This is a genomic window from Streptomyces sp. NPDC046862, assembly GCF_040704615.1.
Taxonomy (GTDB): Bacteria; Actinomycetota; Actinomycetes; order Streptomycetales; family Streptomycetaceae; genus Streptomyces.
The window spans coordinates 1-57,671 of record NZ_JBEYXP010000048.1; the positions used below are offsets into that span (position 1 = coordinate 1).

Sequence of the window (57,671 nt, forward strand, 5' to 3'; positions counted from 1 at the left end):
GGCCCGGGGGGGGGGGGTTTTCGGCTGGGCTCCGGGCCTCCCCCCCGCCCGGGACACCCCCGGCCCCCCCACGCCCGGGGGCCCCCGCCGCCGGGCCCGGCGGCTGCCGCTTCCTCTCCTGCCCCAAGAACGAAGGAACACCGTGGCTCCTCCTCTCCCGCCGTCGTCTCCCACTTCTGCCGCGCCAACCGAGGCGCCCGCAGCCCTGCACATGGCGCGCGTGGAACCGATGTTCGGCCCCGGCGAGATCCGTACGTCCTGTGTAGAACCCGCCACCCGACCTGTGTCCGAGGCGCTCGCCCCAGGTGCCTCTCTCCCACGTGCCTGCACCAGGCTGGTGCCGACCAAAGGAGCGGCACGGTGAAGCCCGAGGCGACCAATACCGAGGTGTGGACGGAGTACGGCCGCCATCACCTCCAGCGGGCCACCCCTCTGGCGGAGGTGGAGCGGATCGATTGGGGTCCCGGCGGCACCGGGCCGGGCGACGAGATCCTCGGCGACCTGCATGGCATGCGCATGCTGGACCTCGGCTGCGGGCCGGCCCGGCACGCCGCCCATCTCGCCCGCGACCGTGGTGCACGGGTGGACGCCGTCGACTCCTCGGCCACGCAGATCGAGCGCGCACGCATCCGATACCCCCAGCTGACCGGGCTCAACCTGATGTGTGCGGACGCCGTCACGCACCTGCACGCGGCCGTGCCGTACGACGTCATCTACTCCGTCAACGCGTTCCCCTTCATCGACCCGCACCGGCTGCTGCCTGCTCTGGCCGCGGCGCTCAAGCCCGGCGGACGCCTGTACTTCACCGTCCTGCACACCAACTCCCACGGCCACGGCCCCACCACCGCCGTGGCCCCGCGACCGGAGTTTCTGCGCCTGGCCGGTGGCGGGGACTTGACCGTCCAAATGTGGGTGCTCACCCCGGAACTGTGGGAGGACCTCCTGGTCCAGTACGGGCTGCGGGTGGAGACCATCACCGTCCTCGACGCCCCGGAGAAGACTAATCGTGCCTCCTACCGGCTCTTCCAGGCCTACCGCCCGGCCCGCATCACCTCCCGCCCGCGCACCTCCCGACCGCCCGAGGCACACGCGGCGCTCGGCGTCGGCGCCATCTTGCTCAGCCCGCACGGCCTGCTGCTGGGCCGCCACCACCGAGGCACTTTCGAGTTGCCCGGCGGGAGCGTGGAGCCCGGAGAGGCTATGGCGGAGACCGTGGTGCGCGAACTCGCCGAGGAAACCGGACTGACCGCCCGCCCGGCCGACGTCCGTCTGCTCGGCACCCTCGTCGACCACGTCGGCAGCGTCGTGCGCATGACGGTGGGCGCCATCGTCACCGCCTGGCAGGGAACCCCCGCCGACCAGAGCGGCGAAAGCGTCGGCGACTGGCGCTGGTGGCCGCTGGACGGCCTGCCGCCCGGGCTGTTCGTATGCAGTGCCCAGATCCTCACCGCCTGGCGGCCCGACCTGCCCATCGACCACCCACCCGCCGACTTCACCCCCTTCGCCGACCCGGCGCCGGCCTCCCCGAAGTGACCGAGGCCGACCGCACCCACCAACCGCGCGTGATCGCGACCGCTTCTGCTGCCCTGTTCGACCGCAGTCGGTGGCGACGCGAGCAAGGCGACCGCCTCGTTGGGGTACGGCGCATCGTGTACGGCGACTCGGTCGTATGTCTTTCCCAGACCTGCATCGCCTTTCGCAGTCTGTGCCCGAGTCCCTGACCTGGATCCTGGTGAACGGGAGCGTGAGCGCTCCGCCCGCGACAGCTTCGCCCCGTCCTACGGCATGAGTACCCGATGTCGCCCTCTTAGCTTAGAAGCCGGGTACCAGTGCCACCGAGCCTGCCGAGAAGTGAAAGCACAGATTGCCGAACACGGTTTCGGGGCGCGGCTCGGTGTCGCTGCCGTGGTGGTATTCGAGCACGGCGCTCGTGAGGTACTCGCGGGTCCGGTGCCAGTCCAGCAGCTCCTCCTTGGCCACCGAGGTGGCCCACCCGGGGAGGTCCGGACCGGTCTGCACCGCGTGGAGCAGGACGTCTAGGGCGTCGTACCACTCGGCGAGCTGAGCACGATGATGCCGTACCAGCTTGTCGACGCCCCCGGCCCCTTCCTTGGCCGCCACCGCGCGTAGATCCTCGCCTTGAAGGCAAGATTCGCGTGCCTTATGTCTTCTGTCCACGTACCTGGCGTACTGCAGCCGAAACTCCGGCGGAATCCGCGCACCCTCGCGGCTTTTCCAACCGGCCTGGAAGTGGTCCGCGTGCCAGGTCGGCACGTCCGACCGTGGCACCAGGCGCACCTCGGCATCTCCGTCGGTAACCGTGTGGACTGCGTTGCCGACCCGGCACCACGAGGCGTCATCGGCGAAGTACTCCCGCAGCGTTTCCCTCAGTTCATCCAGGTCACCGCCGAACCCGCGTACCAGCGCGACCGACGCACTGGCGACAGGCAGATCGGCGAATGAAACGTCCAGGGCGGTGATGTCGAGTCGGTCCTCGGGCATTTGGATCTCCACCATCGTCATGACCGGAGCGTCGCGCACCCCAGGATGGTCGGATCGGCGACACACTTACAGGTCACCCGTCCGCACCGGGTAGGGCTCGCTCACGTCTGCCGGGATCGGGGCGAGGGCGGGCCTCTCGGCTATTCGGCGCCGACCTCGTAGGGGCCGAATGCCGCCGACGCCCCCGACCGGAATAGTCGGGAGCGCCAATGTCTTGTGTGGCTAGTTGTCAGCGGCCCCCTGCGTTCTTGGCGAGGGCCTTGTCGAGGTGAAGGTCGACGAGGGCCGGAGAGCCGGAGACGACGTCCGGTTTCTCGCTCGCTTCGTACGCTTCATGTCGGTGGCCTTTGGTTAGCTGATGCCCATGATCGGACCCGCATTTCCCCTGCCGAGCACCGACCCCCAGGTGGGTCAGCAGTCTTCGCTGTGCGAGGTGCTGATGTGGATAGCCGGCGACACGTTCCGCTGGCTGCACAACGGCCATCACCGCTACCCCCCTGCGCCTGGTGAGGAAAGCTTTACCGACATGAACATCCGGCACTTGCGTCAGTTCGTTGGCGACCGGGTCAAGGTCTTCCAGTTCACCAAGGACCAGGAGCGTCAGAACGGTGCCGACTGGGAGCTGTGGATCCATAACCGCACTCACGGGGTCGGTCTGCGGATCCAGGCCAAGAAGGCGTCGAAGCAGAGCCGGTACCCCTTCAACTACACCGTCGGGAAAAGGAACGTGTACCAGTGCGACCTGCTCGTCCAGCACGCGCTGGCCGTCGGGTGCGTGCCTGTCTACTTGCTGTACAACCACTGGGATTGGGGCGGCGGGGGCGAGGAGGAAGCGGCTCAGGCAGGGCTTCTATGCGATCACGTTGCCGCTGACGGGTCACACCATGGATGCACGCTCCTGTCGGCGTATCGCGTGCAGAGTGAGGTCGGCCGGAAGGCAGGCGGGCACAATGTGCGTCACAAAGTTCTGTGGGGGGAATCGCTGCCGTGGAACAGGGTGCTGTGCGACCGTCGTGGTGCCGCCAACGCATCGACCTCCCGTTCCAGCAGCAAGATCGTTAGTGACGTATTCGCCGCCGTCAAAGGGATGACGCTCGTGGGCATGGACCGGTCACCGACGTACTCCGCGGGATCAACTCCCGGCCACGGCGCCGGGGAGAACGTTGCCCACGCCCAAACCCCGGACGCGGATCGTGACGATGACGCTCCCGCCATCTTGCGTGGTGGCCCTCACCGGTTGCCACCCCATGTGCTCCAGCTCCTCGAAGCCCATGAGGCGGAACCGCCGGCCCCGCCGGTGCCCACTGTGGCGACCGTGTTGGTGGACGTCAGCGACGACCGAGCGCAGACGCCCCCCACCTGGTTCGAGGGGTGTGTCCGCTACCGGTAGCGGTACAGAGCAGCACGAGCAGGCTCACGCAGACTGGATTGCTCCGTCAGGCCTTGCACTCGGGGGACAGGGTAGGAAGCGCGACTTGGTGGAGATCAGTAGCCGCTGCGCCGACCGCGTCGCCAGGCCCAGAACCCGCCAACGGCGGCTATGCCAAGGGCCTGCAATGCAGCGACAGAGCCGCCAGGTGCACCGGCGACCTTCGACGCGGCGAGGATTCCAGTGACTATGAGGGTGTACGGCAGTAGGAAGATGATGGTGCGGCCGATACGAACGGGATTCATGGGTCAAGTATCCGCATTTGTCTGCTAGTTGGCCAGGGCGATTCGCCGCGTCCGACGGTTGATGGCCTGAACCGCCGAGTCAGAGTTCGGGATGGTGATGTCCTGAAGAAGCTTGACTACGTGCGGGGCGGACGCCTTCGCGTCCTCGGGCTGAAGGCGAAGCCAGCAGCCGAGTGCGTTGCCGACGGCGCGGATTGTGGTGCTGTGCCGCGGGCCGAGATGGAGGTGCCACGACCGAGCCATGAAGATCCAGATCTGCAGTCCGTATCGGTAGTCCTGGGTGAGCCAGGCGATGTCACCGCGTACGAGGCCGACTGCCAGGGTGTACAGGTGGCTCGGGCCATACTGGGCGGAGAACTCGGCGAGCAACTGATCGGCGTCGCGGGCCGCTTCGGTGAAGTGGTCCTGGTTAGCGGTTGCGCATGTGGACGCGAGTCGGCCGCGGTAGGGCTCAGGCAGCGGCTCGTACGGCCGGTCGGCTGGTACGGGATCCGCTGTGTGTGGCGACGACGCGGGAGGGGCCAGCATGCCGGTCGTCTGAGGCAAGTTCGGTTGGTCGGGGACTTGTGATTCGTCGTCCAGGGGATGGCTGGTGCCGTCAGTGTTGACCTGGATCGATGTCGTGTACTGAGCCTGCTCGTCTTGGATCACGGCGCGGATCGGCATCTCCAGCGCGGCAGCCTCCAACTGGAGGTGGGCCAGGACGGCTTCGTTGAGGGAGACGTCGGGGGGCGGGGTGAAGTACTCCTCGTCAATGAAGCAGATCCCATCAGGGGTGATCCGAACCTGCACTGCATCAGTAGGTATTGCGTTCACTGCTGGCCCGCCTTCTTGTCCGGGAGGAGCGGGATGGTGCTGATACCGCCGGCGCTCGGGAAGCTCGGCTCGGCCCATCCGCGGTATCGCAGCCGCCAGGCGCCGTCCGTGAGGTCTTTCCGCGGAACGATCGCGATCTTGCCCTGGCGTGGGTAGTCGTCGCCGACGTCGTTGCTGGCGACCTGATCGTTGCCCAGGTAGAGGGCGACGTGCCCCGCTGACTCGCCGGTGTCGTAGAAGAGCAGCGCCCCTGGGGGTGGTGACATGTTGCCGGGGTGAGCGAGCCCTGCGTCCACGAGCCGGTTCCAGTGAACGTTGGCGGTTGCGGATCCGGAGGAGCCCCAGCCATAGGCCTGGGCGACGAAGTTGTCGCACATCCGGTACCAGCCTGTCTTGCCCGCCTCGCTCCGGGCGCTGGAGATCGCCTGGGCAACGGTGCGCGGATTCTTGACCTTGAACTTGGTGTTGGGGTCCGTGCCGCCGGAAGCGGCAGGGTCGTTGCAGCCCGTGCTGATCGAGGTCACGGCGTGGGTTCCCCACGTCTTGGCCACGAGCGAGCCGGCCGCGGACTCCCACTTGGCGTACTCGTCGCGGTGCTCCTCGGCAGGGAGCTGGATGCTCGCGGCGACTTTGGTCAGGGACTTCTTCTGCCAGTTGTCAATGTTGATGAGCCTGTCGTAGAACTTCCCGGCTGCGTATACAGGGTCGGTGAGCTGGCTGACCGTTCCCCAGCCCTGTGAGGGCCGCTGCTGGAAGAGCCCCACGCTGTCCGCATGACCATGGTGCAGGTTGTCGAGCGTGCTCTCCTGCATGGCGGTCGCAACGGCGATGACGGCAGCACGAGGCGAGAGGTCCCGGGTGCGGGCGACATTGGTGATGGTGCTCGCGTTGCGGATCTGACTAGCGGTCCACTTCGCACTGTTCTGTGCGCCTTCCGGGTGTAGCGGCACGGTCACCTGGATGTTGACGGCCTTCTGTGAGCCGTCGAACTTGGGCGCTTCCCCTCCCGCGCCGGCTCCGCTTTCCCCATCGCCCACTGGCTGGAGGCCGGTCTGGCACGTGTTGGCGTTGGCTTCAGTCGTGGCGCCGCTGACCGCAAGAACGCAGAGCGAGAGCACCGAGACACCTGCCGCGGCGACTCCTATCGCTGCCTTACCTAGCCCATTCATCCGACCTCAGTCATAAACGTGTGTTGATGATATGAGGTCAGTGAACAGTAATCACGACGCGAGAGCTACCCGCGTTGGGGTTCTGTGAGGTCACCCGGAGGCAGGCTTGTCGAGTGTTTGGTGCCACTCGACAGCTGCCACTCGCTGGCGCTTGGAGTGGCCGGAAGGGTGCCCTTGAGCGTTAATCAGTGCCGCATGGATCAAGTTAAACATCCCAATGAACTGCGTCCTTGAGTAGCCAAGGGTTGTAGCTGTAGCGCTCTGGAGGGAGGCGTTGCCTGGAGTCGACTCCGAGTTCGGGGGTGCCCCTCAAGGTGCACTCTCGGCGTCGGGCCGCAGTCTCTCAATCTGTAAACGCTTGTTGTCAAGTTTGCATGTATGTACCTTTCACTGTCACGGCCCGAGTTCGGGCCTGCCTCCGAAACGAGGGTGGAAGGGAGTCGGGGGATGCCCGTTTCGCAACACCTGGTGGATCTTGCTGCTAGTGGTGACATCGGCACCCTCGTGAACGGGCTGTCTCCGGAGTGGGGCCCATTCGGGGCGCTGGGGACGACCGGGCGGACGGTGATTCAGGCCCTAATGGCTGGCGTCGTGCTCGTGCTGCTGGGGCGCGCGATCCTCGGCGCAGTGCACCTGAAGGTCGGCGAAGGCCAACACGACGTGGCCCAGGTCAGCAAGGGCAAGAAGGAGATCGCCGGCAGCCTCGTCGGGGCCTTCGTCGTCGCCTCAATAGGGACAATCTTCACAATCGTTTACGGGATGGGTATCTGATGGCCCGCCAGAACACCCCTGGCCGGGGTACCCGAGTCCTGGTCGATGAGATCCCGACGGACGCGAAGAGCGGCAAGCCCTGGTGGCGGGGCATGGCGGTCACCGGAGTGATCTTCCTCGCGCTGGTCATCCTCGCCGTGTTCATGAGCCTTTCCGGCGGTAGCGGCGGCTCGACTTCCGACGGCTCGTCCGATGGCCAGAGCCAGACTGCACCGGCGGAGCGGAACGACACCGGAGGAGACACCAAGAGCACCGCCAAGAAGTTGGTCAGCGGTGTCCCGGTCGGCTACACCCACAACCAAGCTGGCGCTGTTCAGGCGGCGGTGAACTACCAGGTGGCTCGATCGTCTGCAGCGTACTTCACCGATGAGAAGGTCCGGCACGCGATCCTCGCCGCGATGATGACCAGCCAGGCGCTGGACCGGCAGGTCCGCAACGACGACAACGGGATGCAGCAGGTCCTCACTTCACTGGGTGTCACCAGTGGCAACGAGGACAAGTTGGTCGCACGGGGTGCGGCGATGGGCACCCGGGTCACCACGTACACCGATCAGGTGGCCACCGTCGAGGTGTGGATGGCCGGACTCGTCGGTGTCACGGATAAGAGCGCTCCGATGCCCGTGTCCGCGTCATGGACCACCTACACGCTGACGCTGCAGTGGCAGTCCGGTGACTGGAAGTTGGCCTCGATCACATCCGTCAACGGTCCGACCCCTCTGGACGCAGGCAGCGACGACCCCACGAGCGTGGACGAGTTCCGCACGGCAGATCGGGAGTTCAATGCGCCCCCGTATGTCGGCTGAGACTCTGTATCGGGTGCGGACCCGGCTGACCTGGATCATCGGCCTGACCGCCACACTCACCCTGATGCTCGCGCCAGGCCAGGCTCAGGCGAACGACTTTTCTGACTGGTCCTGCAAGAACATCCCGTTCGCGGACAAGGTCTGCAACGTCGTCGAGAAGACGAACCAGGCGATCGACTTCGCGAGCGATCCCCTGGGGTACATTGCCCAGTTCTTCAACAACGCCGTTACCAGCCTCTTCACCCAGATGATGAAGGCACTCGGCTCAACCACGAGGATCGACTGGCAGGACCCCGGGTTTCTCAGGACCTACACCATGGCGTTCGCCGCTTCCACGGTGCTGACTGTGATCCTTTGGCTGGTCGCCGTGGTCAAGAGGGCGATTCAGGGGGTGCAGCCGCTCCAGGCGATGGGGGAGTCGATCGGTTTCCTCCTCATGTCGGTGCTTGTCTCCGCCTTCGCACCGTTGGCGGTCGCATACACCGTGCGGGTGTTCGACGAGGCCGCGGAGGCCATGTTCAAGCCGGTGGCGGGAGACGCTGCCGACATGGTCGTCGCCGTTACGACGGCGATGCTCGTGCTGATGAAGATTCCTGGTGGCGCGGTCATCGTGATCTTCTTCAGTTTGGCGTTGCTGGGGGCCGTGGCCGGTGTGTGGTTGGAGCTCGTCGTTCGCAATGCGCTGATCTTGTCGGGGCTGGTCTTCGGGCCGACTGTTTTCAGCGGCCTGGTCGACCGTGACCTGTGGGGGCACACCAAGCGCTGGTGCGGAGTGATGGTCGCGATCATCGCCTCGAAGTACGTCACCTTCACCGTCATCGCGCTCGCCACGGGCACGCTCGCGTCCGAGTCCCCGAATCCCAGCCTGGCCCAGTCCTTCGCCACCGTCTTCACCGCGATCGCGCTGTTGTTCCTCGCCTTCTACATGCCCTTCCAGCTCTCGAAGTTCATCCCCATATTCGGCGACGAGCTGCGCGACATGTACGCGGCGCGTGACGACCTCAAGGGTCGGGCCAAGAACGTCGGAAACCAGGTGGGCGACTCCTACGGCGAACTCAAGTCGCGGATGGGCGGAGGCAACGGCGGCGGATCCGGCGAAGACGACGACGGAGGAGAGGCCGACGCGGCGGACGGCGACGCCATGAGCGGCGGAGAAACCGAGGGAGCCACCCAAGCCGGGGCGGTCGAAGGAGCCGCTGCCGCGACTGGTGCCGGCACGGCGGCCGTGGCCGCGAAGAAGGGCGTCGACAAGACCAAGGACGAGGCCGAAGCCGCGGTCAAACGGGGTGTCGACGGGGCAACCGCCGGTCTCGACTCCGGCGGCTCAGCGGCGCAGTCGTCCGACGGCAGTGACTCCGACGGCCGCGGTGACCACGCCACCGGAGGGGAAGCACCGTCTGCCGTCAGTACTCCCGAGGCCGGAGGGCCGGACAGCGTGCCAGTCGGCGAGGAGCCGATGGATCCAGGAGGACCGCAGTCCTGGCCGCCGCCAGAGCCTCCGGGCGAGCAGCCGGAACCGCCCCCGCCGGCGGACGAGGAGATGCGCTGATGTCCGTCCCGTCGCACGACCAGGAGTAGTTGTGGCACGCACCTTCACATACCCCCGGCCGAGGCCTCGCGGACTGCTCGGCCGGAAGCTCGAAGCCGATGAGCAGCTCGTCTTGGGAGCCGGGCTCGTCGGCGGACTCCTCGCGGCCTGGATCCTCGCGGGCATCGTACTGAAGATCGTCGGCTTCGTGCTGATCGCGGGCACCTGCGCCTGGGCAACTCTCGCGCCCTACAAAGGGCGGACCTACGTCCGGTGGTTCGAGATCAACCGGACCTACAAGAAGCTGCTGCGTGACGGCTCGCTGCTGTACAAGTCGAAGGCGCCGTACGCAGGCCGATTCGCCGACGGCCGCCGCGTCCCCGTCGACGTGCCCGTCGGCGTCCCCCGCAACATGCAGTGGATCACGGCCCGCACCGCCTTCGGCGAGATCGCGATCGTGCTGCAACCGGACGAGCTGATGTTTACGGCCGTCGTAGAGGTGGAAGGCCAGCGCGACTTCGGCAGCCTCGACACCGCGGACAAAGAGGCTCTGATCCGGGCCTACGAACACCTGCTCAAGACCACGGCCGACAGCGGAGGCCGGATTCGCCGCCTTCAGTGGATCAGCAGGGTCATCCCCACGGACCCCAACGCCCACGCCCGGGACGCCGCCGACCGCCGCGATGCCGACAGCCCGTCGTGGCTGCAGCAGTCGTACGACGACCTGATCCGACGCGTCGCGGTCACAGCAGAAGACCGTCGGCTGCTGCTCGTGGTGGGCATCCCCTATACCTCCGACCTGGTCGCCGAGGCCCGTCGCTACAACACCCTCCACGAGGGTTACGCGATCACTCTCGGTCAGGAGATCGAGAGCTTCATCCGGACGCTGGGACGCGGACAGCTGCGCCACGTGCGCAATTTCGACGAAGCCGGCCTGGCCTCCTACCTGCATCACTCGTACGACCCCAGCCACTGGATCGACGACACCACCGGGATGGACCGGGTCACGTGCTGGCCGGCCGAACTGGATGCCCGGAACAAGAAGTACATGGCCTCCCGCAGCTGGGAGGCCTCCGAGGACAACTGGTACTCGATGACCGCCTGGGTGAAGGAACTTCCCGTGCTTCCGGTCGGCATCAATTTCCTCGCGCCCGTCTTGCTCTACATCCAGGACATCATCCTGTCGGTGTCCGTGGTGATGGATCTTGTCCCCACCGACCAGGCCATCACCGAGGCGATGGCGGATGCCACGAACGAGCTGGGCCAGGCGGACAAGAAGGCCGGCCGCATCGAGGACCCCCGGGAGCAGAAGGCCCAGCGTGCCTCGCTCAGCACCATGCGGGACATCGCCGACGGGGCAGCGGGCACGCGGCTCGCAGCCTGGATCACCGTTACCTCGCCTTCCCTCGATGCCCTGCGCCGGGATGCCGACACCGTCCGCGCCGGCGCCACCCGCGCCGGACTGCGGCTGGAGTGGTGCGACGCCGAGCACTACAGGGCCTTCGCCAACACCCTGCCTTTCAACGCCGGGCTCTTGAAGGAAGGGCTGTAGCGATGCTGGAGATGCTGCGGCGGCAGTCACAGACGCGGCGACGGGCCATGCGCTCGACCACTAGCCACGCCTGCGGTCTCTACCCGGCGGTCGGCGCGGCCAGCATGGACCCCCGTGGCGTGATCATCGGCCGGGAGGCCTACAGCGGTAAGGCGTACATCTACGACCCGTTCATCCTCTACAACCCGCGGGCACGCGTCCGACTCGCCAGCGGGCACGCACTGATCTTGGGTAAGAGCGGATACGGCAAGTCCGCATTGGAGAAGACGTACGTCCTGCGCCAACTGCGCTTCAGGGACCGGAACTTCGCCGTTCTGGACGCGCAGGGCGAGGACGGTGCCGGCGAATGGGACGGCATCGCCCGACAACTGGGCATCACGCCGATCCGCCTGGTCTACGGCGCGGGTGACGCTGGTGAAGGGGTACGGATCAACCCTCTCGACCCCCGGATACCTGCAGAGCACCAGTTCAAGGTGCTCGTGTCCATGATGGAGATCCTCACCGGCACACTTACCTCTCAGGCCAAGTTCGCCCTGGCCGAGGCCCACAAGACCGCGACCGCTGCCGCGCTCGAACAGCAGCGTGTGGTGATCCTCTCCGACGTTCTGGACGCCCTGACCGCTCCCAAGCAGACCCTCCTCGGTCAACAGCCCGTCATGCCCGAGGAGTTGGTGGAGTGGGGCCAGCCGGCAGCGCTGGCCCTGGACGAGCTGTGCAACCCCAGCCGCGACTTGAGCGGGATGTTCGACGGGCCGACGACCGCAGGGATCGATCTCGACGCCCGTTTGATCATCTTCGATTTGACGAAGCTGCCGCGCGAGGGCGAAGCCATGCCGCTGCTGATGGCGGTCATAGGGCCCTGGCTGAGGTTCGGATGGATCAAGCCAAACGACCGGATCAAAAGAACTTTGATCGTCGAGGAGGCCTGGCACATACTCTCCCACCGGCCGGTCGCGAGGCTGTTTGAGGAACTGGTCAGGTACGGCAGGCGCCTTGGGTTGTCCTTCTGGGCGGTACTTCACCACCTCGGGGATCTGCTGCTGGACCAGGCTCCCGAGGCGGCTGCCATCTTGAAACTGACGGCGACCCGGGTCCTGTATCACATGGACCGGGACGAGGCCGAGACCACGGCTGACTACCTGGGACTGCCCGACTGGGCGCGCAAGGCGCTGGCGGACGGATCCAACGTGTGTGCCCCGGGGCGGGGCATCTGGCAGGTGGGCTCGCGGATCAACCTCGTGGAACATATCCGGACGCCGCTGGAGATCCGTCTGACGGACACAAACCGCCGGATGACCGAAACAGGCCCGGGAGAGCCCGCGGACCGCCACGGCGCACAGGCGTCGGCCCCGATAATGCGCCTCAGTAAGGGGGCCGCGGCATGATGCCGAAAGCCGCCACGCCACAGACCGCGGCACGACTGCGCCTCGGGCGCGACACCGTGTGGATCATCCCCCTGGTCGCGGCGTTCGTGCTCACGGCGCTGCTGTGGCTGACCGCGCTGGTGTCCGGGGTCCTGGCTCACGGACGGCCGGCGGCCATCAGCTGGGACTCGGCGGGCAACGCGGTCGTCGCAGTCTTCCGGCACCCCGGTGACCCCTCGGCAGCATGGCCGCCCAGTGCTGGCGTCGCGGGCCCCTTCGTGTTCTGGCCCACCTTCCTCGTCCTGCTCGCCGGCGCGATCTGGGGAGCGTGGAAGACGTACTGGTGGTGGAAGCACCGTGGTGCCGATGGCGCCGACGGGATGGCCTCCCGGGCTCAGCTGGACAAGGCCATGGGCGAGCAGCAGGCGCTGTCCCGTGCCGGATCGCTGCGTCCGACGCTCGTCGAGCAGAACGCCAAGGCCATCACCATTCGCGACGTCGCCGTCTACATCGGCAGCGCAGACCCCTCGGAAATCCATCTGTGGATCACGATCGAGGAATCGATGATTCTGGTCGCCCCGCCGCGCGAGGGAAAGACCTCCCAGATTATCCTCCCCGAAATCCTCGAATTCCGTGGAACGGTCCTCGCGACCAGCAGCAAGACAGACGTCCTCTACAACACCGCGATTCTGCGGCAGGAACATGGTCCTGTTTGGGTTTTGGATCCTACAGGGCTGTCCGGCTGGCCGAATCAGCTGCGCTGGCCTTTGACCGCAGGCTGCGAAGAGTACCAGGTCGCGCGAAAGCGGGCCGAGACTCTCGCGGCAACAACGAAAAGCGAAGAAGGGACAAAGAACGGCGGTTATTTCGCGCTCAACGCGAAAACTCTTATTACCTGCTGGCTGCATGCTGCAGCCCTGCACAAGCGTCCGGTCCTCGACGTGTTGGCCTGGGCGACGGACCCGGACAACCGTGAAGCCGTTGACCTGCTGGCGGCGAAGGGCAAGCACCTGCTCGCCGCCGCGCTCGCCGGTCAGCATGCGGCGGCCGAGGAGGAGCGTTCCGCCACCTGGAGGACTGCGGAGCAGAGTTTCATCGCGCTCTATGACGAGAAGGTCGCCGAGATCTTCGCTCCCCAGGGGGACGTGGAAGTCTTCGACATCGAAACGTACCTAAGGGAGTCCGGAACGCTGTTCCTGATCGGTGAGGACGAAGAAGGCAGTGCCTTGGCGCCGCTTAATGCGGCATTCGCCAAAGCGATGTTTGACACCGCCAAGAGGGTCGCCGCCCGCAGCCCTAACGGCCGTCTACCGATTCCGCTCGGCTGTTTCCTGGACGAGCTTGCCAATGTCGCACCGCTGCCGGAAATTCCGAGCCTGATGAGCGTCAGCGGATCGCAGAACATCTTCATCATGGCGGTGCTCCAGGGCTACGCCCAGGCCGAAGAGCGATGGGGCACCCTCGGCGTAAGGAAAATGTTCGCCAGCGGCACTGTGAAGGTCTTCCTGGGCGGTATCAGCGACCCCGAAGAACTGAAGTCGTACAGCTCCCTCGCGGGTGAGTTCGACGAGGACGTGGAGACCGTCTCCGACGACGGGGACCGTGTCTCGGTGTCCACGTCGGTCCGCCGCCGAGCCGTCGTCGAGCCGGCCACGATCCGCATGATCCCCGAACGCGGCGGGATGGTGTTCCACCGCCGGACCCCCGCCACCCTCGTCAAGTTCGTTCGCGCCCACGAAGGTCCGCGGGCGGCGGAGATCAAGGAAGCCACGCGCAGGGCGCACGAACTGGTCGACGACCGCGTCCGGCTGGAGAAGGCGCGCGGCCATGGCTAGCGGCTTCGATGACATCTTCGCCGAACTCACCAACATCAACGCCGAGCAGGTACTCCTCAGCGAGCGCGTCAAGTTGCTGGAGGAGCAGCTGTCGGCTGCAGGGACGTCCGGCAGTGAGGACGAGGACGGCGGGAAGGAACGCGCGGCCGGCGAGCCGGTGCGGTGGCACGAACTCGGTGACGAGGAACACGCCGTGCTCTGGCCGCAGTTCGTCGCGTGGGTGATCTGGGCGGCGGACCGGTACGAGATGACGACGGATCAGTTGCCGCGCCAGTGCTGGTGGAAACACGGGGCGGTCGTGGAAGAGCTCACGGCGCTGTGGACCTCCTACGAATCGGCGTACGCGAGCGGGGAGGACGGAGGCTCCGCGCCGTACCTGTGGCAAGACGCCCTGGCCCGGGCCGTGGAGCGCATGGGCCGGTTCTGGCTCGGTTCCTGCCGAAACGGCCAGCACAAGGCCCGGCACCGTGATGCCGCCTGGGGCGGGGACGCGGACTACCTTGCCCTGCTCCTAGCCGCCGGGAGACCCGAGTTCGACGGCGAGCCCGGCACGAGCCACGAAGGCCCTCCGCAAGCCGACGAGGACGGTAACGGATGACGACACGAGCCGGGAGCCAGACATGGCGATGAACAGGTACGGGCGCGCCGCTCTTGCCCACTGGCGACAGCATCTGCCGCGCCAGTACGGCACGCTGCCGGATCCCCTGGCGTTCTTCACCAATCTCGGCGAGACGGCCGAGCGGCAGGCCGGGGAACTGTCGGACGCGATGGTCCTCGAAGGCACGCCCGACGGTGGAGAGACCGCCGAACAGCGCTCCCGCCGAGCCCTCTCCGCCAAGGACGAGGCCGAACAGGTCGTGCTCCAGGAGCTGATCCGACCACCCGCTGCCTTCTTCCCGAAGGGTGGCGCCTCCGCCCGTGATCACGCCTTTCCGCCACCCCCTTCCTAGTCCCGGACCACCAGCCGTACCCGCCCCGGGCTCGGGGCCCCGATGCACAGATCTGCCTTTCGTAGTGGGGAGCAGGCGTTGAGTACTCCGCAGCAGCCCGCCGACGACAATTCGATCAACGACAACGGCTTCCTGCCTGGCCTGGACTTCGATGCCCAGGACAGCCCGGCGCGGGGAGGGGCTGCGGCACGCCCGGACGATCCGGCGACAGGAGAAGATGCTTCGGGGAGCCCGTCCCCGGCCACGGCATCCAACAGCGCTGAGCATGCAGGGGAGTTCGACGATGAATCGGTACGGCGAGCAGGCGATGGAGCACTGGAAGGAGAACAGGCCCCAGGCGTACCGGGAGCTGGAGGACCCCGAGGAGTTCTTCACGGACCTCGGGGAGGAGATCGCGCAGGGAATCGAGACGCGAGCCAGGGCGCTGGCGGGCAGGGAGCCGGAAGGGGAGGGATACATGCAGCGCCTGCAGCGGCTGAACACCGCCCGGCTGGAGGCGGAGGGCGAGGTGCTGCGGGAGAGGGTGCTCCTGGAGGAGGAACCGGACCAGGAATAGCGGAGCCTGCACGGCCCGGGCCACGTACGGAGCGGGAGCGGGTCGCCGCGAACATCGCGGCCGTGCACGTTGTCCTCCGGCTGCGGGCGGAGGACCGGCCGGCCACCGAGGCCGAGCGACAGGTGCTCAGGGACTGGACGGGCTGGGGCGCCACCCCGTACCTGTTCGACGAGCGGAAACGGTTCGCGGCGCAGTTCGCGGCCGAACGTGCCCATCTGCGGGAAGTGCTCACCGAAGACGAGTACGCCAAGGCCCGTGCCTCGACCCTGAACGCGCATTACACCGATCCGGCCTATGCCCGCGTCGTCTGGCAGGCCCTGCAGCGGTTCGGCGTGCGGGCCGGAACGGGTCTGCGGGTGCTGGAGCCGGGGGTGGGCGCAGGGCGCTTCCTCGCTGATGCCCCCGCCGACGCCGAGATCGTCGGCGTCGAGGTCGACCCCATCACGGCGGCCGTCGCCCAGGCCCTCTACCCGAATGCTCAGATCATCCCCGAGTCCTTCGCCGACACCCGGCCGCCGGAAGAGGACTTCGACGTCGTAGTCGGCAACGTCCCGTTCGGCAAGTACAAGGTCCGCGACCCGAAGTACAACCCCGGTCGGCGCCAGTCGATCCACAACCACTTCATTCTCAAGAGCCTGGAGTTCACGCGACCGGGCGGCATTGTCGTCCTGATCACCTCCCGTTACACCCTCGACGGCACCGACGAGGCGCACAAGGAGGCCCGGGAGCGGATGGCCGCTCTCGGTGACCTCCTGGGCGCGGTTCGCCTTCCGAGCGGAGCCCACCAGGAAGCTGCCGGGACACCGGTCGTGACCGACATGCTCGTCTTCCGGCGCCACGCTGATGGAGAGACACCGGCCCAGGCCGACTGGCTGGACATCGAGCCGATCATCTTGCCCGGCTCCCGCACAGGCGTGGCACCACAGCCCATCGAGATCAACAACTACTTCGTGCAGCACCCGGAGATGGTGCTTGGCACGCCCAAAGCAGACATCGCCCGGCACGGCCCCGATCTCGTCGTGCAAACGGACCAGCCGGTGGACACCGCCCTCAGCACCGCCCTGGAGCAGGTGGCACAGCGCGCCCAGGAGACGGGCCGTACGTTCACCGAGCGCATGGTCTTCCACGGGACGCTGGAGAAGTACGACGGGCTGCTGGAACTCGGTCCCGAGGGCACCTTCACCGAGATCCGCAACGGCCGGCCCGTCCCGCACGTTCCGGCCAAGACACAGGCCAGGGAGCTACGAGAGCTGATCGGCCTGCGCGACATCGCGGTGGCCCTGCTCGATGAGGAGTCCGAGAACCACCTCACCACCCCGCGCATGACGCAGCTGCGGGCCGAACTCAACCGCCGCTACGACGCGTACGTGGGGCGGTTCGGTCCGATCAACCGCTTCAAGGTCAACAACCGCCCCTCCGCCGACGGGGCACAGGACGACGACGCGACCGAGCGCCGGACCTACCCGCGTATGGGCGGGTTCCGCAACGACCCCTTCGCCCCGTACGTCTTCGCGCTGGAGAACTTCGACGAGGACACGCAGACCGCGAAGAAGGCGGACCTGTTCGCCAAGCGGGTCGTGGCCCCGCCCGATCCGCTGACACGTGCGGACAGCCCGGAAGACGCCGCGCTGATCTGCTGGGACCAGCACAACGAAATCCGCCTCGACGTCGTGGCCGGCTTGCTCAACCTGGACAGCGAACGCGCTGCCCGCGAGGCGCTGGGTACCCTCGTCTACGACGACCCGGACGGCGGTCTGGTCCGCCGCATGGAGTACCTGTCGGGCAACGTCCGCCGCAAGCTCGCGGCAGCCGAGAAGTCCGCGGCCAAGGACCCCAAGTACGCCGTCAACGTCGAAGCCCTGCGCGAGGTCATCCCACGCGACCTGCAGCCCTCCGAGATCGAAAGCCGGCTCGGCGCCGCATGGGTCAGCGCCAAGTACGTGCAGCAGTTCCTGCGCGAGATCCTCGAAGACGACGACATCAAGGTCAGCAACCTGGGTGCCCGTTGGAGCGTCAAGGGCGGAGACACCGGCAGCCTGCTGGCCCGCACCGTGTGGGGCACCCAGGCCCGCTCCGCACAGGCCCTGGCGGGCAACCTGCTCAACAACCAGGAAATCCTCGTCACCAAGAAACTGCCGCCCGACGGGCCGGTGGTGACCGACCAGAAGGCGACGGCGTTCGCCCTGGCGAAGTCCAAGCAGCTGGACGACCGCTTCCGGATGTGGCTCTGGGAAGACCCCGACCGGGCCGAGACCCTGCTGCGGTACTACAACGACCGCTACAACGCCATCGTCCCGCCGAACTACAACGGTGTGCAGATCACGGCCCCGGGACTGTCCAAGGCCTACACCCTGCATCCCCACCAGAAGGCCGCGGTCGCCCGGATCCGCGCCAGCAAGCACGGCGTCGGGCTCTACCACGGCACCGGCGCAGGCAAGACGCTCGAAATGATCGTCGGCGGGATGGAGCTGACCCGGCTCGGCCTGGCCAAGAAGCCGGTCTATGCCGTGCCCAAGGGCGTCCTGGGGCAGTTCCAGCGCGAATTCCTCCAGGCCTACCCCCGGGCCCGGATCCTCGTCGCCGACTCCTCCGACCTCACCGGGCAGCGCCGTCACCAGTTCGTCGCCCGCTGGTCGACCGGCAACTGGGACGCGGTCATCATCAGCCACACCGCGTTCAAGAAGATCCCGATGTCCAAAGCGGCCCGCCTGGATTACATCAACCATGAGGTCAAGCGCCTGGAGGCGCACCTGGACAACGCTGACGGCGGCGACAAGTACACCGTCAAGGACATCGAGAACCAGATCGCCACCTTGAAGGGGCGGATCGAGGACGAACTCAAGACGCCGGGCGACAGCGGTGTGGAGTTCGAGCGGACCGGCAGCACCTACATCTTCTACGACGAAGCCCACACCCTGAAAAACCTCCGGGTGATCTCCTCCATCCGCGAACTGGCCCTCGAAGGGAACCAGATCACCGCAGACATGGACATGAAGCTGTCCTATCTGCGCAACAACTACGGCGGCCGGGTGACGACCCAGGCCACCGCTACGCCGGTGGACAACTCCCCGATGGAGATCCTGACCGCCATCAAGTACCTCGCCCCCGACCTGCTGCGCGACGAGTGGGGCATCGAGGAGGACGACCAGTTCGTCTCCACCTACATCCAGCCCGTCAACCGGGTCGAGATGAGCCCGGACGGCAACTCCTTCTCCACCCGCGCCCGCTACGCCCGGTACGTCAACCAGACCGAACTCAAGCGCGTGCTCTTCAGCATCGCCGACGTCAAACTCAAGCGCGATCTCCAGCTCGGCGAGCCCGCCATCATCGGCGGCGAGATGCGGATCCTGGAAGCAGACGCCTCCCCGGAACTGCGCCAGGTGATGCAGTCGCTCGGCCAGCGCATGATGGGCATCCGACTCGGCCAGCCCGACATGAAGTACAACCGCAAGGGCAAGCTGGTCGAGGACAACACCCTGTGGATCTCCACAGACGGTCGTCTGGCCTCGCTCGACGTGCGCCTGGTCAACAGGACCACCGACGAAGCCCAAAAGGTCGACGTCGCCGCCGACGAGCTGTTCCGGCTCTGGCAGCTGCACAAGGACGACGTCTACTACGACGAGGACGGCAACGAGGAACCCAACCGCGGCAGCCTGCAACTCGCCTTCTGCGACCTTGGCGTGCCCGGTCCGGACAAGGAGTTCGTGTTCTACGAGGCGCTGCGTGAGGCGCTGACCGCCCGCGGCATGCCGGGCAGCCTCATCCGCTTCGACCAAGAGGCGAAAAACCCGCAGCAGAAGGCCCGGCTCGACAAGGACGCCCGCGACGGGCGGGTCGCGGTGCTGGTCGGCAGCCGTTCCGGCCTGGGCACGGGCCGCAACCTGCAAAAGCGCGTCATCCACGTGATGCAGATCGACCCCACCTGGAAGGCCACACCGATCATCCAGAGCCTGGGGCGAGGCAAGCGCCAGGGCAACCAGAACAAAGCGATCCACCACACCGCCATCGTCACCAAGAAGTCGTACGACCCGTTCCTGTGGCAGAAGGTCGCCACCAAGCAGGCGTTCGCCGAGGCCATCCTCGATGTCAACGACACCAGCCGCATCCTGGAGGCTGCCGAGGACGGCGACGACGGCCGCATCCCCGCCGGCGTGATGTTCGCCGTCGCCGCCGACAAGCCAGAGCTGGAACAGCTGGAGCGCGTCGAGGGCCAGCTCGCCAAGCTGAAGCTGGAACAGCAGATGTGGCATGACGAGCAGTTCGCCTATCAGGTCACCGGCGAGCAGGGGCGGCGGCGCGCCAAGGACCTGAAGGCCCGCATGCAGGAGGCCGCGACCGCCATGGAGCGGCGCACCGACACCCGCGGCGAGGCCTTCACCATGACGGTCGAGGGACGCACGTTCGACGAGCGCAGGGAGGCCGGCGAGGCGCTGGCCCAGCGTCTGGAACGGCTTGCCCGCTCCTCGGTGGGCACCGGCATGCAGCAGGACGCCGTCGTCGGCGAGCTGGGCGGGTTCCCGGTCTTCGCCGTCACGCAGCGCAGCTTCGAGGGCATGTACGTGGAGCTGCACTTCCAGGGCGCTCCCGTCGACCCGGTCCGGTTGACCGCGAGCGGGCTGGCCAACCAGGACCGCGTCGGTCTGATCCGCCGCTTGGAGAACACGCTGGACAGCCTGGAATCCGTCCACGCCAAGGCACAGGAGCACATAGCCCGCATCGAGGCGAACATCGAGCGGGCCAAGGAACTGGTCGGCAAGCCCTTCCCACAGCAAGCCGAACTCGACAAGATCGAGGCTCAGCACCGGAAGTTGACGAAAGCCCTCGGCGTCCAGGCAGCCGCGGAGGCGAGCGAACCGGCAGTCCACGACGCGGAGGTCACCGAACCCGGCGCCGACCTGGTCGACGCCGCGGTCCACGACGCCATGGTCATGGCCGGCGGTTCTGCCGATGGCTGGGTGGAGGTCGATCCGGCCAGCCTTACGACCGCTGATCTGAGTGATACCACCCGCGGCCTCCTGGACGCGCTGGCCGACGGCTCGGGTGCCGGGGACAGCCCCGCCGCTGGCTCCGGGGCCGGAACTTCGGCACACACCGCGCCGCCCGGCGTGGGCGGAGGACCTGACCGCGTCGCTTCGGCCCCGCCGCCGTACCCCGATGAAGCCGCCGCCGTGGCAGGTGAGGACGCAGTCCTGGCGGCCTTCGCCACCTGGCAGAATCTTGACGTCGTCGACGGGATGGCCGGCCGAGGCCAGGACCTGGCACGCCAGATGGAGGAAACCGGTCTCGCGCTGGCCGAGGCCCTGCAACACGCGCGTGCGACCGCCTCCGAGGACCCTGCGACCGGAGGCGACCCCTGGGCCCTGGCTCTCTTCCATGATCTCGCCCGCGCCAGCGAGGACTTCCTGTCCGACCTGGACTCTCCCAGGGTCAGGCTCAACGAGGCCGGGCGCGCGATGCGGGACCTCACCAAGCAGGTGTCCCGGGCCTCCAGCGAGCACACCTCCCGCGCCGCACCGCTGGAAGGCCGAGGGCGCCCTGCAGAGCCGACACCAGCAACACCAAATCCGTCACTCTCACTCCAACCGGCGCCCAGCACTCCGGCACACGATGCGAGCGGACCGTTCGACCCCGACCGCTGGTATCAGCACACGATGCTCGGCGGGACACTCAGCGACTCGCGCGGCACGTTCCTCAACGACATCGCCGCGAACCTCGGCACCGAGGGGTCGGACGTCACCATCGAACCGGACGCCACAGGCGCGGTCCTGATCACTGGCCCGAACGGGTCGGTCCGGGTCACACCGCTCACCGAGGAAATCCCCGTCGGCGTTGCCCAGACTTACGAAGGGGTCATCAACCAGCTCATCCAGGACGCACAGCGGGCCCTCTACAACAGCGGCAGTCAGGCGGGGGACCACTTCGATGCCTGGCTGACCGAGCAACTCTCCGGCCCCGCCCAGGCGTTGAAGAGCGCCCTCGTCGGCGATGACGACGAATCCGCCTTCCGGCAGGCAATGCGGGTGCGCTTCTACGAGGCCGCCCCATGGGCCCACCCGGACACGGCCGACCATCCTCAGCCGGACTTCCAGACCCACCAAGATCCCACAGCCGGCATCGAAGACGCCGACGTCTCGCAGTGGCCCCGCGGACCCGCACCGCAAGAGACTCCTCGACACGACGAGTCCGCGCCCGCCAACGAACCGACGCAGACCCCATCGGCTGACGGAGACGACCTTGAGGACGAGGCCCTCGGAGCCGACGTCCGCGCAGCCCAGGGAACCCCTGGCGCTGCGGACGCTGCGGAGCCGGTCCCGGCGACGGCGACAGACGCAACCGTCCAGCGACCCGGGCATGTTCCGAACGAGCCCTACACCGACCGGTCCGAGTACTGGGCCGCGGAGCAAGCGGCGCTGACCGCCTACCTTCGGTGGGCAGCGGACCATGCCCGACGCCTGGGCACAGGTGACCGGGAGGACGCCCTGACCGTTGCGGCCGAGACCGCGATAGCGGCCAGCCGGACGGCCCGGATCGCCCGACTGCTTGGCCTGGAGTCCGTACCGGAATGGTCCCACCTCCAGCACTTCGCCGACCGGGTCCGTGCCGTCGTCGAACAGTGGGAGCGGGAAGACGGCCGGAGCACAGAGGGAAACTGGGAGGTCTTTACCGGCTTGCGTGATCACGCGTCCCGGTACCGCAGCACGGTGGAGGACCGCACCAGCGATGCCTACCGCCAGTGGGCACGCTCGCCGGAACCCCTCACGCTCGACGAAGACGCCATTGAATTCATTCCCGGGATTCTGCCCTGGGAGCAGTACACCGTCTCCGGACCACAAGGGCTGCAAGCCGGCCCGGTCAGCGGCCGTGACCTCGCTGCCGGTTTGGCCCAACTCACCGTAGACAGCACGGAAGTTGAGGAGACTGAGGACGGACTTGTGGTCTCCGGCCCAGGCGCCGCCCGCTTCTCCGTTCAGCCAGCCACGGCACAGCCGAGCACACCCCGCCCGCCGACAGCCGCAGCGACGACACCGGCCGCAGAACCTGCGATCGCCGCCGACACCTCACCAGAGCCGGACAGGACCACCGATCCGGAGGCCGAGACCGCTTCCGTTCCCACAGCGCCCTCCTCGCGCATTGCTCCGGTCGACGCGACGCGCGACGGCATCGGCTCAGCACTGCCCCAGGTCTCGAACCTCGCGATTGTCCTCGAAGGGTATGCGGACGCCGCGGAATTTGTGGGCGGACGCAAATTCGTTGCCTGGTCCGCCGAGCAGCTCAGGCATGCCCTCGCCCAGCATGTCCCCCCAGGCCCGGATGACGAGCCGAGCCAGGCCACAGCCGCACACCGCGATGCCGCTGCCGCAGCCGCAGCGGTGATCGAGAGTGAGCAGCTCACGCCCGCCGACGTTTTCAGCCTCTACGACCGCCTCGCCGAGACCGCCGTACAGCTCGCCGAGGACGCGCACGACGAGGTGAGCACTGCCGCACAGAGGGCCGTGCGGTACGCGGAGCGACACCTGGCCCGGATGCACGCACGCAAGGCCGACCTCGCCGACCTGCTGATGGACGCTGCTGACATGGGCGAGGACCACGTCGCCGTCCTGAACCACAGTGACCCGCTGCGGCTGACGGCCCCGTGGTACCAAGACCGCGCCGAACTCGCCAGCGCATTGTCCTTCATCTTCAACGACTTCCAGAACTGGCCGCACGCCTACGACGACCACGGCGGCGAGTACTCGGACCAACTCCGCGGCGCCATGCTCTTGCTGCACCGGCCGCACGACACGGTCGCCTCCGCACTGACCGACTGGATGCAGGTCACCTCCTACGCACTCGGCGCCGCGCAGGAGGCCGAGGCAGCCGGGGACGGAGTCAGCCGGTACGCGCTGCGCAACCTGGCCCGCAGGACCTTCCAGCACCACCAGCGGCTTGCGGCACACCAGTTGGGCATGGAGGACACCCGTCCGTACGAGTCTGTAGACGACTTCGTCGGCGGAGCCAACAAGGCGGAGTCCGCGTGGAACTGGTGGATGGCGAGCGATACCGCCAAGGCGCTGCTCGACGGCACGGCTGGCGAATTGCGCGAGGCGAAACTGTCCTCCGCGCGCGAAGCCCTCGACGCGGCCCGGGACGCCCGGTACGCCGCCGACTTCGCCACGGCAGACGACGAGACCCTGGACGACGTCAACCGGCATGCGACCGCGATGGCGCACGCCGCGTACGACATCGTCCTGAGCCTGGATGAAGGTGACTATCGCCATCCCGACGACGCCAAGCGGCTGGGCGACCTCGTCCGGCAATCGTACGAACATGCGGCTGGCTGCCGGGCCTCCACCGCACGCCCGGAGACCGTCGCCGCCGTGCGGGCCGGCGTGGCCCAGCGCCGGGAGCGACTGGACGCCGAGCGCGGCCCCGAGCCGGAGACAGAAGAGACTGTCCCGTCGACCAGCACGACTCTGGAGATCGAGCACCACTACCGGGGCACCGTTGTGCGCGGCACTACCAAGGACGACGCCGACGCGGCTGTACGGGACGCCCTGCACCGCCACAAGTTCAAGTTCAGCCGCAACCAGGGGTTTTGGTACCTGCGGCGGAACATGAGCCGGCCTACCCGGGACCTCCACGTTCGGAATCTGACCGACGAACTGACACGCATGGGACGCCCCTACCGCATGGTCGAGGAGCCCCAGCAGGAAACGTCTCCCGAGATCGTCATCCCTGTTGGCGAGCCATACGCGTCGAAGGAGGAAGCCCAGCAGGACTTCTGGGAGATGTACGGCGCACTGTCGCGGCTGAAGGACACACCGGCGGGCCGACGACTGATCGGACGGGGCCTCACTGACCAAGGAGTGCAGACCCGACCGGACGGCCAGGCGGTGTGGCTGGCCATGGAGGAACTGTGCGACGGGCCAGTGGGTCGGGCGCGCGACCCGTTCATCCATCCGGCCGACACCGTGGTCGATCGCTGTACCAAGCTCGCGCATGCCGTCCTGGTCCTCGCCCAGAACTTGGAGGAGGAGCGCTACCGGGCGCCCGTGGTGATGGGCCACTTCCGCACGATGAAGCAGTACGCCGTGCAGTTGGCCTCGCGTATCAACGCCACCGCCCAACAGGGAGACTACTGGCAGGAGGTCTTCGGGACTCCCGCCCTCCTGGCAGCACAGACTGCGGGCGAACGCTCGGACCCGGTAGGAGAAGAGCCCGCCCCGGCACCGAGCAGCCCCCGTCATCCCGACGCGCTTGAGGACGAGCAGGCCTCCCTGCCGACCGGCGAAGAAGACGCCGACACGGACATCGGCCACGCGGCTGCGCATCGGCCGGCAGAGGTGCAGCAGCGGCACATCGAGATCACCGTGGCGGCCAGGAGCTCTGCGGGACACCTGCTGGTCAACGTCGCCATCCCCGCCGAGCGCACCGGCGCCGCCCAAGAGGTTCCCGACCTGCGTGGCGCCGACATACCCGGCTTGACACTGCCCGCTCACACCGCCCTGCCCCTCCTCGTACGACCGGCGAAGCTCTCCGACTCACTCGTGTCCGACGAGGAGGTCGACGCCTGGCTCAGCGAGCACCTGCCCGACAGCCCGGTAGCACCGGCCTGGAACGCACCCGCCGTACGCGCGGTGATCCAGCGGACGGTCCGTGATCTGCTGCGCGACTCCATGGCCCCCGACCCCGAGGATGTCGCGACTTGGCTGGTGAACACGGCGAGCGAAAACGAGGCTCTGGTCCAGAGCGCGCACGCCAACGAACAGGCCGACTTCCTCGCAGTCTTCGCAACCGCCGCCGACGAACTGATCACGGATGGCGGCTCGGAACACCTGCTGTGGACCTACCTCAAGGAAGACGGACGCCGCGAGGTCCTCGACCTGGCAGGCCCCCGTGCCTACCGGCAGCTGCGTGAGCAGGCCGTGGCCCCCGTGCCGCAAGAGCCCGGCCCGTCCGTCCCAGATGAGCAGCCGACGGCTTCGCCCGCTGACGGCGAGAGCGATCGCGAGTGGAAGCGTGCCGAGTTCCAGGCCGAGAGCGCCCGCTGGGCTGCCGCGATGCGCGACGACGCCCGGGAGCGGGCCGTACGAGTGGCCCTCGCGGATGACCATCTGCGGGCGCTGCTTGTGGACGGGCGATCACGCGAGGAAGCCCGTCAACTGTTCATGGACTGGCTCAGCGGCGCCGATCTGTCGGCAACAGGCTCAGGAGGTGACAGGTTTCGGGACTGGTTCCGCCACGTCCGTCAGGGAGTCGAGGAACAGTACGCGGAAGATGCCTTCGAGCAGGTGTACGCGGCCGTGTCCGCCGCGCAGACCGATCAGCCCACCGATGCCGGCGGAGTCCGTCAAGTCGGCGTAATGACGCTCGAATCCTCGAAACCATCTGCTGCGGGCGAGCGTCAGACGACCGCTGCGGCGCGAAACAGCAACGCTGCCGAGCCTTCGGCACAAACGGGGGGCGACCCCTCGGTCGGTGCGGGCACCGGCCCCTACACGGCAGAGTCGATGCTGGAGGCCGTGGACCGGCTCCACCTGCTGTTTGGACAAGTGAGCGATGCCCTTCCTGCCGCTCTGGAGCCCGAGGGACCGCCTGGACCGCCATCCGGAGGCCCGGACTCGTGGTTCAAGGGGCCGGCCTCCGTCGAGATCCCCGACGGGTTCGCGCCGTACACCAACGACCGCGCTGTTCTGAAGCGCGGCGATGTGGTGCGTGAAGGGTTCAAACGCTGGCCTGAGTCCAAAAGGCTGTCCTACCGAACTCTCGTCATCACCACGAGCATGTGTGACCGCGACGGCTACTACAGGGCCGCGCCGAGCACGCGAATACACCCACGCGAGATCGTCGCTGTTCCGGCGGACTCCCGCCTTCTGACGGAGACCGAGGCAGACAGGCACACTCTGCGCTTCGAGTTCGGCATGCGATGGAAGGGCGCGGAGGCGATCGGGCGCGCCGCCATCCGACGGAGCCGGCCCTTCGTCGAAGCGGTGGACGCTTACCGGCTGGCCTTCACCGCCGCTGGGGCACTGGCGCACGAATTGGAGCGTACAGAAGAGCCAGGACACACCCGCGACCTGCTCTCGCGCCTGCTCGCTGAAACCGAGCAGCACCTCGTTCGCCTGTCCCTGACTCACCATGCGGCCGAGGAGACAGAGAAAACCGAACAGAACCGGCGGGGGCTGGAGCACGAGGCCAGCCAGGAAGCCCCAACGGCCGCTGAAGACGGGGCGGCGCATGCTGATGAGCGTGCGCGTAAGCACGCCCAGTTCGAGCAGATCATCGCCGAGAGCCTGGAGCGCCAACACCACCGAGCGAGGGAGCAGGCAGTACGGGCCGCTCTCGCGAGTCCGCTTGTACGGATGTGGTTCGCCGAGTCACCAGACGTGAAGACCCTGCGGCCCCGGCTCCACGACTGGCTGAGCAAGGCGAACATTGCTGACGCGGACGGCACCGACGGCTTATGGCGCGACTGGTTCCACGCCAGCCCGCCAGGAGCACAGGAAGCGGTCACCGAACAAGCGATCGCCGACATTCAAGCCGCACTTATCGCGGCGGCCGAACCGGCAAAGACTGTTCCCGCCTCACGAGCGCCCGAATCCAAGCAGGGCGAACCGACCGCGGAGCGGGCTGATGTCAATACTCGCCTGACACAACAGCACCTCGACGGGCTGCCTCACCACGACGGCCAGCAAGGTGACGAGGACGCCCGCCTGGCCATACTCGCGACGCTCACCCTCCGCGACGGCCAAGTCCATGACGCCTTGCTCCTGCTGCAGTCGGTCGAGCTGGAGGCGGGCACCGGGGAAGACCCGATTGTCCATGGCGCTCAAATCGTTCCGCCGAACCGTTTGGTGTCCACCAGCCTCAACGGGCAGTACAGCCCTACTGACCTGCTGGCCATGCCCGACTCCCGGGTACTGCCACTCGCGCGCCCGATCCCCTGGGCAGAAGCCGAGGCCCTGGCCGCGATGCCGCACGAGCAGGCTTTGCAACGGCTGCCCGTCACCAGCCCAGACGAGGGCAACCGGCACACGCCGGAGGCGCTCACACCGACCGAGAGCTCCGCCTCTGCAGATCAGGGAACCCCGGCCGAGGAGCACAACTCCGCGGCGGTGATCGCCGACCCGGAACAGGCCACCCCTGAACAGCAGGTCACTCCGGCCCCGCCCGAACTCCGCCACGTTCAGCAGCTGTTGAGCACCGCCGTCGAACCGCTGACCCAAGAGCACCTTCGTGCGCTGCCCCGCTACAACGAACGCCCCCCGAACGACGCGGAGATCCAGTTCGGAGTCGTCGCCAACCTCACCTTCGCTAAGCGCGTGATCCCCAACGCCGTGCTCCTGCTCCAGGCCACTGAAAAAGACCGCCAGTACGGCGACCTACTGCACGGAGTCCTGATCGCGCCGGAGAGCGAACTGAACCTCACCTCTAAGACCGGATACGCGGCGTTCCCCCGTGACCTGCTTCACGGAACCAACGCTCGACTGCTGCCACTTGAGGACGGCCTGACCTGGGAGCAGGTGGAGGAACTCGTTCGGCTGCCGTATGCGCAGGCCCTGGGCCGACTGCCGCTAGACGCCCAGAACACCCCCTCCACGGGCGCATCCGCTCGGGATACCCAGCAGCGAGCCGACCAGCCCGAGCCAGATGCCGCGCCTCTGCAGGAGCTGATCGGCGCCCTCGGCGACCGCGTCGCCATCGGTCACATCGGCTCAAGCAGCCCAGGGCAAGGAAGGAAGACCTTGTCAGCTCCGGAACCGGGACCTGCCGCCGTGCTGACGTCCTCGGCCGCAGCTGACGAGGAGCAACAGGAGGAGAACGTGACGGCTACCGAGCCGGAGACGGCGGCCGAAGGACCCTGGTCGAGCCGGATCAAGATCGTCAGCGACGCCACCGGAACCTACGTCACGGGCACGACAGGCGCTCCTCAGGAGGATGGCCTTCGCGACCTGTTGAAGCGGGACAAGAACTTCAAGTACGAGAAGGGTCGTTGGCGCTACGCCGGCATGCGCGGGCAGAAAGAACAGGTGCTGGAGGAAGTCCGGGCCTTTCTCGCGGCCCGAGATGCACAGGAAGGCGCGGTCACGGCCGTGGCCAGCGGGAAGTACCCGCCGACGGCCCAGCAGCAGGCGATCATCACCGCGGCAGTGGAAGGCAAGAACGTTGCCGTGCAGGCCCTCGCGGGCACCGGCAAAACATCCACGCTGGTGATGATCGCTGCCCAGATGCTGGAGCGGCGCATCGGCTACATCGCCTTCAACCGGGCCATCGCCGACGAAGCGAGCAAGAAGTTCGGACGCAATGTCACGGCCCGCACCAGCCATTCCTTCGCACTACAGGATCTGCGCAACACCCCCTACCGGCAGAAGGTCTCCATCGCCGGGTCGCGCAACAGCGGTGCCCGGCGGCCCCGGGACGTCGCGGCTGCGCTCGGCATCACCGCCGAGGTGCGGGTCGGCGACCGCGACGGCAACATCCAGTACGTCGGGCCGGAGGAGATCGCCAAGATCGTAATGGGGGCGATTCGCCGCTTCCGGCAGAGCGCCGATGCCGAACTCGGGCGCCAGCACCTCGGGGAGAAGTGGGCGCACGTACCCGCTGCGCGGACGCTGTTGGAGTACGCCCGCCGGGCCTGGGCGGACATCGCGGATCCGAACAGCAACAAGATCTTCTTCGACCACGACGACTATCTCAAGATCTGGGCCCTGACTAACCCGCGCCTGAACTTCGACACGATCTTCTTCGACGAGGCGCAGGACATCAATCCCGTCCTGAAAAAGGTGATCCAGGACCAGGACGCCCAGGTCATCGTCGTCGGAGACAGCAATCAGGCGATCTACGAATTCCGGGGTGCAATCGACGCTCTGCGCGACTGGCCGGCCGACGTGGTGCTGCCCTTGACGCAGAGCTGGCGGTTTGGCCCCGCCGTCGCCGAGGTGGGCAACGAATACCTTGCCCTCCTCGAATCCGACCTCCGGCTCGAAGGTGCGCCCACGCTTGACACGACCCTTGGCGCCGTCGAAGAGCCCGATGCGATCCTGACCTACACCAACGTCGGCGCCATCTCGGCCGTCTTCGCCGGATTTGAGGCCGGCAAGCGCGTGGCACTCGTCGGCGGCGGCCGGGACATCGAAGACATCGCCAGGGCCGCCCGAGATCTCCAACAGGGCCGCCGCACCAAGCACCCCGAGCTGTCGGCCTTCGAGAACTGGAGCGAGGTCAAGGAGTACGCCGAATCCGACGAGGACGCGCAGACCCTGCAGATGTTCGTACGACTCGTCGACCGCTACACCCCCCAGGGCCTGATCAACATGATCCGCGATCTGGTCCCGGAGGACGCGCGCGACGAGGAGACCCGCCCGGAGCTGGTCGTCTCCACTGCCCACAAGTCCAAGGGCCGCGAATGGGACCAGGTTCAGATCTGGGGCGACTTCCCCCAGCCCAAGGAGGACACCAAGACCGGCGAACTCCTCCTGCCCGCGCAGGACAAGCTGCGACTGGCCTATGTGACGGTGACCCGGGCCAGGAAGCGCCTCGACATCGGCTCCCTCGGCTGGATTCACTCTATAGGCCCCATCGCCGACACCCCCCAGGCCGAGATCACTGCCGCCCCGACGCCCGAGCAGGCCGCCCCAACTCCTGCCGCCCTCGCCGCCGAGGCCCCCGCCGTCCCCGAGCCGGCACAGCCCCAAACGGCCCCCGCAGCCACGGAGACCGCGCTGCCGCCGAGCACTGCCGACGAAGAACAACCGGACCGTACGGTCACGGAGGCGGCAGACGAGGAGGCCGCTGCCTCGGTTCGCCAGCCCGCTCCCGCCCCTGCGGAACCCTCCGTCCCCACCCCGGCCGACGGCACCGGCGACGCGACAGAGGAAGACACCGCAACGACCGCCCGGACGGAGCACGGCCCGGAGGAACAGCCTGCGACGGCAGCCCAAACCTTGCAGGACCCGGGCGAACCACTCATCGGAGCCGACCAGCCTTCACTCTTCGCCGGTCCGGCGGACGCTGCGCCCGTTGACGAGCAGACAACGGTCCCCGCCGCTGCACAGGAGCCCGCCGTAGATATCGCGCCCCTGCCCTGGGACGACAAAAAGATCAAAAAGCGCGGGACCGCGGGAATCCGCCGTGGACAGAAGAACGAGATCCCGAACCTCGCCCGCGAGATGCGCGAGGCCCTCGGCGACAACCAGGTACGCGACGTGTGGGAACAGGACAACCCCTGGGCCCAGTTCGAGGAGAACCTCCGGCACGCCCAGAACGAGATCGCGCACTCAGATTCCGCCCTGAACAACCTGGTGACGGAGGCAGCCGAGCAGCTGCGCACGCAGATCGCTCATCTCGCCGCTGAAGCCTCCAACGCGTTCGAGGCCCTGATCGAAGCTCGTGCTGACGACCCGGACCAGCTGGCCGAACTCGACACCCAGCTTGCCCAGGAGCACCGCCTGCCGGAACTCACGGACCCACTCGTTCGCCAGGCCCTGATCCTCTGTCTGGAAGCCGTGGACGGGATTGAGCGAACGGCGCGCAGCCGCAAGCTCAGGGCCGCTGCCGCTCGGGACGCCCTGGAGCAGGTCATGGGGCTCGCCGGCACGTCGTACAGTCCCGACGGCCAGCAGATGTGGCCGAACGTCGATGCGGCTCTGGCCCCGGTCAAGGTGGAACTGGACCGGGCCCGCGAACGCATCGCCGAGCTGTCCGACTCGACGGTTACGGAGCAGTACGCCCGGCTCCGCGCGCTCATCGCAGCCCACGAGGCGCCGCCTGCTGCGGAGCCCCCGGCCGCGGATGCCCCGGCAGCCGTCCCGGAGGGCCGTGGGAACACCAGCGAGCCTCCGGCACCTGCCGAGCAGGAGGAACGCGCACCCGACCCACTGACCGACCGGGACGTCGGTGCGGCACTGAGCAAGATCAGCCCGTGGGACTTCGGCCGGCTGATCTTCGAAATGGACCAGAAGCGGAGGAATACCCCCCAGCTGTACGAGGGCTGGATTCGCCTGCCATCGGAGCCCGGCTACAACGAGGAGGGCAACGAGTTCGCCAGCGCGTTCTCCCGAAGTGGCGCCTTCGAGATCGAGGTCAAGACCTCCGACGACGGCATGCAGGCCATCCGCGCCGGTCGGCTCACGCTGGCCAAGGTCATCGCGTGGCTCCGGTCGGCTCTGCCGCCGGAACGGCGTGAACTGGTGGCCGCAGCGTGGCGGACTGGGAACGCCATGTCCCGTACCGAACTGGGCTTCGAGGTCATCGGTGAGTCGGGCCGCTGGAAGGCAGCCGACGGCGAGCTACGGCGAATCCTCAAGGACACCCAGACGACCGTGATCAAGGAAGCCCTGGAGGCTCACGTCACGGGTACGGCGGACGAACGACTCGCACAGATCCGGGCCGCCGAGAACTGGGGGCAGGGACAGATGCTGCCGATCGACTTCGGCGGCATGCAGGACTCCTTCGCCGACATCGCCGCGTTGGAGCGGGTGACCGCACTCTGGGAAGTACTGCCCGACCGACGGAACAGCGTCTGCCGCCTCGGCGAGGTCAAGCCGGATGACTGCATCACCGGGGTGTCCGAAGAACGGCTGCCGTTCATTGTGCGAGAGCCCGCCGTCGTGACCGGGGGCACATCAGTCTCCATCGCAGGTGACCTCGTGTTCGGGCCGGGTGACCGGCGCCCGTACGTGTGGGAACCGGACGCCGGTCCCGACGACGTAGTCGAGCCTCTGCTGCTGCCCCGGTCCCTGACCGGGCTGGTCGATCTGCCCGCAGACACACCGCGCCAGCCCCCTCCCGAACAGCAAGCCAGTGGCCCGGCGCTCGCCACCTCCGACTCCACGGTGCAGGCTGGCCATGACACGGCCCCGCCCACCACCGATCCCTCGAACACCGCCCCGACCGAGGAACCAGTCCCTCAGAACGAGCCCGCCGCCCCGACCGCCCAGGACGTACCCGATCCAACTTCGGCGGTGCAGGCCACGGACCCAGCACGGGGCACGGACACCACTCCGGCGCACGCACCGTACGAGCTGCTGGAGGAATTCCTGACAGACCTGTATTTCACGGGCCGCCACTACGCGGCATGGGCAGCTTCAGCCACGGGTCAGGCACTCCTGTCGGAGGCTCAGGAACTCCAGGAGGAAACGGGTCTCGCCAACTCCAACGAGGCAGCCATCGTCCAGACTGCATTCCGCGGCGTGGTTCTCGCGGCCACCAGCACAAGCCCCTCAGCGGACCGCGTGCTGCACGCATGTCGAGACCTCCATTCAACTGTCGCCGAGGCTGGGCGCTCCCTGGCAAGCCGCGCGGCGTTCGCGTCCGACGAGGACCGACAGCTACTGCTTGCGGTGTACACCCACGGGCAGGAGCAGCTCGCGCGTCTGCAGGCCACGCAGGACGTGCAACGGCTGCTCGATAGCGAAGACGACGGCGCCTGGCTGCAAGCCGCCGAGGACGTTCAACGGCTGCACGGCACTGAAGGCGACGAGTCCTGGCTACTGAAGCTCTACAAGGAAGCCCGCCCGTCGGGGCAGAGGAGGGCTGGCGAACCATCCGAGTCGGTGCCTGCGGACGAGACGGAGCTCGCTGCCGAGGAAGTCGAGTCGGCCACAACGGAGGAGGCACCAGCCCCAGAGACCGAAACCGTCGCGGGAAGCTCCATCCCGGAGCCCGAGTCGCCCGATCCGGACGAGCCAGTGCGGACCGTCGAGGTCGTCGAGCTGCCGGAGGCGCAGGAGGAGAACACTCCAGAGTCCGCACCCGTCGCCGAGCCAGAACCAGAACAGGCCGCGGCAGTGCCTGCACCAACCGAGCCAGACGCACAGGACGACGGCTTCGACTTCTTCACGGATGTCGTGGGCGATGACCTGGTCGTGGACGGGGTCGTCTACAGCAGCAGTGCATGGGAGCCGGACCCGGAGGAGGGCGTTCGTCCCCGTACCGAGGAGCACGACGAGCCGGTATCCGCTGAGGAACTGGCAGCGATGGAACTGGACCAGGAGTACGAGGCCCTGATCGAGGAGGAACGCATGGCTGCGACCGAGGCAGTCACGGGACAGCCGGAGGTTCCACCTGAGGTTCCGGGGCAAGACGACTTCGACCGGCACTTCGAGGACATCGTCGCCCTCTTGCGGGGTGCTCAGCCTCCGGCTGAGACGCAAGCCCCCACACCGCGACCGCGATTCAGCGCCGAGGATGAACAGCACCTGCGCGAACAGTACGCCGCCACAAGGCAAGCGCTGTCCGGGATCCTCACGAGCGTCGACGCAGACCCGATCCTGCCGGTGGCTGAGGATCCTGCGGTCGAGGCCGGTGATGCCGCCGCCCTCGAAGCGGCGATGAGCAACGCCCAGTCCGAGGCGGGCCACTACTGGGGCACTCCTGAATGGACGATGATCCGCTCGATCAGCCAGGCAGGACAGCAGCTGCGAGGAGCCTTCCGGGAGGCGTTGCTGACCTACGCGCAGACGACTCTCCGCGACATCCGGGCGCACGGCATCAACCGGACGATCGAAGCCCGAACGGCACGGGCCATATCCCACGTGTCGATGCACCTGGCGCGTCGCCTGGAGCGGTCAGGCCAGCGTGACTCGCGCGGGTGGCGGGCGGTATGGGGCCTTCACCGGGCCGCGGCGACCCGCGCGGACCGTCTGACCGGGGCGCTGCCCGCCGGCCAGCGGATCGACCTGGCCGAGCAACTGCGCGGCGCCTGGGAATGGTTCACCGAAAGGCTGCCGGCCCGATCCCAGCGCACGGGGGACAGCACGGGCGGGGACGACCAGGGCCGCGTGCGTACGATGCTGTCGAACAGCGTCGAGTCGATCGGCCGCCTCTACGGCGCGGTCTCCGAGCGGCTCGGGACCCTGGCGCAGCATCCGGTGTGGCGCCGGATCGCCTCTGTGTGGTCCGCGGTGCGCGAAGCCGTCAACCGGGGCTGGCTCGGCGTAGGCCGCTTCATGGCGGACCGGCAAACCCTCGGCACCGGACGGGCGTTGTGGGCCCGGACGCTGGAGATCATCTCTTCCGGCGCGCAGGCTTTGATCAACCGGCTGGCCGCGAACGGCGGCGGGAACGGCCTGCGGTGGAACCTGCTGCGGGTCCTGCGCCACGCCGCCGAAGACCACCTCGCCCACCTTCACGGTCACCTGCCCGAGGATGTGAGCACCCCGTTCGGCACGTACGAATCCGCGGTGGACGAGGCGGCCGAGCAGACGCCCGAGGCGGGCGAGGAGACGGCACCGGCAGCGCCCGCGCCGGAGGGACGCTCCGCCGAAGGGACCGAACCTGAGCCGGCCAGCGAGAGCCTGGCAAGCGATCCGGACCGGTTCCGCCAGGTGGCGCTGCAGGTGGCGGCGAAGGAGTACACCCTGGCACTGGACCTGAGCTACGACCACGGCATCTCGGCAGCCGAGGCCGACACCATGCTGGCGCGCATGGAGGAACTCGGCGTCGTCGGGCCCCAGGGCGAAGGGGGCGTCCGGGACGTCTTGGTCACGCCCGGCGAAGCGGAGAGCATCCTGGACGCGAGCCCGGCGGCCGACGGCCCCGCGCCGCGATGGCAGCCGGTCAACGAACCGCTCAGCCAGGCCTGGTTCGAGGAAGTCAGGACCGCCGTACGACGCGACGTCCAGCCCGATCGCGGGCTGTCCCGCCGGGACTTGATGAGCCTGCTCAACCACGAGAACGCACGGCCGGGCAACCGGGCGGACGCCGGTCGGCGCGCGAACGAGTGTGTAGAACTCTTCCTTCAGGGCCGCGGCGACGAGGTGCCGCAGCACCTGGCGGGCGAGGGCTTCGACTACGTGCGGGGTGAGGCGAACAGGGACTGGGTGCTCAGGGAGGCCGCGCCCCTCTCGGCCTCGCCGGCTCCGCCCAGCCCGCAGGTGGAGGCAGCGGGAGGACGGGAAGCCGCTTCCGGGCCGCAGCTGCCGCGCCGGCGCCGGTCGACGGAGGCCGGCCAGCCGTCGAAGATCGAGGAGGCAGCTGCAGGACGGCGACGGAAGCCGTCCCCCACTGCCGGAGACAAGCCGTCGGTCACGGCGAACACCTTCGCGACGCAAGCGCAACGGATGCAGGACCGCGCGAATTTCGCGAAGGCTGCCGCGATCAGTCCGGCCGAGGAGCGGGCCGCGGGTGTCCTGCAGAACATCGCGGCGAACTCTCGGGCCACCGCTGACCGGATCGCCGGATCGGCATCCGCCGGAGGAACGCCGGCTTCTCCGCAGGCCGAGCTGACCGCCGAGGCGTTCCTTGCGGCGCTGCGAACCACGGCCCAGGCACGGGGAGCGCAGATCCCCGACGATCTGCTGGCGAGCGCGATGGAGGTGGCACAGGAGGCGGTCGCCGCAGCGCCGCAGCGTGCGGCCGGCCCGCCGCCGCGCCCGCGAAAGCCCCGCCCGGCGAGGACGGAGGCGGAGCGGCAGCAGGTGGAGAACCGTGTTCACGGGCAGCGCAATGCCCCGAGCGGCGCCAGCCGTAAGTAGGGCTCGACGATGCTCGGGGCACAGGGCGCTGTGTGGTCAGGAAGCGGGGTAGACGGCGACCACGTCGCGGGCGCGGAACACGCCGTGCCCGTCCGCCGCCAGGTAGACGGGCACCTCGGCCGCCGTGGGCAGGGCCTTGGCCGTCCCGGTCCGCACGCTGACGCGGGCCGAGTCGCGCTCGGGTGTGTCCGTGCCGTCCTGGGCGATCGGCAGCCGCCCGTACAGGGAGGTGGCTTCCGTCTGGTCGACGGCGTGCACGATGCCGTACGCCGTGCCGTCGTCGGACACGGCGGTCAGAACGATGCCCTTGGTGCTGGGAGTACTGGTGAAGCAGTGCCCGTGACCGGTGGAAAGGTCGAACCCGGCCTGCCCGGAGATAAGGAAGTCACCGTTCGGCGAGAGGCGGGTGGAGGACTGTGCAGATCCGGGCTGAAGGGTGAGCGCGTCGGCGGAGGTACACCTGACCTGCGCCTTGATCTTCCCCGTGGCGAGATCGTGCACCGCCAGCGTGGTCTTCTTGGTGTCGGAGAGAGAGGGCTGGTCGGTCTGCGTGTCACTGGTGTGCCACGCGGCGACGATGTATTGCCCGGTGACCGCGAGCGGGATGCCGACGCGCATGCCGCTGGGGGCAACGCTGGTGCTGGTCCACACGTCGCCGACCTGGAATCCGTACGCGCACGGAGTGCCGCCCTGTGCCCACTGGTCGCAGCCGTCCTGCTGCTGGAAGGCGGAGACAACGCCCTGGGAGGTGGCGAAGGCCGGAGAGGCCTGGACGGTGCACGAGCCGGAGCCGCACCCGGGAACCGTCACGGTCTTCGCCCGGACGGTGCGTTGGGCGCCGGTGGCCGCGTCGATTACGACGGCCTGCTCGTGGACTCCGTCGGTCACGGGGCCGACCAGGAAGCCGGAGTCGGTGGCCGTGAAGGAAGAGGCGGTGTCGTCAGGCTCCGTCAGGTCGAGGTGATGCTCGGCGGTCGCCTTGGCGGAGGAGTCGGCCGCGATGACGTCGATCGTGGTGGTACGGCGCGACGTGTTCAGGCCGCTCCCGCTGGTCTTGCCATGCCGGGCCAGCACCACCTTCTCGCCGCCCTTGCCCGCCTCGACGAAGACGCCGGTGCGGGCGCTCTTGAGCGCCTTGGGGGTGAAGGTCCACACCGTCTTGCCACCGGCGAGGGAGAAGGCGCGCACCCGCGAGCCGTCGGCGGCTGCCTGAACGACCAGGCTGCTCCGGGGTGCGACGGCGACCAGGGGGAAGCCACTGGATCCCGGCTGGAGATCGGTGGCCTCGGGGCTGGCGGTCGTGCTCCATCCGGTCTCCGTGTCGAATCCGTCCGGGACCGGGAGCCGGACCGGGGCCGCGGCCTTATGCGTTGGCTCGGCGGTCGGGGCGGCCGCGTCGCCCGAGGCGTCGCTGCAGCCGGCCAGTGCGCCAAAGACGAGTGCAGCCATTCCCGCAGCGGTGGCCCGGCGTGCCGCGCGGCGCGGTCTCGTTGCCGAAGCGCCACGTGCACCGGTCGGCGCGGGTATGGAGCAGTCAGTCATCAAGTCCTCCGTTCTGGGACGTGTATCGCTGCCGGTCGAAGACACACTCTCACACTTTTGTATACCCCCCTGGGGTATTTGGTCGGGTGTTGGCACTACAGTCCGATGACTTCTCCACAAGGGGAAGCCGCCGTTCGGCGACGTTAGAGGTCGACGCTGCTGATGACGGGCGACTTTGCCCACAACTAGTCCATCAACACGTGTACTTGACGCATCACAGAAGGAGAGACCGACCACATGGCCAGCACGCCCCGGCCCGATTTCGCGCGAGTAGCGCGCATGCGGGGCGCCGAGCAGGGAGTGATCCGCGAAGCGGCCCGCCAGGGTTCGATACCTGACGACATCGCCCAAGCCCTCACGGCTCCTGGTGTGGGAGACCACCTCTTGTTCCACGGATTCGACGTGGTCTCGGACCTCGACACGCTCGCAGGTCCGGGGTCGAGCGCTGTCGACGTTCCCCCTCACCTGGTCGATGGCGATGTGCCCACGCTCGTGGACGTGACGGACGCCGCTCAGTGCACCGCGCTGTATCGCCGACTTCTCGTACGCGGGACCGCGAAAGAGCAGGCAGCGCTGATCAACCGCGAGATCCTGGTACGCCTGTGGCACCAACAGCTCGCGCCGCAAGCGGTGGTGCAGGTGTGGGAGCGGCGATTCCCGGAGCTGACCGCGCCATGAATACAGAGGCAATGCTCGCGGTCGCCCGCATCGTGCTGACCGCCTGCGGCCCGAACGGCTACCACCTGTCCGGGTCGCTGCCATTCCATGCCTTCGGTATCACCGGGGCCCGACCTGCGGACGACATCGACGTGTTCACGGACCGGGTCCAGGACACCCAGGCGGTACGGTCGGCAGTCGCCGACGCCCTGTCCGCCCACGGCTACCGAGTTGAGGAAGTCCGCACATGGTCCTTTCACCCGCTCGCGCAATGTGACCAGAACAGCGACCTGCTGGTCACCCACGCCGAGCACGGCAGCGTCACCATTCAAATGGCGCGCATGCCGCGCTACTTCGACACCCAGTCCGCCGCGGGCATGCCGGTTGCGTCCATAGGCGACTTGCTCTACGCCAAGCTGGAAGCACCCGAACACCGCCTGTCGGCAAAGGACTTCATAGACCTCTACCTGCTCACCAGGCACTTGGGGCAGCAAGACGTCGATTCCTACCTGGCCGACTACGTGAGCGGCATGGCGGGGCTTCGGCAGACCCCGGAGACACAGGTACGCCAAGACCTCTACGTCCGGCTGGCACAGGTTGCCGACATCCCGGACGCTGCGTTCGCCGGTTACGGGCTGGACCCGCAGGACGTGACGCTCCTGCGCTCTGACCTGTTGGCCAGGGCAGACCGGATCGCACCGGCCCAACTCAACGAGCAGCGCCTGGAAGCAGGCGTCGCCGCCGGTTTGGAGGGCCTGACACAGTCGGACGTGCTCGCCACCCTGGCCCGATTGGCACGCGCCGACTCCCTTGCGCTGCTGACCCCACCGGAGCTGAGCCGCCGACGCGCCCAGGTTGTGGACAGGGCACTGATCGCGTCGTACGGATTCCGGCAGCTTGCCGAACAGCTCCCCGAGGGCGCACCCGTTCCCCCGGACACCGCCGAGGCTCTGCACCGCATCCAGGAACTCGTTGACGAGGTACAGCGCATCACGCTGGAGATCCAACGTCGCTCCAGGCTCACTGCACGCCAGCGAGCGGAAGAAGCAGCCGTACGGCGTGCTCTGGCCGAACAACTCGATGCCGACGAGACGCCGGACCCTCACTACGCGGCAACGCAGTTGATGCTCCAGGTCAGCCGACGGCGCCGGCACGCCGAGGCAGAGGAAGAACTCCAGCAACACCGGCCGATGACCGGTTCCAGTTATGGAGGCGTGCGGACATGACCGTCTCCGGATCCGCCACACCGCACGACGAGCCCGGCGGCGCCCGACCGGCCGACGCGGACAGCCACAGGGGTGACGGTGCCACTCGCGGTGACCGATCCGACCGCGTACGGCTCGCGGACAAGTCGCTGCCCCTCTACGTACTGCGCGAACACGCCACCGACTACGCCGCTCTCTTCGCCCGGGCCAGAGCCGAGGTGGGCCACGGCCAATGCCTCTGCCGGACACCGGCCCTCCGGCTGGTGATCCGGTGCAGCCGGGCTGGCCGCTACCACCTCGCCGGATGGCCAGGTGAGGGCGAACTCCACGACTCCAGCTGCAGTTTCCACAAACTCGCCTCGGAGCTGACCGGCCGCGAGGCCTACAGTACGGGGGCCATCTCCGAGGACGACGAGGGCGTGGCCATCCGATTCAGCGCCGCACTCGCCCGCAAGCTCAGTGACCCGGAACCGGCGAAGATCTCCACCGAACAACGCGAGGGCCGCGCACGCCGGACCGTCGGCCTCCTTGGCCTCCTCCACTGGCTGTGGGAGTCAGCCCAGCTCACTGCGTGGCATCCGCGCTGGCGTCGACGCAGCTGGTGGACCTGCCACGCACGGCTGAGCGAGCAGATCGCCGGATGCTCCATCAATCACGAGGAGTTGGCCGACGCCCTGTACGTTGTGCCGCCCTTCCGCAAGGAGTACGCCCGCCGCAACACCGCCGCCTTCGAGACCTTCCGCATCGCCCGGCTGAAACGGCGGACAGACACCCAGCGCCGCGGGCTCATCCTGGGCGAGATCAGGGATGTCAGCCCCACCCGGTACGGCGTCCGGTACACGCTTGCCCACCACCGCGGCGCCCTATTCGCCACCGCAGCGCTCGACACACGGCTTCGCCGCTCATACCGCCCGGCGTTCTCCGAGACCGCCGCTGAACACGGAGCCCGCCGCATCGGCCTGTTCCTGGTCGAACTCAGTCCCAAGGACAACGTCAGGGTGATCGACGCAGCTGCCATGCTGGTCAATCGGCTCTACATACCCGCCGACTCCAGCCACGAAGTGGTCATGGCCAATGCCCTCGTCGACGCTGGCCGCGCCTACATCAAGCCCGTGCGGTACGACGGAAGCGATCTCGTGTTCCCGGACTTCGTCCTCACCGACACCCACCCCTACTCCTACGTAGAGGTCTACGGCATCCACGGCAGAGAGTCGTACGACCAACGCAAGCGTGTGAAACAGGCTCACTACCAGTGCCAAGGCGCCGAGTTGATCGAGTGGGATGTAGCCGACTCGATCCCCGACGTTCGGCGCCGGCAGCCGCATTCCCACCCTGGGGCCACTTGACACGATTGGCGCACCGTCCGCCAGGTGGGGGCCGACTACGACACGCCACGCTCGCCGAGACCCCGGCTGTGCACGGCAGACATCGCCGCACCCTCTGCCGATGACTGCTGCTCCCAGTTTGTTGCGCCTCTCGCGATCCACGGCGGGCAGTGCCACTTCGTGGACGACCCGCGCACGCAACCGGCAGGAGCTACGGGCGGCGCTCAGCATGTACGCCGTTCCGTTTCGCCGGACCGCTGACGAAGCGGTGGGACGGCACCACATGGAACCTGCACATGGGCATCCTGTCTGCGTTCTACCGTGGGGCCCGGGACAAGGGCTACCCCCTCGGTGCAGGATGACGCTACCGGCTGCCCGCGGACCCCACCGGACGAACCGTGATCTTCCCCGGGTCATCCCGGCCAGCACGGTCTTCGGCGAACTGCGGGTGGCAGAGCAGGCCAATCGAGAATGGCGTCGCTCCCCCAAGGCCCTGCTGGCGTTGAGTAGTTGAGACGATCTGCATCCGAAGCCTGACGTCGCCCGCAATCATGAACGCGGGCAGAGACCGGCCAACGAGGAGGAGCAAACTGTGGCGGACATCTGGGTTCTCACCCAGCCCACAGACAGCAGCAAGAAGCGGGGTTTCATCCGAGCCGACGTCATCACCAGCGTCAGCGGCGACACGGACAACGTCCTGGCCATCCGGTCGGACACCCAAGCCGTGGTGTCCCTCGCCGCAGGGGTGACACCCGCAGGTAAGCACAAACCCCTTCCGCCGGGGTTCCACGTCTACTTCCTGCAGGTCCTGGATGAAGTGCAGCGGGACAAGAGTGGACTGGCAAAGGCGGTCATGGCCACGTGGGTCGTCAATCAGGAGGAATGGCAGTGGGTGGTCGAGGACGTCGAAGACCTCGCGCCCAGAGACTTCTAGGCATCTCACGCCCACTGCCATCATCGGGGCCCCGGCGAAGCCGGGGCCCTCGGCTATGCCGCCGAGATGAATCGCGGCGCATCAGCGTCGCTTCTCGGACACTTCCACACCGTGTCCTGTCGGCAGCAAGCCGTGCTCTGTCATTCTGAATGGTCATCAACGGGGCGTCGCGACCGCGAGACCCGGGGCGTAGACCGCTGGAGGGAGTGAGGGCCAGGATGCCGGTGGCGGAGGCGTGTCTTTGGGGCCTCTTGGGTGCAGCCCTGATCGAGGGACTGGACCTCTACACAGCCATCCACACCACCGACGGCTGGCCCTGGAAGAAGAAGGGGCAGCCGGCCTTTGCCCCGTACCTGGCAGCTCTGGTGATCAGACTCGGTGTGGGCACGGGCCTGACGGCTGCGTTCGCAGCCTCCCAGCAAGTCGCTGGGGCGCTCGCGGCAGTTACCGTCGGCATTGCGGCCCCCAAGATCTTGCAGCAACTGGCCAAGCAGGGCCTCGCCCATCAAGCTATAGAAGCCCCTCCCTCCACGGCGCCACAGGTAGACGCGGGGCAAGGAGCGGGAGCTCAGTCGACTGGCTCCAGCCCGGATCAACGAGGAGGACAGGTCGGTGCGCTCTGACTCGTTCACGGCTCAAGTGCTCGGCAACCTTGCGGGCACAGCGCCTCCGTTCTCGGTAGGAGACATGCCGGCTCCTGCGCTCTCATCTGGAGCGAGTGCCCGTCCCTTCCGTTCCTGGCTACTGCACGCTCTGGCGTTTGCGCCGGTGAGCGACGACACATCTCATCGCGATGAAATGCGTGTCTCCCCACGGAGCGCCGACCGACCGGCCACGGCGCAGGCCCGGACAGCACGCTCCAAGGCTCCCTCCTCCAAGAAGAAAACGCCCCGGCCGGAAGTCTCCACCCCCCCATCAGCTGCGGACCTGCTTGCCCTGGCTCGCCACTCCCTGGAGACGGCAGACGGCTTGGACGACCCACTCCAGCAGTACGCGATCACCCACCGCGCGGCGCTTCAGGCCGCAGGCGCCGTGGTGACCGCCAAGCAGCGACCGGAACACCGACTGGGGCGCCGCGCACGGATCCGCAGCACATGGGATCTGCTGCCCGAAGTCGCTCCACAATTCGCCGCGTACGCCGAGTACTTCCAAAGCACCACAGTCAAGATGGTCCGCGCTGAGGCAGGCATTGCAGACGCCGTCGACCTCCACGAGCTCGCAGACCTGCGCGGTACCACCGAGGAGTTCGTGCGCAAGGTGGGGGCACTCGACGACGTCAAGAGGACTGCCGCTCAGACAGGCGGCGGAGGCAGTTCCACGACCATGCGCCGAACCAGCTGAGCGGGGACCGCCAAGCTGAACTCGGTGGCAGAGCGCCCGCCCACTCCAGCACAAACCCGGGGGCGGGGAACCATGGGCCGACTACGACCTAGCGTCCGGCCGATCTTGAAACTCTGCGACAGCAAGCGCCGGCCCTGCGGCCGTAGCAGCCTGGTAGCGCTCATCTACCAGGTGAACGAACACCTGGTCGCGGCGGTCACCAGCCTCCATCGTGCGGCGCCAGTCGGGTCCTTCGCGTTCCCACTGTTCGCGCGCGATCTCACCGCGGAAGTGTCCGTCGAGTTTTACTGCGAGTTTTTCGACGGACAGGTGGCCGATGCGGAAGCGCTGCAGCAACTCGCCGAGAGCGAGTGACGTGATCAGGTGCTGCTGATGCCGTTTCAAGGTGACCGGCGCAGCTGGCGGTGACCATGCCTGGAGCAGATCCGGGTTGCTCAGCGCGAGCGTCGCGAGCTGGAGATGGCTGTCCCTGATGGCCTGCTCATTGCTCGTACGAGCCTGACGGACCTGGTAGAGGAGCGAGAGTGCAACTCCGGCCAGAGCAATGGCCGAGAGCACGACGGACACGGCCCCGTATGCCTGGCTGATGTCACTGAGCTTCCCCCAGTCGGTGTTCGCGGGAGCCAATGCGGCCAGCACGAATGGTGTGGAAGCGACCAGCCCCAGGAGTCCGAGTCCAAGGAGGCCGTACGCTAGAGCCATCCGTACCCTCCGCGCGCGTTGCGCCCTGTTTCTTCCGGTTGTCATGTATCCCCCTGGGCTCCGAATGCCGATCCGTCGACCAGGATTGGGGCTGGCGTTGGTACCCCACAAGGGGGCGCTGACACCGGTCGAACCCCACGGAGTCGAGCACCGTTCCCGCCCGGCTATGGCCTCGGGCTGACGACCAACTCGCCGACCATGAACGCTCGTACGGCGTCTTCGAGGATGGCCGTGTACCGCTTGAGTTCGTGATTCTCCCGGACCAGCGGGTTGTCATGGTCTGGGTGAGCTTCGAATGCCTCGTCCATCTCCCGGAGACGGGACTCAAGGCCGGTCCTATCCGGTGTGACACCGGCAGTCACAGTCATCCGGGCGGCTCGCCGGGCGGCGAACTGTGCGAGTAGTTCGCGCTGCTCGGCGGTGAGCCCTTCGCCGGTGGTGTTCTCGTCCTTCTCGTCCATGTTCTTCTCCTCGTTCACATTCCCGGTCCCCGGCGCGGCCCCTGGCTGGGGCCGTGGCGCCGGTGATGGTTCTGCTCGTCCTGTGTGCTGTCGGCCCGCCGTCCGCGTACGGCATCGTCCGAAGGCAGTGCCGGTGCGACGGGGGCCAGGCCGCGCCGGGCCCGTTCGGCGTCACGGTGGGCTCGGACCTCTTCCAGGCGCTGCTGGACGCGGGCCCGCTGGAAGAGCGTCATGGCCTGGTGCAACTCGGCCCATCGCTCCCGGTCTTCGGCTTCATCAGGAGTCTCTCCCAAAGGTTCGTCGGAGTCGATCTGGTGGAGCATCCGATAGGCGGCGAGTGCTGCGACGAGTTGTTGCCACTGCTCTTGCTGAGTGCTGTCCTCCGTGGCCGGCGCAGGTATCTGCTCGACCCACTCCTCTGCGGGCTCTTGGCCTTCCAGCGCCCGGCGCAGGGCGAGTTCGGCGAACGCTGCGGCGCCGGCCCAGACCGCCTCTCGGTCTTCCGGCTCGGACACGTGGGCGTCGAGCAGCCGGTAGTGGAGGTTCTCGGCCGTGCGGGCTGCGATCCGCATCCCGTCGAGAGGTTCGTCAGGCCGGTGGCGAGCGGCGGCGGATGCACGCGCGCGGCGGCCCACTTCGGCGATGCGCTGCTGGAAGATTTGCCAGGCGTGGGCGTCGGGGGGATCAGCCGGCGGCTCGCCAATGCCGGGGACGTCGTCGGCCAGAGCGTGGCGGATACGCCACACCTCGGCCACCGCCGCTGTGCGCTCCCACTGCTCGCGGAGTTCCGTTCCCGCGACGGGGACCGGGCCGAGGACCCGCGCCCACGACGGCGGGGACTGCGCCAGGGCAAGTCCCATCTGCTCCAGCCGCTCGGAGAGCACGACGCGGCGCTCGACCAGGTGCTGACGCCAGCCTTCCGGCGTGTCCATATCCCGTACGGCGGCCGACGGAGCGATCCAGTCGGGCATCTGACCGCTGTTGTCCGAGATCGGTGCCGGACCGTGCGGGAGCTCGTCGCGCAGCCTCTGTTCGACCCGGATCTTGGCGGCGATGAGCTGGGCACGCTTGAGTCGTTCGCGGGCCACGTCCTGCCGGTAGAGGTTGGCAGTGCGCTCGGCGCGGGTGACCTCAACGGGCTGCCTGGCGGTGTGACTGGCGCCGTGCCCGGGTTCACGCTGCCAGTCCTCGCGCATCCGTTCACGTGCGGGAATCGCCCTGCGCAGGCGCTGCTCGCGCCGCAGGAGAGCGTGTTCTGCGGCAGCAGCGCGTTCGGTGTCGTGGTCGCCTTCTTCTTCCGCGCGGCGGATCCGTGCGCGCGCCTGGGCAGTGGCCGCGGCGAGTTGGGCCCGGGTGAGGTGCCCGTGTGCCCGGTCGGGCCAGGCGGGATGGGGAAGTCCGTCCACGATGACGGGCCGGGGCTGGCTGTCGACGGCTGCGTCCGCACGAAGCAGTTCCTCCAGAGCGCTCCGACGGTGTTGCTCAGCCAGATCCAGAAGGCGATGCAACTGCTCGACGCTGAGCGTCTTCAGCGGACGGCTGCCACCGGGCTCGGCCTCCCTGCGGGCGGCACGTTCGGCCGCCTGGCGTCCGGCCTCGACGCGGTAGTCGATGCGCCAGGCCAGCACCGAAGCCGGGTCTTCGGCGTCCGCGAAGTCCCGCTCGTCGAAGGCGACCCGGATGAGCTGGCCGAGGTCCCAGCCTTCGGCCTCCGCGATACGCAACGACCGCTCTGCCACCTCCCAGGTGTCTGCACTGATGAACATTTCCGCCGCTGGCCCAAGTACGCGGCGGGCGAGGTTCTGCAGCCGCTGGCTGGTGGCACGGGCGTAGACGTCGGTGTACTCGGCGACGAGCTGTCCGATGCCGTACGCGCGTTCCTGCCCGGCTTCGATCATCTCGTGCGCCGAGATGGATGCCTGGCTGCTGTGGGCGACGGTGTCCAGCACGTCGCGCATGTTCTGTGCTTCGTCGGTGACGACGTAGATGCGGTTGGACTGGCGGCCTCGGGTCGCCTCGACGTACGCGGCTTCCCGCGAGGTGCGGACGGTGATGAGACCGTGGGCGGCCTCCACGGTGATGCCCTGGGCGCGGTGCGTCGTGTACGCGTACCCCAGTTCCGCGTGCCTGCGCAGGTAGCGGGGCGGCAGGACGATCCGGCCTCCGTGGCCCGTGTGGCGGGCTTGGACGCCGCGCCGGTCGATCCGCTCGATCAACCACTGGTCACCGTTCTTCACGAACTCGCGGCCCCCCAGCAACGACAGTTTGCGCTGGTTCTTCCGCGTCACGATGACGTCGCCGACCGCAGCTTGCAGCTCGTCGCGCAGCCGGGCCGTGCGGCTCAGGTCGAGCCGGCCGGAGGCCAGATGGAAGGCATGGGCCCGAAGGTTGAGTTCGCGGACCATCTCGCCGTCGTCGGCCATCATCAGGGCCTGCACGCCAGACTCGATGTCGCGTTGCCACCCAGCGAAGACGGCGCCGAGCATCTCCTCACGGGTGCCACCCACGACCCGGCCCTGGTCCAGATACCACTTCCAGGCGTCGGCGGGGTCACCGTCGCGCAGGGCAAGGGTGGCCTCCGCTTCGCCCTCGGTCTGGAAGCGGTGGAGTGCTTCCAGTTCCACCACGCCGACCTGACGGGCGAGTTGACGCAGCAGACCTCCCGACTCAACCGATCCGAGTTGTGCGGGGTCGCCGATGAGGCGGACCAGGGCGCCGGCGGACTCGGCCTCGGCCACGACGCGGGCGAGATTCTTCGTACCCGCCATACCCGCCTCGTCCACAACGATGACGTCGCCCGGTCGCAGCGCGTACTCCGCCACCGAAGCCTTCCGGCGCCTGCCTCTTCCCCTTCTGAGCACACGGTGGACGATGCTGCCCTCGGTCAGACGGTCTCGCTGAGCGAGCCAGCCATGGAGCGTGTACGCCGTGGTACCGAGATCGCCTTCGATGACCTTCGCAGCACGCGAGGAGGGAGCGAGGGGTATGAGTCGCCCGCCCCCGGCGGCCACCGCGTCGCGGACGAGCTGCAGGGCGGTTGTCTTGCCCGCGCCGGCGGGCCCGATACCGCCGACCACCAACCGGTCTGAGCAGGCGAACGCCTTCGCGAGCCGACGCTGGCCGGTGTCCAGCTTGCGGCCCTGGAAGCGGTCCGCGACCTCCTCAAACCGGTCCCCGGCGAGCGCGGGAACCACCACGGTACGCGCCGCGTTCAGGACCCGGTCCTCGGCGGCCAGGACCTCCCGCGAGGTGTACAGGACCGACTCACGGCGCCGGTAGATGCTCGTACCGTCCGCCCGCAGCAGCGGGCCGAACGGCCTGTGCAGGTCCGGTGGCGTGATGCTCAGCGAACCATGCGACAACACACGCTCGGTGATCCGCTCCGCTAGAGCATCGGCCGCAGTGCCGCGCCCCCGAGCGAGCCGTACGACGTGACGTCGCGCCTCGGCCAGCACGTGCCTCTCGCCCCACACCGACCGCTGCTCGGACACCACCGCAAGGACGTCCTCAGCAGCCTGCTCGACATCGATCTCGGCGTTGGTGCCACCGGATATGGACGCACTTGCCTGCGCCGTACTCAGCAGGGCATCAACCCGTTCCTGCCCGACCGCGGCGACCGCCTCCCTGCGCCACGCCGCACGCAACTGGGCCAGGGAGCGACCCTTCTTCTTCGCCGGCCGGGTCTCCAGCGTCGCCTGCTGAATGAGCGCCATCCGGGCCGCCGTCCCCGGCTCCTTGCCGTGCTCCTGGCGGTAGACGCGCAGCAGTTCCTCCAACCGCTTGCCGATATCCCGCGTGCGCTTCGAGTGCGGCTGCAGCACCCCGGCGTCGAATCCCTTGATGCCCATGACCGGGCGCTTGCCATGGGTGACCTCACGCTCCTCGGCCTCCAGGCCGAGCCGGGCGCACACCTTCTCGATCACGAGCTGGTTGTAGTACTCGGAAGCGGCCACGCCCATCGCGTACAGCAGCTTTCCGTCGATCGACCGCCACTTGCCGTCGGCACCGCGGACCTTGTTCGCCACGACCACGTGATGGTGGAGCAGGGGCTCGCCGAGCCGGTTGTCATAGTGGCGGAAGAGGGTGGCGACCAGGCCGCCCTTCACCTCTTCCTGGGCGATGCCGTTGATGCCGGTCCGGGTCGCGAGTGCGTGCTCCTCGATCCAGGCGATGGTCTCCAGGACCGCCTCCTCGTCGCACTCCATCACGATCCGGCAGACGTCCTCGTCGCCTTTGCCGAACAGGCCCTTGCTGAGCTCCTCGGGCCCCCGAAGCACCAAGTCGTAAGCAGCCACCGCCTGTTGCTTCGAACCGGTGTTGGCGCTGATGTACCGGGAGAGTTCCTCGGCGTCCTTGGGAGAGCGGCCGAAGTCCGCCCGAAAGGCGATGGCGCCGGCCTTGGCGCGCAACTGCCGTCGCTCGTCGGCGGTGGCCTCCCGCCCCTTGCGGCTTTCGAAGGCCTCGATCTCGTCCTGGATCTTCGCCGCGAGGGGGCCGGCGTTCTGGTCGTACCGGTAGTAGCGGCGCCCCAGTCGCGCCCGGCGGGTGGCTTCGGCGGGCGACAGGCCCTCGGCCACAGCGGCCTTGATGATCTCGTCCGCGTTCGGGTGCAGACCCTCGCCGTACAGAGCCTCCATCTGCACCTCGGACACCGGCCCAGAGACGCCCAGTTCCGCGCTTCCACCGCCGACCCACACGCCCGGTGGATTTCCTTCCGCCGTGTAGTAATCACCCAGGTCACGGTCGGGAGAACGGCGCACATCGCCGGTGACGGTCTCGCTCGTGTAATAGCGATAGCCATCCCCAGCTGAGAGCTTGTGGATGGTCATCATGCACTCAGGCTACCTTGTGTCATTGTGAATGCAAGAGCTTTGACCGCGAAGAAGGGGGGTGCAGGGATGGGGAGTTGGCGAGCGAGGAACGAGTCGAGCCAGCGAGCCGACCTGCACCTTCCTTCTTCGCGGACCGCGAAGCGCCCACGGTTTTCCGCAGGTCCGCTCTCCTGAGCGGACCTGCGGAAAACCGTGCAGTTCGCGTTATCCACAGGCGAGATCAACGCATTCTGATTGCCTCTGAATGCCTCTGGGTGCGTCATTCGGAGAAGGCCAACAATTACCCATGGGGCGAGGGTGGATTCATCGGCCACAATGACCCAGAAACCATCGCTTAGGGGAGGCGAGTTCGATGGCTCAACGCAGGCCGAGGAAATCAGCGCGCGAGGTCGAGGCCCGCGAGAGAGTACGCGCGCGCCGGGCCGCGCACTGGGAGCGTGAGCGGCAGCTGGAGGACCTGGCGACCGACTACGAAGTGGCAGCGCAGGAGATCGAGGACGTCGCCACGGCGGCCGAGGAGAAGATCGCCGCGTACGCCGCCCGGCTCCGTGGTGAAGCTGAGGCCACGAAGCGGGACCTGCGGGTCAGGCAGGCCGAGAGCGTCGGACAGATGCTCAAGCTCGACGGCGTCCGTTCCGTCGCCGACCGGCTCGGCGAGCCCCTGGAGACCGTCCGCAAGGCCGCCACCAGGCCAGGCAGAGCACAGAAAGCCGGGACGCCGGATCACGGCCCCGCAGTGGTGCAGTCAACGGGACAGGAGTCGGCAGCGAGCCAGCCTGTTACCGATCCGATCACGCCGGCGAACGTGGCGGCCACGTCATCTCCTGGCCCGGTGCCGTCCGAGCCGGCTGAGCCGAGCGCGGCCTCGGCATGAAAGGGGAAGAGATGGCCCGTAACGGGATGACTGAACGGCCGATCGAGGACCTGCATCCTGACTGGATCGGCCTCAAGATGGAGGTGGAGGACGAACAGGGAGTGACGATCGGCTTCCGGCTTGGCCGGTACGAGAAGACGACCATGGACGGCAAGCCCATGTGGCGCCTCTTCAGCGACCAACCCGCGTGGAGTGTCACGGTGTACGGGGGAACCAAGCTCCGCTGCGTATCCCCGCCTCCCACCGCCGGGAGCCAGACCGGTCACTACGCACAACAGCCGGTACCGGCCGTCCACACCGCGCCGCAGGTGCCCCAATACCCTGTCGCAGGGCCTCCGGCGCCGACTGCTCGAAACCCGCAGTCCTGGGTGACTCCTCCAACACACCAACAGGGATGACAGCACAAGCAGCGAACGCACGAAGCCGCGGCCCCGTACCGACGAAGAGGACGTCGGTACGGGGCCGCGGCTTCGTGCATCTGCAGTGCTTCGCGCTGCCGCCTGCGTCAGCAGCCGGCGCTAGGAGTGCTGGTCATCAGGTGGCTCCTTCGGTGTCTGGGGTGCCGGGCCCGGACGCTGGTCCGGATGTCCCCCCCGGGGCGCCGCGCCCTGCGGTGAGCGGCGCCGGGAGCTTCAGGGGCAGTCAGAGGGCTGGAAGCCTCTGACCTCACTCGGTGATGGCGGTGAAGCTGCGTCCGAGACGTGTGTTACCGATGTCGGCGCGGCTTCCCGCGTATCGCCCGGCACCGGCTCCGCCTTCGCGTGATGCGCCGGGCTGGGTGCTTCGTACCTCGCTGGGCGGATAGGCGTTGTGGAACGCGGCCAGTACTGCCGAAGCTCGGTCGGCCAGGACCAGCGCGACGCTGGTGGCGCCCTCGGCTCGTTCCTTCTCCTCGCCCTGGACGCGTTTCTCGGCGGCGTCGACGCGTTCGACAACGGCGTTGACGAACCCGATGAGCCATCCGTACCGCCATGACCTGATGCGCTTTTGCTCGTGCTGCGGCACGGGGGTGGCGGCAAGCTCGCTGAGCATCTGCAACTGAAGCGAGGTGTAGAGCAGGTCGAGCCGGTCGATGTCCGAGCGGAAGCCGAAGACATGGACTTCGCGTCCGGTGCCCTTGACCGGCCCCAGGTCGATCAGCTCGCAGCCCATCGCAAGGGCCAGTCCGTTCAGGAGCGTGGTCCTGGCCATGGACCAGGGGTTGCCAGTGGTGAACCTCCTGCCTATGGGCTTCTCGTCGCTGCGATTGAGACGGTGGAGCATGGCCTGTTCGACGCCGTAGCGGGCGATCAGGTCCCGGACCTTCTCCCGGTAGAACTCGGCGGTCTTCGCCGGTGTCCCCGGGTCGTCGGCCACACGCTGGAGGGCGCGGATCTGGTCGAGCTTGGACTTCGGGATGGACGTGCTGGCATGCATGCGTGGGCTCCAAACAGATGGTGATGCAAATGGACTTCTGCGTGGCAGAGGGGCACGAGGGGCGGCCTGCAAGAGGGTGGATGCGGCGCTGCGGGCATTGGGCGACTCGGCGTACGTCGGTGAGTTCCGGTCGGTGCTGGAGCCACAGGACGTGCCGCCTGAGCGCGTGCCCCCCTGGCCAGCTTGAAGAGCGGCGGCCCGGCGCGCGGCAACGGTCCTGCCCTGCCTGACGGGGGAGGTCCGTTCGGTGCGGGCCCGGGGCGTGTGGCCCCGGGCCGGGCGGACATGGTCAGTAGCGGAGAGGGATTGGAGTGAGGCCGTTGCAGGCGGCCAAGTCCTCAGCGGGCGTCCGACTGCGGTCCCCGGTGGCGACGAGCCGGGCGCGGTCGTCCTTGACGAGGTAGGTCTCGATGCCCCATGGCCGGTCGATGGCGACGAACAGGTCACCGTCGTAGTCGTCGCGGGCGAACCCCGGATCAGCTTCGACGGTTGCGACAGCCACGATGACCTGTCGGGCCAAGTCGTCCTTGGCGGCGGCGAAAGTGGTACCACGCCCGACCAACTTGCCCATCGTCAGGCACCATCCGTCGCCGCGCTTGGCGGGGCGCTGGATCTTGATGCCGGGCAGCGGGACGGCAACCGTCTTGGCGTCGGTGGCGGAAGCAGGAGCGGTCATGAGGAATCCTCTCGGTTCTCGGGAGTTGGGGCCTGTCCGTGAGCTGGACACCGGCCCATACGCGGCCCCGGGGACTGCACCCCCCCGGGGGCACACCGCGTCACACGCGAGCGTGGCTCGGGTGGCCGAGCACGAACAGCGCCTTCGCCTGGTCGGTGGTGGAGCGAACGAGCCGGGTGAAGTTGTCCCCGCCCCACACCGTCCACCGGTCGCCGCCGATCTGCGGCGACCACGTGAGCGCGTACCGTTCACCGTCGGACGTGGTGACGTCCCACCATCCGCGCTGCGTGCGCGCCGTGACGGTGGCGCCGTCGATAGCCGGAATCTCCGGACGCGGACCGTAGCGGCGCTCTACGTACGACAGGTAGTCGGCCGTCGGCTCGATCGCGATACGCCACCGGCGCCGGGAGGCGTCCGCCCCTACCTCCGTCCACGTCCAGCCGAGCACGGGACGGAACCCTGCCTTCACCAGCGCACGGGATGCCGCTGCCTCTGCGTCGTCCTGGCGGACGTCGTGGCGGATGTCCAGCCGGATTACGTGCGCCGTGGCGCACAAAGTGCCGGACTCGTCGAGCAGCCACACCACCGTTTCCCGGGTGCCCCGGTTCCGTACCAGCTCCGCTGTGACCGGCCGCGTGCGCTCCTCCGCCCGCCAGTCGCGCTCCAGCGCCTCAGCCTCCGTCCACGCCCGCCGGTCGGTGCCGTCCGTGGCGAGTCGGTGAGCCGTGGGGTGTTCGTCCTGCGTGGTCATGTCGTGGTGTTCCTCTCCGTGGGGTTGGGGCCGTGCCCCGGATGGGGAAGCCCGGTGCTCCCCGGCCCGACTCGATCGGGCCGCACACCGTCTGTGGCGGGGGCTCCGGTGCCTAGAAGGGGGGTTCGTCATGGCGGCGGGCACGGGCGGTGTGAAGCCGGTTGTTCGCCTCGGCCAACCTCTCGCCGTCCGCGACCTCGAACGCGCTCCGGTCGACCGTGTGACCGCACTCCCACGCCGTGCACACGTAGACCGGGCCTGTGCTCGCGTACAGGCCGGGCACGGGCGTGTAACCGCCGTAGTGGCACTCTGAGCAGATGTGCGGCGTGAACACCTCGCGCCCGATGAACAGCTCTCCCGTGTGGCGCTGTTCAGCGATCCGGGCCCGCGCCCGGCCGCGCTGGATGCATGACTTGTCCTCACACGCCCGGCTGCCGATGACCCCGTCGGTGGAACCGTCGTACAGAGTCACGGTGCCGGTGTCCTCGCACGAGCCGCAGAACGGGGTGCCCTCGGTGGCGTGTCCGAGCATCGCGAGCGCCACCCGCTCAGCCGGTGAGAATTCGAGGTAGCGCACCAGGGCGCCCAGGGTGCCCGGCTCGACACCTTCGGGCCGTCCGTGGCAGGTGTGGCGGCCGGTCTTGTGATCGGTGACGACGTACCAGCGGATCCGGTCGCGCACCGGAAGGCCGTTGCCCTCCAGCCGGTGACCGGTCTCGATGAACAGGGACTGTCCGGCGGTCTGGCCGTCCCCGCCCTCACGCGCCTTTCCGGCCGACTGGGGGCCGTCGAGTCCGAGGACGTCACCGGCCGCGTTGAATGCGTGCACCGTGTAGCCGTTGGGCTCGGTCTTGCTGGTCATCGTGCGGGTTCCTCTCACTCGGGGGGACTGCCCGTTCTCCGGGCGGGTGGTGGAGCCGGGGCGCGGCAGCCGCGCCCCGGCTGGAAGGCAGCGGTCAGAGCCAGGAACGGACAACGCTCGGGCGCTCGCCGTAGCACTCCGCGACGACCTGGTAGAAGTCGGCGCCTGGGTCGTCGAGCAGAGTCAGCGACGCGTTCACCATGAAGTTGTCCAAGTCATCGGGGCAGGAGCGCCCGTTGTGCTCGGCAGCGAGGTCGACGCCGTTGGTCACGGCCTGGGAGACCTGGTCACGGGTGAACAGCGGTGTGCCGTCGTCGGAGGGCGGGGTGGCCGGGGCGCCCTTGTAGTGCTCGTTCTTCACTTCGGCCCACGGTGCGCCCGGCTTTTCCACGAGCGTCATGGCGGCGGCGCGGGCCCACGTGAACCGGTCGGCAGAGCTGGGGAGGTGGGCTTCGTTGGCGGCCATGGTCAGTGCGCTGGTGATGGCTTTGCGTATCTGGGCGCGGGAGTACAGGACGGTCATGAGGGGGCGGTGTCCTTCGCTTCGAGTCGGTGGCCCGGGTGCTGTCCGGGCGGCCGGGGGAGCGCCCCGACCGGTTCACGGCCGGGGCGCGGTCGCGCGGGGTGGGTCAGTCGTCCTTGCGGAAGTCGCGGACCGTTTCAGCGACGCGGGCCGCGATCTCGTCAAGGCCATCGGCGGCACACAGACCGCTCAGGACCGTGCGGACGGCCCCGCGTTCGGCGTCGACGTACAGGTCACCGTCGCTGTCGACGCCGACGGCGTAGCCGCCGCGCTCGTCGCCGACCTGGAGGACGGCGCCAACGCCCCAGGGGGTGGACTCGGCGTGCCAGTCGTCGCCGAGGAGCCGGACGGCAGCACGGCCGACGTCGGAGACGGCGAACGGGTACTCGGTGCCGGGTTCAGGGCTGTAGCGGCCCACGGCGTCGTACGGCAGGGAGGAGAGGGCGTAGGCCTCCTCGTACGCCACGATGGCGGCCAGGACGACACGGCTGGCGATCCGGCGGTACTTGCGGCGACGGCCGACCTGGGCGAAGCACACGGCGGCGATGGCCTCGTGTACCTGCTTGGCGGTCTCGTCCCAGACCTCGATGTGCTTGCGGGCCGCCGCGTACTCCCGTATCACGGTGAGGCGCATGACGAGCAGCGGGGCCATGCGTACGGGGAAGGCGGAGTAGCCGCCGTGCGCGGCACGGGCCTCGGGGGCGTGCGGGGCGATGACGATTTGCATGATCAAGTCCGTTCGGATGGGGCCGGTTGCACTCCGGCCGGGAGTCGCGGGGTGTGACGGGGACGCGCCGGGGAAAGGCGGGGCCAGCAGGGCGGGGCAGTCGTAGCCCCAGCAGCGGCAGGCCTTGAAGTCGTCCCAGGTGGAGCCGTGGCGGCAGGTCTCGCAGTACGCCCAGCTGCGGACAGTGGGCGTGACGTCGGTACCGCCGCACTTCGGGCACTTCAGGTGTGGCTGATTGCCGGTGGTGGGCATGAGGACGTCCTTCTCCGCGTGAGCGGAAGGGGGATGGGTCAGCCGGGGCGCGGCTTCCGGCCGGCTCGTTCGTCCGGCGGCGCTCACGAGCGCGCTCGCGCGTGGACGAAGCCGCGCATCTCGGTGATTCGGTGCCCGGCTCGCGGCTGGCAGGCCGGAAGCCGGGCGGCGCCCTCAGGCCATGCTCAGCGGCTTGTGGGGCTCGTTGCGCCCCCAGTCGTCCGTGACGTCCCGGCCGTCCTGCATGACCTTGATCGAGTAGCCGTACGGGTGCCACAGACCCGCCTCACGGGCCGTCTCCTCGCCATGCTTCTCAACGTCACGCTTCACGGCGGCCGTCATCGCTTCGTGGGCGGCGTCGTAGTTGTCGAACGACTCGATGTCGCCTGTCTCGCACACCATCCAGAACTCGGTGACCTCGGTGTCCTCGGCCAAGGTGATCTCCTCGGTAGATCGTGGGTTCCGGGGGCCTTGCCCTGCCGGACGGTGGACGAGAGGGGTGCGGTCAGCGCGGGGAGGAATCGCTCCGGGTGCTTCCGGGCTGCTCCGGGTGAGGCCGAAGGAGCGTGCGGCGGCGCTCTCCGTAGGCGACGACCCCCTCGGTGGGCAGGACCGTACGGTCGAGTGGGTTCTCCTGGACGTGCCACATGCCGCTGCCTTCGTCGCCGTGCGGCCGGAAGTCGACGATGAGCTTGAGGTCCGCCAGGGTGGCCAGGGCGATTTGCGCCTGCTGCTCGGCGCGCGGGAGCTGTTCGAACTTCAGCTGGTTCAGGTCGGCCACGAAGAATCGCAGTCCGTTCTTGAAGAGCTCCTCGGAGCTGAGGTTCAGCCGCTCGGCGCACAGCAGCAGATCGGCCAGAAAGCGGGCGATGACCTCGGAAAGGTCGGAGGGGGCCAGGGCCGCGAGTTCCTCTTCGTCGGCGAACCTGCCGAAGTCGAAGATCTCGAATTCCCCGCGCAGTTCCCAGATGCGGCGCTGAAGCAAGTCGAAGTTGTTGAGGTTCCGGCGGGCCCAGTAGTGCAGGACGTCGCCGAACAGGGTGGTGACGGCGTTATCCGCCTCGCTACGGAAGTAAGGGCTGGTGCGGAGTGCCTCCCATCCGGCCGTCCACCGGTCTCGGCCGTAGGTCAGGACGGCGCGCATGCCGCGGACGGCAGGGTCCTGGTTGAAGACGGCGCCGACACAAGAGGTGTCGAGGTATTCGCACACGGCGGCTTCGCCGCGGTGGGTGCGGGTCTGGATGCGGGACGGGGTGTCCATGCTCGGTTGCCTTTCGAGTAGGGCCGGACGCAAGTTCGCCGGCTGGAGAAAGTGATGGGCCGGGTCCGGGACGCGGGCGGCCGTGCGCGTGTCCGCGTCCCGGACGCAGGGGATGGGTCAGAACCCGGAGAGTTGGGCGTTCGCGTTGTCGCGAATCCACGACGCGGCGAACTTCGCGCAGTCGGCGGACTCCTCGGCTATGCCCCCGGGCACGTGGGAGCCGCTGTACAGCGTGTCGATCAGGTCGCCGTCGGCGTCGTGCAGGGTGATCGTCCACGGCTCGTCGTGGGCATCGATCGGCCGATCGGCGCTTTCGTCGGACTTGACGAACATGCGCGGGCCAGTGTGGACGTCTTCCCCGGTGGCGGCGATGTCGAGCGGGATCACGCGGTACGTGATGCCGCACTCCCACATGGGGTACGACGGCACGCCGTACGCGCCGAGGGCTGCGTGCAGCACGTCGCCCTCGGTCGGCGCGGGCTCGTCGACGGGGCGCAGCTCGATGTAGCTGCCGGGCAGGGCCACGGTGTACGTGCACGAGGCATGGAGGAGGATCCGTGCGTACGGAACCTTCTGCCACTGGCCGAGGATGAACTCGACGCGGTCGGCCGACAGTGAAGCGGGGTGCTCGACCTCGTCACCGTCGTGGGAACTGGCGTATGCGGCCGTGTAGTTGACGGCATGCGCGACCGGATTCGCCGGAGCGATCACGGTGCCGTGCTCGGGCACGGGGTGCACCTCGCGGTGAGCCGCGCCGAGAGCCAGCCGACGAGCGGCGGCAACGACCTCATAGGCAGCCATGAGGGCTGTCTCCTTGCGGAGGGACTGCTCACGGTCCACCCGCTGTGCGTCCGCGGCTTCGATCCACTTGCTGCTGTATTCGCCGGGGAGGAGCCGCTGTTCGGAACGCCACTGGGAGAGACGGCCGTCCGTCCTGCTGATCTGTCGCTGGTGCCTCCATGCGGCGCTCCGGCGGAGGGCTAGCACGGCCAAGGTCTGATCCAGCTGATGCCGCGCGGCCGTGAGCCGCTCGCGGGCGGCGGTGCGCCGGGCATGTTTCTGCATGGGGTGCTCTTTCCGTTGGTGGGTTCGGCTCCGGTGCGCGGCTTTGCCCTGCCGCGCACCGGAGGGGTGGCCCGAGGGCGAGAGGTCAGTCGAGGGCATCAGCCAGCGAGCCGAGGAGGGCTCGCAGCGAGTGGCTGGAAGTCCTCGTCCGCCAGGGAGTCGATGAAGGCCCGCAGCGAGAGCTGCAGACCCTCACTCCCGGATGCCTCCCACACGTAGGCGAGAAGGTCGCCGCAGATCGCCCCGGCCAGATCAGGGGCGAAGGTGGCGTTGAACGTCTCCCAGCCGT

Annotated in this window: 35 protein-coding genes (1 of these 35 running past the window's edge); 18 read left to right on the forward strand and 17 right to left on the reverse strand. The window is 68.1% G+C overall.

The genetic code is table 11. From position 1 onward, the window contains the following. The first annotated feature begins 360 nt into the window (after positions 1-360). Complete coding sequence (locus tag AB0959_RS39100; RefSeq protein WP_366831539.1) at positions 361-1,533, forward strand: bifunctional class I SAM-dependent methyltransferase/NUDIX hydrolase; 1,173 nt, start codon at positions 361-363, stop codon at positions 1,531-1,533. Between the two features lie 279 nt (positions 1,534-1,812). Here AB0959_RS39100 and AB0959_RS39105 read toward each other — a convergent pair whose 3' ends face one another. Beyond that, positions 1,813-2,523: a hypothetical protein gene (locus AB0959_RS39105; protein ID WP_366831540.1), complete on the reverse strand. Its 711-nt coding sequence runs from the start codon at positions 2,521-2,523 to the stop codon at positions 1,813-1,815. A gap of 343 nt (positions 2,524-2,866) precedes the next feature. On the opposite strand from AB0959_RS39105, the gene AB0959_RS39110 reads away from it, so the two are divergent. Further along, complete coding sequence (locus tag AB0959_RS39110) at positions 2,867-3,892, forward strand: DUF6615 family protein (protein ID WP_366831541.1); 1,026 nt, start codon at positions 2,867-2,869, stop codon at positions 3,890-3,892. Between the two features lie 308 nt (positions 3,893-4,200). On the opposite strand, the gene AB0959_RS39115 is transcribed toward AB0959_RS39110, so the two are convergent. Continuing rightward, positions 4,201-4,968: a hypothetical protein gene (locus AB0959_RS39115; protein WP_366831542.1), complete on the reverse strand. Its 768-nt coding sequence runs from the start codon at positions 4,966-4,968 to the stop codon at positions 4,201-4,203. Between the two features lie 20 nt (positions 4,969-4,988). Then, the gene (locus AB0959_RS39120; RefSeq protein ID WP_366831543.1) at positions 4,989-6,110 is read right to left on the reverse strand and encodes a hypothetical protein; all 1,122 of its coding nucleotides are present in this window, start codon (positions 6,108-6,110) and stop codon (positions 4,989-4,991) included. A gap of 498 nt (positions 6,111-6,608) precedes the next feature. Here AB0959_RS39120 and AB0959_RS39125 point away from each other — a divergent pair, with 498 nt between their 5' ends. From AB0959_RS39125 to AB0959_RS39170, 10 genes are all read left to right on the forward strand, one after another. Beyond that, positions 6,609-6,932: a hypothetical protein gene (locus tag AB0959_RS39125; RefSeq protein WP_366831544.1), complete on the forward strand. Its 324-nt coding sequence runs from the start codon at positions 6,609-6,611 to the stop codon at positions 6,930-6,932. Next, on the forward strand, positions 6,932-7,735 hold the full coding sequence (locus AB0959_RS39130) for a hypothetical protein (RefSeq protein WP_366831545.1): 804 nt from the start codon (positions 6,932-6,934) through the stop codon (positions 7,733-7,735). The genes AB0959_RS39125 and AB0959_RS39130 overlap by 1 nt, the downstream gene beginning before the upstream one ends. Beyond that, on the forward strand, positions 7,725-9,284 hold the full coding sequence (locus AB0959_RS39135) for a hypothetical protein (RefSeq protein ID WP_366831546.1): 1,560 nt from the start codon (positions 7,725-7,727) through the stop codon (positions 9,282-9,284). Before AB0959_RS39130 ends, AB0959_RS39135 begins: the two co-directional genes overlap by 11 nt. Positions 9,285-9,315: 31 nt before the next feature. Continuing rightward, positions 9,316-10,815 (forward strand): SCO6880 family protein, encoded by a 1,500-nt coding sequence (locus AB0959_RS39140; protein ID WP_366831547.1) that lies wholly within the window; start codon positions 9,316-9,318, stop codon positions 10,813-10,815. A 2-nt stretch (positions 10,816-10,817) separates the two neighbouring features. Then, positions 10,818-12,200 carry an ATP/GTP-binding protein gene (locus tag AB0959_RS39145; protein ID WP_366831548.1) on the forward strand — a complete coding sequence of 461 codons (1,383 nt, stop codon included), beginning with the start codon at positions 10,818-10,820 and terminating at the stop codon, positions 12,198-12,200. Then, positions 12,197-14,014 (forward strand): TraM recognition domain-containing protein, encoded by a 1,818-nt coding sequence (locus AB0959_RS39150; RefSeq protein ID WP_366831549.1) that lies wholly within the window; start codon positions 12,197-12,199, stop codon positions 14,012-14,014. The genes AB0959_RS39145 and AB0959_RS39150 overlap by 4 nt, the downstream gene beginning before the upstream one ends. Further along, positions 14,007-14,612, forward strand: a complete 606-nt coding sequence (locus AB0959_RS39155) for a hypothetical protein (RefSeq protein WP_366831550.1) — start codon at positions 14,007-14,009, stop codon at positions 14,610-14,612. Before AB0959_RS39150 ends, AB0959_RS39155 begins: the two co-directional genes overlap by 8 nt. 22 nt (positions 14,613-14,634) lie before the next feature. Beyond that, positions 14,635-14,964, forward strand: a complete 330-nt coding sequence (locus AB0959_RS39160) for a hypothetical protein (protein WP_366831551.1) — start codon at positions 14,635-14,637, stop codon at positions 14,962-14,964. Positions 14,965-15,247: 283 nt separating this feature from the next. Continuing rightward, complete coding sequence (locus tag AB0959_RS39165; protein ID WP_366831552.1) at positions 15,248-15,520, forward strand: hypothetical protein; 273 nt, start codon at positions 15,248-15,250, stop codon at positions 15,518-15,520. Positions 15,521-15,582: 62 nt separating this feature from the next. Next, positions 15,583-35,976 (forward strand): AAA family ATPase, encoded by a 20,394-nt coding sequence (locus tag AB0959_RS39170; RefSeq protein WP_366831553.1) that lies wholly within the window; start codon positions 15,583-15,585, stop codon positions 35,974-35,976. A 36-nt stretch (positions 35,977-36,012) separates the two neighbouring features. On the opposite strand, the gene AB0959_RS39175 is transcribed toward AB0959_RS39170, so the two are convergent. Then, complete coding sequence (locus tag AB0959_RS39175) at positions 36,013-37,425, reverse strand: hypothetical protein (protein ID WP_366831554.1); 1,413 nt, start codon at positions 37,423-37,425, stop codon at positions 36,013-36,015. Between the two features lie 330 nt (positions 37,426-37,755). On the opposite strand from AB0959_RS39175, the gene AB0959_RS39180 reads away from it, so the two are divergent. The 5 genes from AB0959_RS39180 (at position 37,756) to AB0959_RS39200 (ending at position 42,980) form a co-directional block, all read left to right on the forward strand. Next, positions 37,756-38,196 (forward strand): hypothetical protein, encoded by a 441-nt coding sequence (locus tag AB0959_RS39180; RefSeq protein ID WP_366831555.1) that lies wholly within the window; start codon positions 37,756-37,758, stop codon positions 38,194-38,196. 11 nt (positions 38,197-38,207) lie between these two features. Continuing rightward, a complete protein-coding gene (locus AB0959_RS39185) occupies positions 38,208-39,401 on the forward strand; it encodes a hypothetical protein (protein WP_366831556.1) in 1,194 nt (397 codons plus the stop codon). Further along, positions 39,398-40,726 carry a DUF1173 family protein gene (locus AB0959_RS39190; RefSeq protein ID WP_366831557.1) on the forward strand — a complete coding sequence of 443 codons (1,329 nt, stop codon included), beginning with the start codon at positions 39,398-39,400 and terminating at the stop codon, positions 40,724-40,726. Before AB0959_RS39185 ends, AB0959_RS39190 begins: the two co-directional genes overlap by 4 nt. A 571-nt stretch (positions 40,727-41,297) precedes the next feature. Continuing rightward, entirely contained in the window at positions 41,298-41,639 is a 342-nt protein-coding gene (locus AB0959_RS39195) for a hypothetical protein (protein WP_366831558.1), read from the forward strand. A 969-nt stretch (positions 41,640-42,608) separates the two neighbouring features. Further along, positions 42,609-42,980, forward strand: coding sequence for an SAV_6107 family HEPN domain-containing protein (locus AB0959_RS39200; protein ID WP_366831559.1), 372 nt, complete (start codon positions 42,609-42,611; stop codon positions 42,978-42,980). Between the two features lie 81 nt (positions 42,981-43,061). Here the strand turns inward: AB0959_RS39200 and AB0959_RS39205 are convergent, their stop codons facing one another. The 3 genes from AB0959_RS39205 to mobF form a co-directional block, all read right to left on the reverse strand. Then, on the reverse strand, positions 43,062-43,619 hold the full coding sequence (locus tag AB0959_RS39205; RefSeq protein WP_366831560.1) for a DUF6082 family protein: 558 nt from the start codon (positions 43,617-43,619) through the stop codon (positions 43,062-43,064). Between the two features lie 227 nt (positions 43,620-43,846). Then, on the reverse strand, positions 43,847-44,143 hold the full coding sequence (locus tag AB0959_RS39210) for a hypothetical protein (RefSeq protein WP_366831561.1): 297 nt from the start codon (positions 44,141-44,143) through the stop codon (positions 43,847-43,849). Between the two features lie 14 nt (positions 44,144-44,157). Then, on the reverse strand, positions 44,158-48,975 hold the full coding sequence (gene mobF, locus AB0959_RS39215; RefSeq protein WP_366831562.1) for a MobF family relaxase: 4,818 nt from the start codon (positions 48,973-48,975) through the stop codon (positions 44,158-44,160). A gap of 352 nt (positions 48,976-49,327) precedes the next feature. Here mobF and AB0959_RS39220 point away from each other — a divergent pair, with 352 nt between their 5' ends. Beyond that, on the forward strand, positions 49,328-49,849 hold the full coding sequence (locus AB0959_RS39220; RefSeq protein ID WP_366831563.1) for a hypothetical protein: 522 nt from the start codon (positions 49,328-49,330) through the stop codon (positions 49,847-49,849). Between the two features lie 666 nt (positions 49,850-50,515). On the opposite strand, the gene AB0959_RS39225 is transcribed toward AB0959_RS39220, so the two are convergent. From AB0959_RS39225 to AB0959_RS39270, 10 genes are all read right to left on the reverse strand, one after another. After that, positions 50,516-51,265, reverse strand: coding sequence for a hypothetical protein (locus tag AB0959_RS39225; RefSeq protein WP_366831564.1), 750 nt, complete (start codon positions 51,263-51,265; stop codon positions 50,516-50,518). A gap of 289 nt (positions 51,266-51,554) precedes the next feature. Continuing rightward, on the reverse strand, positions 51,555-51,941 hold the full coding sequence (locus AB0959_RS39230; protein WP_366831565.1) for a hypothetical protein: 387 nt from the start codon (positions 51,939-51,941) through the stop codon (positions 51,555-51,557). Positions 51,942-52,041: 100 nt separating this feature from the next. Next, the gene (locus AB0959_RS39235) at positions 52,042-52,692 is read right to left on the reverse strand and encodes a hypothetical protein (protein ID WP_366831566.1); all 651 of its coding nucleotides are present in this window, start codon (positions 52,690-52,692) and stop codon (positions 52,042-52,044) included. 112 nt (positions 52,693-52,804) lie between these two features. After that, on the reverse strand, positions 52,805-53,554 hold the full coding sequence (locus AB0959_RS39240) for a hypothetical protein (RefSeq protein WP_366831567.1): 750 nt from the start codon (positions 53,552-53,554) through the stop codon (positions 52,805-52,807). A gap of 94 nt (positions 53,555-53,648) precedes the next feature. After that, on the reverse strand, positions 53,649-54,077 hold the full coding sequence (locus AB0959_RS39245; RefSeq protein WP_366831568.1) for a hypothetical protein: 429 nt from the start codon (positions 54,075-54,077) through the stop codon (positions 53,649-53,651). 106 nt (positions 54,078-54,183) lie between these two features. Further along, on the reverse strand, positions 54,184-55,056 hold the full coding sequence (locus tag AB0959_RS39250; protein ID WP_366831569.1) for a hypothetical protein: 873 nt from the start codon (positions 55,054-55,056) through the stop codon (positions 54,184-54,186). Between the two features lie 174 nt (positions 55,057-55,230). After that, a complete protein-coding gene (locus tag AB0959_RS39255; RefSeq protein ID WP_366831570.1) occupies positions 55,231-55,491 on the reverse strand; it encodes a hypothetical protein in 261 nt (86 codons plus the stop codon). A 70-nt stretch (positions 55,492-55,561) separates the two neighbouring features. Next, positions 55,562-56,317: a hypothetical protein gene (locus AB0959_RS39260; protein ID WP_366831571.1), complete on the reverse strand. Its 756-nt coding sequence runs from the start codon at positions 56,315-56,317 to the stop codon at positions 55,562-55,564. A gap of 117 nt (positions 56,318-56,434) precedes the next feature. Further along, entirely contained in the window at positions 56,435-57,382 is a 948-nt protein-coding gene (locus AB0959_RS39265) for a hypothetical protein (protein ID WP_366831572.1), read from the reverse strand. A 98-nt stretch (positions 57,383-57,480) separates the two neighbouring features. Then, positions 57,481-57,671, reverse strand: the 3' portion of a protein-coding gene (locus AB0959_RS39270; protein WP_366831573.1) for a hypothetical protein. The gene runs 178 nt beyond the window's last position; only the last 191 of its 369 coding nucleotides appear in the window; its start codon lies off the right edge, out of view; its stop codon occupies positions 57,481-57,483.

What these genes read in the sequence shown, in the direction of transcription:
- AB0959_RS39105 (WP_366831540.1), bottom strand. Translation starts at nt 2,523, where the DNA reads ATGACGATGGTGGAGATCCAAATGCCCGAGGACCGACTCGACATCACC.
- AB0959_RS39110 (WP_366831541.1), top strand. Translation starts at nt 2,867, where the DNA reads ATGATCGGACCCGCATTTCCCCTGCCGAGCACCGACCCCCAGGTGGGT.
- AB0959_RS39125 (WP_366831544.1), top strand. Translation starts at nt 6,609, where the DNA reads ATGCCCGTTTCGCAACACCTGGTGGATCTTGCTGCTAGTGGTGACATC.
- AB0959_RS39130 (WP_366831545.1), top strand. Translation starts at nt 6,932, where the DNA reads ATGGCCCGCCAGAACACCCCTGGCCGGGGTACCCGAGTCCTGGTCGAT.
- AB0959_RS39135 (WP_366831546.1), top strand. Translation starts at nt 7,725, where the DNA reads ATGTCGGCTGAGACTCTGTATCGGGTGCGGACCCGGCTGACCTGGATC.
- AB0959_RS39145 (WP_366831548.1), top strand. Translation starts at nt 10,818, where the DNA reads ATGCTGGAGATGCTGCGGCGGCAGTCACAGACGCGGCGACGGGCCATG.
- AB0959_RS39150 (WP_366831549.1), top strand. Translation starts at nt 12,197, where the DNA reads ATGATGCCGAAAGCCGCCACGCCACAGACCGCGGCACGACTGCGCCTC.
- AB0959_RS39155 (WP_366831550.1), top strand. Translation starts at nt 14,007, where the DNA reads ATGGCTAGCGGCTTCGATGACATCTTCGCCGAACTCACCAACATCAAC.
- AB0959_RS39160 (WP_366831551.1), top strand. Translation starts at nt 14,635, where the DNA reads ATGGCGATGAACAGGTACGGGCGCGCCGCTCTTGCCCACTGGCGACAG.
- AB0959_RS39165 (WP_366831552.1), top strand. Translation starts at nt 15,248, where the DNA reads ATGAATCGGTACGGCGAGCAGGCGATGGAGCACTGGAAGGAGAACAGG.
- AB0959_RS39175 (WP_366831554.1), bottom strand. Translation starts at nt 37,425, where the DNA reads ATGGCTGCACTCGTCTTTGGCGCACTGGCCGGCTGCAGCGACGCCTCG.
- AB0959_RS39180 (WP_366831555.1), top strand. Translation starts at nt 37,756, where the DNA reads ATGGCCAGCACGCCCCGGCCCGATTTCGCGCGAGTAGCGCGCATGCGG.
- AB0959_RS39185 (WP_366831556.1), top strand. Translation starts at nt 38,208, where the DNA reads ATGCTCGCGGTCGCCCGCATCGTGCTGACCGCCTGCGGCCCGAACGGC.
- AB0959_RS39190 (WP_366831557.1), top strand. Translation starts at nt 39,398, where the DNA reads ATGACCGTCTCCGGATCCGCCACACCGCACGACGAGCCCGGCGGCGCC.
- AB0959_RS39210 (WP_366831561.1), bottom strand. Translation starts at nt 44,143, where the DNA reads ATGGACGAGAAGGACGAGAACACCACCGGCGAAGGGCTCACCGCCGAG.
- mobF (WP_366831562.1), bottom strand. Translation starts at nt 48,975, where the DNA reads ATGATGACCATCCACAAGCTCTCAGCTGGGGATGGCTATCGCTATTAC.
- AB0959_RS39220 (WP_366831563.1), top strand. Translation starts at nt 49,328, where the DNA reads ATGGCTCAACGCAGGCCGAGGAAATCAGCGCGCGAGGTCGAGGCCCGC.
- AB0959_RS39225 (WP_366831564.1), bottom strand. Translation starts at nt 51,265, where the DNA reads ATGCATGCCAGCACGTCCATCCCGAAGTCCAAGCTCGACCAGATCCGC.
- AB0959_RS39230 (WP_366831565.1), bottom strand. Translation starts at nt 51,941, where the DNA reads ATGACCGCTCCTGCTTCCGCCACCGACGCCAAGACGGTTGCCGTCCCG.
- AB0959_RS39235 (WP_366831566.1), bottom strand. Translation starts at nt 52,692, where the DNA reads ATGACCACGCAGGACGAACACCCCACGGCTCACCGACTCGCCACGGAC.
- AB0959_RS39240 (WP_366831567.1), bottom strand. Translation starts at nt 53,554, where the DNA reads ATGACCAGCAAGACCGAGCCCAACGGCTACACGGTGCACGCATTCAAC.
- AB0959_RS39245 (WP_366831568.1), bottom strand. Translation starts at nt 54,077, where the DNA reads ATGACCGTCCTGTACTCCCGCGCCCAGATACGCAAAGCCATCACCAGC.
- AB0959_RS39250 (WP_366831569.1), bottom strand. Translation starts at nt 55,056, where the DNA reads ATGCCCACCACCGGCAATCAGCCACACCTGAAGTGCCCGAAGTGCGGC.
- AB0959_RS39260 (WP_366831571.1), bottom strand. Translation starts at nt 56,317, where the DNA reads ATGGACACCCCGTCCCGCATCCAGACCCGCACCCACCGCGGCGAAGCC.
- AB0959_RS39265 (WP_366831572.1), bottom strand. Translation starts at nt 57,382, where the DNA reads ATGCAGAAACATGCCCGGCGCACCGCCGCCCGCGAGCGGCTCACGGCC.